The organism is Streptomyces sp. CA189 (assembly GCF_056428985.1).
The window spans coordinates 1-57671 of record NZ_JBWJVM010000043.1 but is presented as its reverse complement, the minus strand read 5'-3'; the positions used below and the strand labels follow the sequence as shown (position 1 = coordinate 57671).

46 protein-coding genes (1 of these 46 running past the window's edge) are annotated in these 57671 nt (G+C 72.8%); 18 read left to right on the top strand and 28 right to left on the bottom strand.

The window, feature by feature from the left end; translation table 11 throughout:
• Positions 1 to 312 carry the 3' portion of a DUF8010 domain-containing protein gene (locus tag AC061S_RS27485; RefSeq protein WP_478688563.1) on the top strand. 414 nt of this gene lie to the left of the window's left edge, so the window shows 312 of its 726 coding nt (coding positions 415-726); its start codon lies beyond the left edge, outside the window; the stop codon is at positions 310 to 312.
• A 44-nt stretch (positions 313 to 356) separates the two neighbouring features.
• On the opposite strand, the gene AC061S_RS27480 is transcribed toward AC061S_RS27485, so the two are convergent.
• Complete coding sequence (locus tag AC061S_RS27480) at positions 357 to 761, bottom strand: globin (RefSeq protein WP_243334938.1); 405 nt, start codon at positions 759 to 761, stop codon at positions 357 to 359.
• A gap of 131 nt (positions 762 to 892) precedes the next feature.
• On the opposite strand from AC061S_RS27480, the gene AC061S_RS27475 reads away from it, so the two are divergent.
• Genes AC061S_RS27475 through AC061S_RS27465 form a run of 3 tightly spaced genes read left to right on the top strand, consistent with a single transcriptional unit; the run spans position 893 to position 3250 of the window.
• Positions 893 to 1891 (top strand): methyltransferase domain-containing protein, encoded by a 999-nt coding sequence (locus AC061S_RS27475; protein WP_478688562.1) that lies wholly within the window; start codon positions 893 to 895, stop codon positions 1889 to 1891.
• 43 nt (positions 1892 to 1934) lie between these two features.
• A complete protein-coding gene (locus AC061S_RS27470) occupies positions 1935 to 2360 on the top strand; it encodes a PadR family transcriptional regulator (protein ID WP_478688561.1) in 426 nt (141 codons plus the stop codon).
• Positions 2357 to 3250: a hypothetical protein gene (locus tag AC061S_RS27465; protein WP_478688560.1), complete on the top strand. Its 894-nt coding sequence runs from the start codon at positions 2357 to 2359 to the stop codon at positions 3248 to 3250. Before AC061S_RS27470 ends, AC061S_RS27465 begins: the two co-directional genes overlap by 4 nt.
• A gap of 99 nt (positions 3251 to 3349) precedes the next feature.
• On the opposite strand, the gene AC061S_RS27460 is transcribed toward AC061S_RS27465, so the two are convergent.
• From AC061S_RS27460 to AC061S_RS27395, 14 genes are all read right to left on the bottom strand, one after another.
• A complete protein-coding gene (locus tag AC061S_RS27460; protein ID WP_478688559.1) occupies positions 3350 to 4393 on the bottom strand; it encodes an FHA domain-containing protein in 1044 nt (347 codons plus the stop codon).
• A gap of 90 nt (positions 4394 to 4483) precedes the next feature.
• Entirely contained in the window at positions 4484 to 5809 is a 1326-nt protein-coding gene (locus AC061S_RS27455) for a vWA domain-containing protein (RefSeq protein ID WP_478688558.1), read from the bottom strand.
• Between the two features lie 26 nt (positions 5810 to 5835).
• On the bottom strand, positions 5836 to 7614 hold the full coding sequence (locus AC061S_RS27450) for a PP2C family protein-serine/threonine phosphatase (protein ID WP_478688557.1): 1779 nt from the start codon (positions 7612 to 7614) through the stop codon (positions 5836 to 5838).
• Between the two features lie 3 nt (positions 7615 to 7617).
• On the bottom strand, positions 7618 to 10362 hold the full coding sequence (locus AC061S_RS27445) for a serine/threonine-protein kinase (RefSeq protein ID WP_478688582.1): 2745 nt from the start codon (positions 10360 to 10362) through the stop codon (positions 7618 to 7620).
• A 5-nt stretch (positions 10363 to 10367) separates the two neighbouring features.
• Positions 10368 to 11654: a hypothetical protein gene (locus AC061S_RS27440; RefSeq protein ID WP_478688581.1), complete on the bottom strand. Its 1287-nt coding sequence runs from the start codon at positions 11652 to 11654 to the stop codon at positions 10368 to 10370.
• 131 nt (positions 11655 to 11785) lie between these two features.
• Positions 11786 to 12721 carry a glutamate ABC transporter substrate-binding protein gene (locus tag AC061S_RS27435; protein WP_478688580.1) on the bottom strand — a complete coding sequence of 312 codons (936 nt, stop codon included), beginning with the start codon at positions 12719 to 12721 and terminating at the stop codon, positions 11786 to 11788.
• Between the two features lie 191 nt (positions 12722 to 12912).
• The gene (locus tag AC061S_RS27430; RefSeq protein ID WP_478688556.1) at positions 12913 to 14316 is read right to left on the bottom strand and encodes a hypothetical protein; all 1404 of its coding nucleotides are present in this window, start codon (positions 14314 to 14316) and stop codon (positions 12913 to 12915) included.
• A gap of 174 nt (positions 14317 to 14490) precedes the next feature.
• Complete coding sequence (locus tag AC061S_RS27425; RefSeq protein ID WP_478688555.1) at positions 14491 to 15516, bottom strand: N-acetylglucosamine kinase; 1026 nt, start codon at positions 15514 to 15516, stop codon at positions 14491 to 14493.
• Positions 15507 to 16799 carry a 6-phospho-beta-glucosidase gene (locus AC061S_RS27420; RefSeq protein WP_478688554.1) on the bottom strand — a complete coding sequence of 431 codons (1293 nt, stop codon included), beginning with the start codon at positions 16797 to 16799 and terminating at the stop codon, positions 15507 to 15509. The genes AC061S_RS27425 and AC061S_RS27420 overlap by 10 nt, the downstream gene beginning before the upstream one ends.
• Before the next feature lie 5 nt (positions 16800 to 16804).
• Positions 16805 to 17734 carry a carbohydrate ABC transporter permease gene (locus AC061S_RS27415; protein WP_478688553.1) on the bottom strand — a complete coding sequence of 310 codons (930 nt, stop codon included), beginning with the start codon at positions 17732 to 17734 and terminating at the stop codon, positions 16805 to 16807.
• 5 nt (positions 17735 to 17739) lie between these two features.
• The gene (locus tag AC061S_RS27410; RefSeq protein ID WP_478688552.1) at positions 17740 to 18690 is read right to left on the bottom strand and encodes a carbohydrate ABC transporter permease; all 951 of its coding nucleotides are present in this window, start codon (positions 18688 to 18690) and stop codon (positions 17740 to 17742) included.
• A gap of 4 nt (positions 18691 to 18694) precedes the next feature.
• Positions 18695 to 20029: an ABC transporter substrate-binding protein gene (locus AC061S_RS27405; protein WP_478688551.1), complete on the bottom strand. Its 1335-nt coding sequence runs from the start codon at positions 20027 to 20029 to the stop codon at positions 18695 to 18697.
• Positions 20030 to 20226: 197 nt separating this feature from the next.
• On the bottom strand, positions 20227 to 21474 hold the full coding sequence (locus tag AC061S_RS27400) for an ROK family transcriptional regulator (protein ID WP_478688550.1): 1248 nt from the start codon (positions 21472 to 21474) through the stop codon (positions 20227 to 20229).
• Positions 21475 to 21627: 153 nt separating this feature from the next.
• Positions 21628 to 22725 (bottom strand): mechanosensitive ion channel family protein, encoded by a 1098-nt coding sequence (locus AC061S_RS27395; RefSeq protein WP_478688549.1) that lies wholly within the window; start codon positions 22723 to 22725, stop codon positions 21628 to 21630.
• A 261-nt stretch (positions 22726 to 22986) separates the two neighbouring features.
• On the opposite strand from AC061S_RS27395, the gene AC061S_RS27390 reads away from it, so the two are divergent.
• On the top strand, positions 22987 to 23541 hold the full coding sequence (locus AC061S_RS27390; protein WP_478688548.1) for an HNH endonuclease: 555 nt from the start codon (positions 22987 to 22989) through the stop codon (positions 23539 to 23541).
• A 182-nt stretch (positions 23542 to 23723) separates the two neighbouring features.
• Here AC061S_RS27390 and AC061S_RS27385 read toward each other — a convergent pair whose 3' ends face one another.
• Entirely contained in the window at positions 23724 to 26765 is a 3042-nt protein-coding gene (locus AC061S_RS27385) for a beta-N-acetylglucosaminidase domain-containing protein (RefSeq protein ID WP_478688579.1), read from the bottom strand.
• Between the two features lie 420 nt (positions 26766 to 27185).
• On the opposite strand from AC061S_RS27385, the gene AC061S_RS27380 reads away from it, so the two are divergent.
• From AC061S_RS27380 to AC061S_RS27370, 3 genes are read left to right on the top strand one after another with little or no spacing between them, the layout of a single operon-like run.
• Positions 27186 to 27416, top strand: a complete 231-nt coding sequence (locus AC061S_RS27380) for a hypothetical protein (protein WP_478688578.1) — start codon at positions 27186 to 27188, stop codon at positions 27414 to 27416.
• A 15-nt stretch (positions 27417 to 27431) separates the two neighbouring features.
• Positions 27432 to 29486 carry a 4-alpha-glucanotransferase gene (locus AC061S_RS27375; RefSeq protein ID WP_478688547.1) on the top strand — a complete coding sequence of 685 codons (2055 nt, stop codon included), beginning with the start codon at positions 27432 to 27434 and terminating at the stop codon, positions 29484 to 29486.
• 20 nt (positions 29487 to 29506) lie between these two features.
• Entirely contained in the window at positions 29507 to 29746 is a 240-nt protein-coding gene (locus tag AC061S_RS27370; RefSeq protein WP_266877650.1) for a hypothetical protein, read from the top strand.
• Positions 29747 to 29836: 90 nt separating this feature from the next.
• On the opposite strand, the gene AC061S_RS27365 is transcribed toward AC061S_RS27370, so the two are convergent.
• Positions 29837 to 30472 carry a hypothetical protein gene (locus tag AC061S_RS27365; RefSeq protein WP_478688546.1) on the bottom strand — a complete coding sequence of 212 codons (636 nt, stop codon included), beginning with the start codon at positions 30470 to 30472 and terminating at the stop codon, positions 29837 to 29839.
• A gap of 129 nt (positions 30473 to 30601) precedes the next feature.
• Positions 30602 to 31093, bottom strand: a complete 492-nt coding sequence (locus tag AC061S_RS27360) for a MarR family winged helix-turn-helix transcriptional regulator (protein WP_478688545.1) — start codon at positions 31091 to 31093, stop codon at positions 30602 to 30604.
• Between the two features lie 115 nt (positions 31094 to 31208).
• Between AC061S_RS27360 and AC061S_RS27355 the strand changes: the two genes are divergently transcribed.
• The 3 genes from AC061S_RS27355 to AC061S_RS27345 are packed head-to-tail and all read left to right on the top strand — an operon-like array spanning position 31209 to position 34052.
• Positions 31209 to 32150: an EamA family transporter gene (locus AC061S_RS27355; protein ID WP_478688544.1), complete on the top strand. Its 942-nt coding sequence runs from the start codon at positions 31209 to 31211 to the stop codon at positions 32148 to 32150.
• A 47-nt stretch (positions 32151 to 32197) separates the two neighbouring features.
• Entirely contained in the window at positions 32198 to 33139 is a 942-nt protein-coding gene (locus AC061S_RS27350) for a DMT family transporter (protein WP_478688543.1), read from the top strand.
• Positions 33140 to 33149: 10 nt separating this feature from the next.
• Positions 33150 to 34052, top strand: a complete 903-nt coding sequence (locus AC061S_RS27345) for a LysR family transcriptional regulator (RefSeq protein WP_478688542.1) — start codon at positions 33150 to 33152, stop codon at positions 34050 to 34052.
• A 233-nt stretch (positions 34053 to 34285) separates the two neighbouring features.
• Here the strand turns inward: AC061S_RS27345 and pepN (AC061S_RS27340) are convergent, their stop codons facing one another.
• A complete protein-coding gene (pepN, locus tag AC061S_RS27340) occupies positions 34286 to 36871 on the bottom strand; it encodes an aminopeptidase N (protein WP_478688541.1) in 2586 nt (861 codons plus the stop codon).
• Positions 36872 to 37146: 275 nt separating this feature from the next.
• Between pepN (AC061S_RS27340) and AC061S_RS27335 the strand changes: the two genes are divergently transcribed.
• Entirely contained in the window at positions 37147 to 37671 is a 525-nt protein-coding gene (locus tag AC061S_RS27335; protein WP_478688540.1) for a DUF1203 domain-containing protein, read from the top strand.
• Between the two features lie 36 nt (positions 37672 to 37707).
• Here AC061S_RS27335 and AC061S_RS27330 read toward each other — a convergent pair whose 3' ends face one another.
• A complete protein-coding gene (locus tag AC061S_RS27330) occupies positions 37708 to 38739 on the bottom strand; it encodes an aspartate-semialdehyde dehydrogenase (RefSeq protein ID WP_478688539.1) in 1032 nt (343 codons plus the stop codon).
• 251 nt (positions 38740 to 38990) lie between these two features.
• Here AC061S_RS27330 and AC061S_RS27325 point away from each other — a divergent pair, with 251 nt between their 5' ends.
• A complete protein-coding gene (locus AC061S_RS27325) occupies positions 38991 to 40490 on the top strand; it encodes a M28 family metallopeptidase (RefSeq protein ID WP_478688538.1) in 1500 nt (499 codons plus the stop codon).
• A gap of 88 nt (positions 40491 to 40578) precedes the next feature.
• Here AC061S_RS27325 and AC061S_RS27320 read toward each other — a convergent pair whose 3' ends face one another.
• Together AC061S_RS27320 and AC061S_RS27315 are read right to left on the bottom strand one after the other, a co-directional pair.
• Positions 40579 to 43896 carry a S8 family serine peptidase gene (locus AC061S_RS27320; RefSeq protein WP_478688537.1) on the bottom strand — a complete coding sequence of 1106 codons (3318 nt, stop codon included), beginning with the start codon at positions 43894 to 43896 and terminating at the stop codon, positions 40579 to 40581.
• A gap of 273 nt (positions 43897 to 44169) precedes the next feature.
• Positions 44170 to 44580: a CGNR zinc finger domain-containing protein gene (locus AC061S_RS27315; RefSeq protein WP_478688536.1), complete on the bottom strand. Its 411-nt coding sequence runs from the start codon at positions 44578 to 44580 to the stop codon at positions 44170 to 44172.
• Positions 44581 to 44699: 119 nt separating this feature from the next.
• Between AC061S_RS27315 and AC061S_RS27310 the strand changes: the two genes are divergently transcribed.
• The gene (locus AC061S_RS27310) at positions 44700 to 45158 is read left to right on the top strand and encodes a VOC family protein (protein WP_478688535.1); all 459 of its coding nucleotides are present in this window, start codon (positions 44700 to 44702) and stop codon (positions 45156 to 45158) included.
• Entirely contained in the window at positions 45158 to 46063 is a 906-nt protein-coding gene (locus tag AC061S_RS27305; protein ID WP_478688534.1) for a pyridoxamine 5'-phosphate oxidase family protein, read from the top strand. Before AC061S_RS27310 ends, AC061S_RS27305 begins: the two co-directional genes overlap by 1 nt.
• 20 nt (positions 46064 to 46083) lie before the next feature.
• On the opposite strand, the gene AC061S_RS27300 is transcribed toward AC061S_RS27305, so the two are convergent.
• Both AC061S_RS27300 and pepN (AC061S_RS27295) read right to left on the bottom strand, forming a co-directional pair.
• Positions 46084 to 47043, bottom strand: a complete 960-nt coding sequence (locus AC061S_RS27300) for a hypothetical protein (protein WP_478688533.1) — start codon at positions 47041 to 47043, stop codon at positions 46084 to 46086.
• 343 nt (positions 47044 to 47386) lie between these two features.
• The gene (pepN, locus tag AC061S_RS27295) at positions 47387 to 49942 is read right to left on the bottom strand and encodes an aminopeptidase N (protein WP_478688532.1); all 2556 of its coding nucleotides are present in this window, start codon (positions 49940 to 49942) and stop codon (positions 47387 to 47389) included.
• Between the two features lie 110 nt (positions 49943 to 50052).
• Between pepN (AC061S_RS27295) and AC061S_RS27290 the strand changes: the two genes are divergently transcribed.
• Complete coding sequence (locus AC061S_RS27290; RefSeq protein ID WP_478688531.1) at positions 50053 to 50700, top strand: mycothiol-dependent nitroreductase Rv2466c family protein; 648 nt, start codon at positions 50053 to 50055, stop codon at positions 50698 to 50700.
• A gap of 388 nt (positions 50701 to 51088) precedes the next feature.
• On the opposite strand, the gene AC061S_RS27285 is transcribed toward AC061S_RS27290, so the two are convergent.
• On the bottom strand, positions 51089 to 51835 hold the full coding sequence (locus AC061S_RS27285; protein WP_478688530.1) for a hypothetical protein: 747 nt from the start codon (positions 51833 to 51835) through the stop codon (positions 51089 to 51091).
• Positions 51836 to 52059: 224 nt separating this feature from the next.
• Here AC061S_RS27285 and AC061S_RS27280 point away from each other — a divergent pair, with 224 nt between their 5' ends.
• Positions 52060 to 52788 (top strand): hypothetical protein, encoded by a 729-nt coding sequence (locus tag AC061S_RS27280; RefSeq protein ID WP_478688529.1) that lies wholly within the window; start codon positions 52060 to 52062, stop codon positions 52786 to 52788.
• A 39-nt stretch (positions 52789 to 52827) separates the two neighbouring features.
• Here the strand turns inward: AC061S_RS27280 and AC061S_RS27275 are convergent, their stop codons facing one another.
• The 3 genes from AC061S_RS27275 to AC061S_RS27265 form a co-directional block, all read right to left on the bottom strand.
• Positions 52828 to 53484, bottom strand: coding sequence for a superoxide dismutase (locus AC061S_RS27275; protein WP_478688528.1), 657 nt, complete (start codon positions 53482 to 53484; stop codon positions 52828 to 52830).
• 192 nt (positions 53485 to 53676) lie between these two features.
• On the bottom strand, positions 53677 to 55092 hold the full coding sequence (locus AC061S_RS27270; protein ID WP_478688527.1) for an amino acid permease: 1416 nt from the start codon (positions 55090 to 55092) through the stop codon (positions 53677 to 53679).
• Positions 55093 to 55219: 127 nt separating this feature from the next.
• Positions 55220 to 56641: an amino acid permease gene (locus AC061S_RS27265; RefSeq protein WP_478688526.1), complete on the bottom strand. Its 1422-nt coding sequence runs from the start codon at positions 56639 to 56641 to the stop codon at positions 55220 to 55222.
• Between the two features lie 284 nt (positions 56642 to 56925).
• Here AC061S_RS27265 and AC061S_RS27260 point away from each other — a divergent pair, with 284 nt between their 5' ends.
• A complete protein-coding gene (locus AC061S_RS27260) occupies positions 56926 to 57507 on the top strand; it encodes a biotin transporter BioY (RefSeq protein ID WP_478688525.1) in 582 nt (193 codons plus the stop codon).
• The last annotated feature ends 164 nt before the right edge of the window (positions 57508 to 57671 follow it).

Below are 57671 nucleotides of genomic sequence, written 5' to 3'. Positions count from 1 at the left end.
GACGAGGCCCTGCCCCCGCAGCACCGGACCCGCTCCGAGCGCGACCGCATCGGCCGCGAGATCTGGTCCCGCACGCTGGGGGACACCGAACTTCCGCTGCGCGCCGTGCACGCCGCGCAGTCCCTGGGCTTCCTGCGGCCGGTACGGTCCACCGTGCCCGCCGCGCCCACCACCGCACCTGCCGGGGCCAGCGCCCCCGAACTGGTGGCGCTGTTCGCCTCCGGGGGCTGGCTGCGGCTGCGCACCCCGTACGGGTCCGTGGCCACGCGCCGCCCGGGCGGCCTGGGCACCCTGCTCGTCCGGCCGGTCTAGCCCGGCCGTCCCGTACGGGATCCCCGCACGGGATCCCGTACGCCCTAGCCCGCGGTGTTGATCATCGACGCGGCGGCGTACGTCAGGTACCGCCACAGCTGCGCCTCGTGCTCCGGCGCGAGGGCGAGCTCGTCCACCGCCACCCGCATGTGGGCCAGCCACGCGTCGTGCGCGGCGGCGTCCACCTGGAAGGGCGCGTGCCGCATGCGCAGGCGCGGGTGGCCGCGGTTCTCGCTGTAGGTGTTCGGGCCGCCCCAGTACTGCATCAGGAAGAGCGCGAACCGCTCCTCGGCGGGACCGAGGTCCCCCTCCGGGTACATCGGGCGCAGCAGCGGGTCCTCGGCGACCCCCTGGTAGAAGCGGTGGACCAGTCGGCGGAAGGTGTCCTCGCCGCCCACCAGTTCGTAGAAGGTCTGCTCCTGGACCGTGCCCCGCGGAATCTCATTCACCCGACCATCGTCTCAGACGCCCGGACGGAGGACCCCGGTCCTAGGACCTGCCCCTCGGACCTGCCCCTCGGGCCTGCTCCCGGGGCCGCAGCGCGGTCGCACCCGGGACGTGTCCGCAGGACAGTGGAGACATGGGCGCACACGCCGAGGTACGCGACGTGCGGGAGACCGCGCACGCCGCCCAGGTACGGGAGCTGACCGCCACCGGGGCGCTGGAGGACCCGCGCTGGCGGGCGGCCTTCGCCGCCGTGCCCCGGCATGTGTTCGTCCCGTACTTCTACACCGGCCGCGGCGCCGGACACGAGCGGCTCTGGGCGGAGGACCCCGACCCCGAACTGCGGGCCCGCTGGCTGCGCGGGGTCTACACGGACGCCCCGCTCGCCACCCGGCTGCGCGACGGAGAGCTGGTCTCCTCCAGCAGCCAGCCCTCGCTGATGGCGAAGATGCTGGAGGCCCTGGACGTGCGCGACGGGGACAACGTGCTGGAGATCGGTGCGGGCACCGGGTACAACGCGGCCCTGCTGTGCCACCGGCTCGGAGACGGGCTGGTCACCACCGTGGACCTGGACGAGGAGATCACCGAGTCGGCGCGCGGGCACCTGGACCGGCTCGGCTACCACCCGGCGGTCGTCACGGGCGACGGGGCGCGCGGTTGCCCCGCCCGAGCCCCCTTCGACCGGATCCTGGTGACCTGCACGATCCCGCTGATCCCGCCCGCCTGGCTGGGCCAGTGCCGGCCCGGGGCCCGGATCCTGGCCCCGCTGTCTACCGGGCTGATCGCGCTCACGGTGCGGGACGCCGGGTTCGCCGAGGGGCGCTTCCTGCACACCTCGGCCTACTTCGTGCCGCTGCGCGGGGCCACGGCCGCGCCGCCGGGCACGTACGGGATGCCGCAGGGGCTCCCGTACGAGCTGGTGGAGAACGAGCGCTTCCAGTTCATGCTGGTGCTCACCTCGGGGGCGCTGCACCCGAGGGAGGCGCTGGACCTGTGGCGGCGCGAGGGCCGGCCCGCGCGCGAGCGCTTCGGGGTGACGGTCGGCGAAGCGGGGCAGTGGTCCTGGCTCGACGATCCCCAGGGGCCCTACGTGTGGCCCCTGGGGGAGGCCGGTGGGGGGACCGGGACGCCATAGGTCGGCTATCGACATATGTCGGCTGCCGAGCTATGGTCGGGATGTGAATGATCAAGCTCTCCGCGAGCCGACCCTGCTGATCCTCACGGCGATCGCCGATGCCCCGCGGCACGGTTACGCGATCGCCCAGGAGGTCGAGAAGATTTCGGAAGGCCGCACCAAGATGCGCACCGGAACGCTCTACGGAGCCCTGGAGCGGCTCCTGGAACAAGAACTCATCGCCGTCCACGAGGAAGAGGTGGTCGACGGACGCAGGCGGCGCAGCTACGCGCTCGCCCCCCGCGGACGGGAGACCCTGGCCGCCGAGGCGGCCCGGCTCGCGCGCACCGCGCAGGAGGCGACCCGGCGGCTGGGTCTCGGCGGGGCGGAGACCTCCTTCGGCGCCTCCTACGGCGCCTCCTACGGCGCTTCCTTCCGAGCCTCCTTCCGCGCTTCCTTCCGCGCCGGCGGTGCGGTGGTGGGCTCGTGACCACGCTGCTGAGGCTGTACCCCGTCGCCTACCGGCGGGAGTTCGGCGACGAGATCGCCGACGCGTACCGGGAGGCCACGCGCGGGGCGGCGATGCCCGCCCGCGTACGAGAAGGCGCCGACGTGGCCGGACACGCCCTGCGCATGCGGCTCGGCCTGGGCTCCGCGGGACGGCCCGGCCGCCTCCTGGCGGCGCTGGCGCCGTTCGCCCTGACCGCCGTCGCGGCGTGCGCGTCGGGCTGGGTCGGACTGATGCGCCACGCCCTCGTCTACGGGGGACTGGACCAGGTCGGCCCGGGTTTCACGGCGCTGATGGCCGGATACCTCCTCATGCTGGTCGGCGTGTTCCTCGCCCTGTCCGGCCGCTGGTCGGCGGGCAGCTGGACGGTGCTGGCGGGAGTGGCCGTGGAGCTGGCCGCCACCACGGTCCGGATGGGCATCAGCGCCCTCGGGACCTCGGCGCTCTCCACCGGGCCGGTGCTCGTCCTGGGCCCGACCCTGGCCCTGGCCCTGGTGGCGGTGGCGTGCCCGCCGGACCTGAGGCCGGCTCCGCGGATCCGTACCCGGGCCGGGGCGGCCGCCGTGACGGCGTGGACGCTGGTGCTGGCGGGTGCGGTGCTGATGGTCCCGCTGGTGTACCCGTTCACCCAGCTGCGCTTCGTCGTACCGGTGGCCGCCGGACTGCTGCTGGCCGGACGGGCGGCCTTCGCCCGGCTGCGCACCGCGCCGGCCGTCCTGCTCGCGGGGCTGCCGTTCCTGTACTTCGGTGCCATGCCGGGGACGCTGCCCCCGGTCGCCCTTGCCGGTCTGCTCGTCCTGCTGCTGGTCGCCGCCGCGGTGGTGAGCGTGCGGCGCCGGCGGAACGCGCGGGACCCGCTGGTCGGCGGCTGAGCATCCCCGGCATCCCCGACACGACGAAGCCCTCCGGTGTCACCGGAGGGCTTCGTCGTGTTCGGCTGCGCCGCGTTCGGGACCCGCGGCCGCGCGGGGTCAGCCGCGCCGGACGGTGATCGTGGTCCAGGCGCCGACGTGGACGCGGTCCCCGTCGGCGAGCGGAACCGGCACGTAGGGCTGGATCGAGTCCTCGCCGCCGTTGATCGTGGTGCCGTTGGTGGAGTTCTGGTCCACCACGGCCCAGCTTCCGTCGGGCTGCTGGACGAGCACCGCGTGCTGGTGCGAGACCCCCGGGTCCTCCGGGGGCACCGACAGGTCGATGTCCGGGGACTCGCCCGTCGAGGCGCGGCGGCGGCCGATGGTGATCTGGCCGCCGGCGAGCGGGAGGTGCTGCTCCGGGGAGTACGCGGGCAGGTCGAGCCCGGCGGCCTCGGGGCCGCTGCGCTGCATCATCGCCATGAAGTACGTGCGGTCCGGACCGATGGTCGCGGTCCAGGACCCGCCGCCCTGGGGCTGGTAGGGCGGCTGCTGGTACGGCTGGGGCGCCTGATGCTGCTGGTGCTGCGGGGGCGCCTGGGGCGGCTGGTACTGCCCGGTCCGGGAGGGCTGCTGCTGGTACGGCGGCGGCGGGGACTGCTGCGCCTGCGGCTGCTGGTGCGGCTGCTGGTGCTGCTGAGGGGGCGGCGGAGGCTGCTGCTGGTACGGGGGCTGCTGGTAGTCCTGGCTCGCCGGAGGCGGCAGCATCCAGTCGTCCTCGCGCTGCAACGGCTCGGCCGGGCGGTTGACCCGGGACGGCCGCGAGCCCTGGTAGTCGAAGTGGTCCTGGGAGTACGCCGGCGGAGCCGCGGGCATGCCCGGCGGCGGGGGCGGTTGGGGCAGGTCCGGGGAGAGCGGCGTGTACGAGGTCGCCGTGCGCGTCAGGAAGTTGTACCGGCACTCCTCGCAGTACGGGGCCATGGCCTCGCGCGGAGTCCGGCACTGCGGGCAGAGCTCGGCCTGTGCGGTCGGCTCGCCGGTGGGAGGGTAGCCGTAGCCGTAGGAGGGCGCCCCGGGGGTGCCCGTGGGGGTGGCCATGCGGTGGCCGCAGACCTCGCACCAGTCGTCGGAGGCGGACTGGTGCCCGTTCGGGCAGGTCGGCATCGCGGCGCTTCCTCCTTCTTCCTGCGTCAACGAGGCAGGTTCTTCTTCTTCGCGTCTGATCCGCGTCTGATCAGAGCGTCAAGCTTTACGTCAAGATTTTCGCACTCGAACGGTTTGAGTGGAACGCGTTTCTAGTGTCATCTCGTCCGCGTCGGCGACCTTTGCCTTCAACCGCACAGTACCCGCCGCCGCGTCGACGACATCCACCACCTTCGCGAGCAGCTTGGCGGTGTCGGCGTTGCCCGAGGAGCTCGCCAGCTGCACGGCCCTGCCGAGCTTGGCCGTGGCGCCGCCCACGTCCCCCAGTTTGCGCGCCTCCAGACCCTGCTGGATGGCCTGCGCGAGCTCCGCCTGCCCGGTGTAGTGGGCCACCTGCGGGTTGATGGCGGTGGACGCGGCGAGATCGTCCGTCCAGACGGCGCGGACCAGGCCCTGGGCGAGAACCGCCGGGGCCTCACCGGGCGCTCCGGGCATGACGAGGGCGGCGCGGGCGGCGAGCATCTCCTGGCCGACGGAGGCGCCGGGGACCCGTACGCACACGTGGTACTCGCGGGACTCGTCGCCCCAGGAACCCGTCGGATAGTCCCCGGCGCGCGGGGACGCCTCGGTGCGGCGGCCGGTCAGGTCCTGCACGGCGGGAGCGACCTGCTTGACGTACAGGACCTCCGCGCCCACCGGGGTCCACAGGCGCAGTGAGACATCCGCCACCTCCTTGCCCATGACCTTCTCCATCATGTGCGTGAAGTCCTCGGTCAGCCGGGCCGGATCGGCCACGATGTCGGCCGTGCCGAGCAGCGCGCTCGCGATGCCGGTGACCTCCTTGACCTCCCAGTCGGTTCCCACGCCGCGGGCGTCGCAGGTGAAACGGCCCGCGCAGACGTCGAGCGTGGCGCGGAGCACGGCCGGGTCCTCGTGCTCGTTGCGGCCGTCGGTGAGCAGGATCCCGTGCCGGATGGCCGCGGTGGACCCGCGCAGCAGGCCGTCGGCGAGGCGCAGCCAGGTGCCGATGGCGGTGCCGCCGCCGGAGGACAGGCCGCGCAGGGCCTCCTTGGCCTGGGCGCGGGTGGCCGGGTCGGCGACGGCGAGGCGGCCCTGGCCGGGGTACACCTCCTTGGCCACGTGGGTACCGGCGATCACGGCGAAGGCGGTGCCGTCGCGGAGGGTGTCGACGGCGGCGGCCGTCGCCTCGCGGGCGCCGCGCATTTTGTCGGGCGGGTACTCCATCGAGCCGGAGCAGTCGACCATGATCACCACGGCGGCGCCGCCCGGGGCGACGGCCGTCCGGGTCGCCGTGGCTCCACCGGTGGAGGTGACCGTGACGATGGCGTGGACGTCGCGGGCGCCCTCGGCGAGGAACTCGTTCTGGTACACCTCGACGCTGAAGCGCGGGGCGCTCGGCTTGGCGAAGTTCGCCATCGGTCGGTACTCCTCGGGGACGGGGATCAGGCCTGGGCCTGCGGGCCTGCGGAGCCTGTAGGGCCGGTGGGGCCTTCCGGGCCTGCGGGCGGGGGCGGCGGGGTCTGGGCGGTCGGCAGGGTCGCGGCGAAGGGGACGACGGCCACGGTGACGTTGTCGTGCCCGCCGCCGTCGAGGGCGTGCCCCACCAGGACCTGTGCACTGTGCAGGGGCCGGACGGCGGCGTCGTACGGGAGCACCTGCGCCAGATCGCGCGCGGACTCGGCGTAGTTCCACAGCCCGTCGGTGCAGACCACGACCACGCCGTCGTGGTCGGGCTTGAAGGTGGCGGTGTGCGGTTCCAGGTCGTACGCGTCGGCCCCGAGCCAGCCGGTGATGGCGTGCGCGCGGGCGTCGGCGTAGGCCTCGGCCTCGCCCATCAGGCCCGCCGCGACCATCTGGGCGGCCCACGAGTCGTCCTCGGTGAGCCGGCGGGGCAGGGCGGCGCGGTCGTCGGGTACCCAGTACGCACGGCTGTCGCCGACCCAGCCGATGGTCAGCAGGCCGCTGCTGACCACGGCGCCGACCAGGGTGCAGGCGGGGGCGTTCTGGGCGCCGGGCACCTCGGGGGCGAGGGCGTTCACCGCGGCGGCGGCGGCCAGGATCGCCTCGTGCATGGCCTCCTGGGGGTGGGCGCCGCGGGGGAGGGCGTCGAGCAGCGCCTCGTTGGCGGCTCCGGCGGCCGCCGCGGAGGCCTCGTCGGGGCGGCTGGCGGAGGAGACGCCGTCGCAGACGATGGCCACGGTGGCGGCGGAGCCGTCGGGCAGCGCGGTGGCCGCCACGGCGAAGGAGTCCTCGTTGCGGTGGTGGCGCAGCCCGCGGTCGCTGACGGCGGCAACGCTCCCGAGCTCCTCTTCGAGGTGGTCCCGCTCCCGCGGCTGCGCGTGGCCGCAGTGCTCGCAGTACCCGTCGGTGTCCACCCGCCCGGCCCGGCAGGCCACACAGGTCTTCCCCCCGGCGTCACCCTGCGGGGCGGGGCTGCCGTACGGGTCCTCACCCTCGGGGGCGTGGCCCTGCGGGGCGTGGCCGCCGCCGTACGGGGCTTCGTGCCCCGGGCCGGGTCCCTGGGGGCCGGTGGCGTGCTGGGAGGGGTCGTGCCCGCCGGGGGCGGCGCCGTACGGGGTCTCGCCGCCGGGTTGTCCTTGCGGGGCGGGATCGCCGTACGGGGCTTCGCCGCCGGAGTGCTGCCCCTGCGGGGCGTGGTGGTCGTAGCGGGCGGCGTGCTCTTCGGGGTCCGGCGTGCCGTGGCCGGCGGGACCCGGGCCCTGCGCGCTCGCGCCGTAGGGCGTGGTGTCCGCGGGGTGCCGGCCGCCCTGCGGGGGTGCGGTGTACGGGATCTCGGGGGCCGGAGGCGTGCCCTGGGGGTCGGACCAGCCGCCCGGGCCCGACACCAGGGTGGGGGCGGCGGTGGAGACGCTGCCCCAGCCGGGCGCGGCCTCGCCGGCGTACCCGGGGGCCGCCGGTTCGGCGTAGCCGCCGGAGTGCCGGGGCGCGGGGGCTTCGTCGGGCGACGGGCGCCCGCGCGTGGCGGGGGTCCCGGCCGGGCTGCCGCCCGCCGGGGCGGTCCGGCCGGTGGTACCCGCGTGAGCCGCCGCGGCCGTGGCGGATCCGGCGGCCGGGGTCACGGGGGCCGCCGGCCCTTCCGGGGCTCGGGGTTCCGTGGCGGCGGAGGCGGTGAGGGCGTAGCCGCAGAGGCCGCAGAAACGATCACCCTCCTCCAGCGGTTCCGCGCAGCTGGGGCAGCCCGACAGCCGATGCATCGACATCAATCACACCCACGTCCGGGGACGGAAACGGTTTGCCCGCTCCACCAGTTCGATCCTCTCCTCGCCCCGCTGCGCCAGCCGTGCCAGCACGCGGAACGAGCGCTCCAGGCCGAAGCGCAGCCCCCGCTCGTCCAGTTGGCAGCCGAGCAGCGAGGTACGGCCGGGGTCGGAACCCCGGCTGCCCGACAGTACCCAGTCCAGAGCCGAGCCCAGAACTTCCGCCCTGAGCCGCTCGTGGCGCACCGAGTCCAGGCCGAACCTCCCCAGCGCCTCCACCTGCGCCGCGGCCGCCGCCAGATCGGGCAGCAGCGCCTCCTGGGCAGACCGGTCGCGCAGGCGTGCCCGAACGGCCGCCACCCGCGCGGCGGTGTGGTGGATGGAGGCCTCCGGCACTGACTCCAGCGTGCGCACGGCTCCGGCCCGGTCCCCGGCGGCCAGCTGCACCCGGGCCAGCCCGAACGCCGCCCCGACGAACCCCGGATCCGTGGCCCACACCAGCCGGTAGTACTCGGCGGCGTTGTCCAACTGACCCAGCACCTCCGCGCACAGCCCCAGCGCCAGCTTCGGCGCCGGCTCGCCCGGGAAGGCGTCGTAGACGGCGTCGAAGGACAGGGCCGCCGTCTCGTCCTCCCCGGCGGCCAGCGAGGCGATGCCCCGGGCCCACACCACGCGCCAGTCGTCGGGGTGCCGCGCCTCCAGCCGGGTCAGCGCGTCGGCGACGAGCGGCGCGTCGGCCCCGCCCAGTTCGAGCCGGGCCCGCAGCTCCCGCAGCCGCAGCTCCGCGGATTCGGCCGGCGCCGAGCCCAGCGCGGCCAGCAGGTCGGCCGGCGCGGAGGCCAGCAGGCCCGCCAGGAAACCGGCGTTGGGGTCCCCGGCGTCGACCAGCGGCACGGGCAGTGCCAGCGCGGCCTCACGGGTGTCCAGGGTGGACAGCTCCGGCCGCCGCGCGGCGGTGATCCCGACGGGCGGCAGCGGCGCGGCCGCCGGGGCCCGGCGCGGGGCCGGCACGCCGGGACCGGCGGCCCGGTGCGTCGCCGTGGTGACCAGCCCGGTCGTGCCGTACCCCGTGATCGGCGAAGCCGCCGGAGGAGCGGCGGGAGCCCCCGCCGCCACGGCGGCGGCCGGATACGGAGCCGGTTCCGGGGCCGGCACGGCGGCCGGCACCACGGCCGGAGCCGGACTCCGGCCCGCCCGCCACCGCTTCACGGGCCGCTCGCCCAGCCGGGACACGTGCGCGCCCGACTGGTCGTCGGTGAACAGCCGGTCGTCCGGCACCCGCAGCTCGGGCCCGAACAGGGTGGAGACCTGCGGCCTCGGCAGGCCGGTCTGGAGCGCGACGACCTCCCGCAGCACCCCCGTCAGCTGGTCCGCCATCTCCTGCGCGGACGCGAACCGCCGTCCCGGATCCGGGTCGGTGGCCCGTACCAGCAGCCGGTAGAAGGACTCGTACCGCCCGAACACCTCGATGTGCTCCGGGTCCGGCAGCGAGTCCACGAAGACGTTCGTGTAGCCCTGGAAGTCGAAGGTCAGCACGGCCAGCGTGCGCGCCACCGTGTACAGGTCGGAGGCGACCGACGGGCCGACCTCCGCGACCTCCGGCGCCTGGTAGCCGACGGTGCCGTAGATGGCCGACTCCTCGTCGTCCATCCGCCGGACCGCGCCCATGTCGATCAGCTTCAGCTGGTCGGCCTGCTGGATGGCGTTGTCGACCTTGAAGTCGCAGTACAGCAGGTTCCTGGTGTGCAGGTGGCCGAGCGCCTCCAGCGCCTCGATGCCGTACGCGCACGCCTGCTCCACCGGCAGCGGGTCGCGGCGGCCGTCCGGCCGGCGCCGCTCGTTGGCGATCTCCTTGAGCGATTTGCCGCCCACGTACTCCATGACGATGTACCCGTCCAGCGAACCGGTCCGCTGGTCCAGGTGCTCGACGAAGTTGTAGATCCGCACGATGTTGGAGTGCTCGATCTCCGCGAGGAAGCGCCGCTCCGAGATCGCGGCCGCCATCGCGTCCTGGTCCCCGGTGTCCAGCAGGCCCTTGAGCACCACCCACCGGTCCGACACGGCCCGGTCCACCGCGAGGTAGACCCAGCCCAGCCCGCCGTGCGCGAGGCAGCCCGCGACCTCGTACTGGCCGTGGACGAGGTCGCCCGCACGCAGCTTCGGCACGAAGGAGTACGGGTGCCCGCACTTGGTACAGAAACCTTCCGTCCGTCCCGGCCGCTCCCCGCGGGCCCGCCCCACGGGCGCCCCGCAGTCGGAGCGCGAGCAGAACCGCTTGCGCTCCGGGACCTCGGGATTCTCCAGCACCGCCGCCGAGGGATCCGGACGAGGCACCTCCGGTACGTTGACCAGCCCGGCTCCCAGCCGGCTGCGGCCCGACCCCGAGGCGGCCGAACCCGAACTGCGCACCGACACCGACCGGGTGGACGCGGCCCCCGTGAGGGCGCGCGAGAGCCGGCCCGACACGGAGCGCCGCGACGAAGACGACCGGGACGACCGCGAAGCCCGCGAGGAGGAGGACGAGGAAGTGGAAGCGGACCGCCCGGACCCGTGCGAGCCCTGGGATCCGCGCCCCTGAGAGTCGCCGTGGCGGGCCGCGCTCGTCATCGCCGTCGGCACCGACACCAGCTCCTCGGCGCCCGCCGCGACGGCGCCGGCCGGCGCCAGCCCGCAGGTGTCGCAGTAGACCTCGCCGCCGCCCATGTCCTCGTACGTCCCCGGGCAGCCGGGGCGCATGCACGCCGTTCCGATCAGACTCACGCGTCCCCCTCCCTCGGCCCGTCGGGCCGCTCACGCACCGGTTGGTGCCCCTGCTGGTCCTGCTGCGCCGGCAGCGCCTCGGCGGCCGCCCACTGGTAGCGCAGCACCGCCTGATCGGCGGCCCGCAGGTCGCAGGGCGCGCTCCACAGCATCCGCCGGGCGGTGTCGTACCGCTCCATCAGCAGCGGATCCTCCGCCATGCCCAGCCGGGCCACCTTCGCCCTGTAGGCGTCGAGCCGCCCGCGCAGCTCCGCCCGTACCGCCAGCGGCGCCGTCACCGCGGTCAACGATTCGCGGGCCCGTCGCAGTTCCTCCTCGGCCCGCTCCTCCAGCGACTCCAGCAGCGGGGACAACCGGTGCCACTGGGCCCGGCGCCGGTACTCCGCCGCCGCCGAGAGCTGCTCCTGCAATGCCGTCGGCGGGCCGCTCACCGCGGGCACCTCGGACGCCGCGATCTTCGCCAGCACCTCGCCCCGGGCCACCCGGGCCTCCGCCAGGGTCCGGTCGGCCCGCGAGAGCACGTCCCGCAGCGCGATCAGCCGCTGCTCGGCGTCCTGCCGGACGTCCAGCACCGCCTCGACCTCCCGGCGTACGTCCTCCAGCGCGAGCGCGGCCCGGTCGTACCGCCCGGTGTCCGGACGGCCGCCGCCCGGCGCGGAGCTCCCGGCCACCGCGAACCAGAACGCCAGCGGGTCCTCGATCACCCGGGCCCGCAGGTCCGCCAGCTCGGCCGTGATGGCCTCCAGGTCGTCCCCCGAGGGGTGTTCCCCCGGCCGGACGCCCACCGAGTGGGCGAGGGCGCGGGTGCGGTGCAGTTCGGCGGAGAGGAGGTCGATCCGGGCGGGCAGCGCCGACCAGACGGAGTCCGCGGCGACCACCACGTCCAGGGAGCTCGCGTACAGCTCGTTCATGCGGCCCACCAGCTCGGCGAGCGAGAACCGCTCCGCGAGCGGGGCCCCCTCCACCGCGGCGCCGGAGATGAGCACCCCCGGACCGCGCAGCCGGTCGGTCAGCTCGACGAGGTCCTCGCGGCTCGGCCAGCGGCGCCGCTCGCGGATCGCCCGGGCGGCGCCCAGCGCCCCGCTGTAGGCGTCGAAGTACCGCCACAGCCGGGTGATGGACGCGTCGGCCCCGGCCCACCGCTCCTTGGTGACCCCGGTCAGCCCGGCGCCCTCCAGGAGCCGTCGGCCGGAGTGGTCCTGGAGCGCGAGCAGCGAGGTCTCGATCGCCTCGTGCTCCGCGCCCAGCCGGGCCAGCGCCCGGTCCACACCGTCCCGGTCCATCACAGCCGGCTGTCCCACCGAAGACTGGGCTCCCCAAGCCTGGGCCCCCAAAGGCTGGGCCCCCAAAGGATGTGCCTCCACCGATCCCGCCTCCGGTCTCGTGACATCGGGCTCAGAATCCGCCACCGGCCTCAGTCCCGGTACTTGGGAGCGGGCGGGCCGCCCACGCCGGGCAGCACGGGCTCCAGATGGGCCTTGTAGGCCGTCATCCAGGGGCTGTTGTCACCGCCCGCGCGGTAGTCCTCCAGCACCTTGTTGACCCGGCGCACCAGGTCGCCGGCGTCCTTGTTCATGGCCACCCCGTAGAACTCCTTGGTGAACGGGGAGCCGACGAGGCTGATCGAGGGGTCCTGCGCCGCCTGGCCGGCGGCGAGGGCGTTGTCGGTGATGATGCCGTCCACCTCGCCCAGCTGCAGCCGGACCAGGCAGTCGAGCTGGTTGGGCACGCTGACCGGAACGGCGCCGTAGGACTGGGCGGTCAGTTCCGCCTCCGCCGTGGAGCCGGCCGCCGTGCAGATGCGGCGGCCCTTCAGCGAGGCGTCGTAGCCGGTGATCGCCGAGCCCTTGGGGGCCAGGACCTGCTGCCCGGCCTCGAAGTACGCCGTCGAGAAGGCGACGTCCTCCAGCCGCTTGCAGTTGACCGTCATCGTGCGCACGACGATGTCGACGGTGCCGTCCTTGAGCGCGGGGATGCGCTGGCTGGTGGGGACGGCCCGGTAGATGACCTTGCCGTCCTCGCCGAAAATGTCCTTCGCTATGGCCTTGACCAGGGCGATGTCGAAGCCGTCGAGTTCCCCGGCCGGGTTGCGGTAGCCCCATTTGAAGCTGTTCTGGTCCACGCCCGCGACGAGGTGGCCCGCGGCGCGGATCCGCTGGATGGCGGAGCCGTCCAGCCCGTTGGGGCGCAGGCTCGCCTCCGGGTTCTCACAGGTGTCCCCGGGCGTCTGCGGAGCGACGGCCATCCTGGCCGGCTCGCGCACCAGGGAGGACGGTCCCGAGCCGCCCGGGGCGGCCTGGGCCAGGGGCAGCAGCACGGCCGCCGCCGTCAGCGCGCAGGCCGCGGCCATCGCCCCGACCCCGCCCCAGCCGCGCAGCCGGCCCGTCAGCCGCCGCAGGCCGCGTGGCTCTTGGACCTCCGCGGTGCCCTCGGCCGCGCCCTCGGCGGCCGCCGCGTGGACCACGGTGCCCCCGGCCCCGCCGGACCCCCCGGAACCCACGTATCCCTTGTCCGTGCGCTTCACCCGTCCCGGCATCGCTCTCACCTGTACTCCGAAAGCCTGCGCCCGATGCCGAGCAGGGCGGCCACCGCGCCGACGACCGCCAGGGCCCCCGTGCCTGTCACCAAACCGTCGAGCGCCCCGAGCCCGTCCCGCGCCGCCCGGGTGAACTCACGCTGTTCGTGGGCCACCGCCCGTTCCAGCGAGGCGTCCACCGTGTCGAAGGCGGACCCCGTGGGCTCCTTGTGGTCCTTGTCCCCGATGACCTGCCCGACGGCGCCCTGGTAGTCGCCCGTCAAGTCCGTCTGCCGGGCCGCCGCGTGCAGTTCCTTCCACCGCTTCACGCCGGCCGCGGCGCCGGCCACGGGCCCGCGGCCCGCCGCGTCGTCGGCCAGTTTCGCCGCCGTCGCCAGGCCCGCGTCCAGGTCCTTCATGTCGTTCGAGAAGTCCACGTCGTACTTGTCCGACTTCTTGTCCTCGGCCAGTACGGCGCCGCGCGAGATCAGCGTCAGGTTCTCGCTGGCCCGCGCCTGGAGCGAGGCGATCCGCGCGTCGTTGAGCACCTTGAGGGACTCCTGCCCGTCCGTGCGGGCCTCGCTCAGCCCCGACCTGGCGACCGTGTGGCCTGCGGCCAGCCACAGCAGCAGCACCAGCGAGGCGGCGGTCGCGGCGGCGAGCCCGTGGTTGAAGACGCGGTTCGTACGCCGGTAGTTGCGCCGCTGGGCCCAGACCAGGGCCGCGAGTGCGAGCAGGCCCGCCCCGAACGAGGCCAGGGGCAGCGCGCGGGCGTCGTCGTAGTCCGTGTAGAGGCGGCCGGTCTCCGCCTCGTAGAGCCGCTGCGCGGCGGGCAGGAGCTGGGTGCTCATCTGCTCGTTCGCGTACCGGAGGTAGGCGCCGCCGAGCGGCAGGCCCTGCTTGTTGGTGGCGCGGGCCTGCTCGATCAGGCCGGTGTAGCGGGGGAGCAGCTCGCTCAGCAGGGTGATCTGCTTGCGGGAGTCCTCGCCGGCCGTGGTGCTGGCGGCCGCGTTGACCAGCAGCCGGGACGCGTTGGCGATGTCCTTCTCGTACCGGCTGCGGACCTCGCGGGGCTCGTCGCCGCCCGCGAGGAAACCGCTGGAGGAGGCGGTGTCGGCGTCCGCGAGGGAGCGGTAGATGCTCGCCGCGTCGGCGCTCAGCGGCTGGCTGCGGCCCACGACGTCGTCGGCCGCGGACACCCGGCCGGAGATCTCCCAGACGGCCACCGCGCCGAACAGCAGGACCAGCGCGGCCAGGGCCGCGCCGATGATCCGCAGCCGGCCGGGCTCGGTGGTGGCCGCCGCGCGCAGCCGCTCCACGCCCTCGGCCCAGGCGGTGCCCCGCCGGGGCAGCGCGTCGGGCGGCGGCGCCGGCGGCCCGGAGGGCGCCGAGACGCCGCCGGGCGCGGGCGCGCGTGATGTGATGGCCACCCTGACCTCCCCCTCGGTCCTTCGTGCTTCGCAGCAGTATGGCCTTAGTGGCGGTCGTCCACAGCACCCGGTCCGGGATCAGACACGATCCGCCCCGATCCGTCCCCGGTGCCGCTCCGGCCCTTCACCGTCAATACGCCTCACGGGACGCGATGGTTCCGCCGCGGCCCCGGTTCAACCGAAATGGGCACGCAGCTTCCCGTAGGCCTCGGGGCCCGCCCCCAGCGCGTCCAGACCCAGCAGGCCGGCGCCCAGGACCGGCGGAGCCGTGACCACCGAGACCCGGGCGTGCGGGGCACGTTCGGCCAGCAGGGCCTCCACCCTGCCGTTCAACTGCGGGTGCCGGGCCGCCAGGACGCTGCCGCCCAGCAGGACGGGCGCCTCCTCGGCGAGCAGCCCGAGCCGCTCCAGCGCCACCGAGGCCAGTGCCACGACCTCCTCGGCCTGCCGCTCGACGAGGGCGGCGGCGACCGGATCGCCGGCCGCGGCCACCGCGAACAGCACCGGCACCAGCTCGTGCATCCGTACGGGCTCGACGGATCCCAGGTGCACCGCCTCGATCAGCGCGTACATGGACTCCAGCCCGAAGTGCCCCGGCAGGGCCGCCGCGAGCGCGGTGGGACCGCCGCGGCCGTCCTCGGCGCGGGCCGCCCACCACATGGCCTCGGCGGCCAGCCCGCCGCCGCCGCCCCAGTCGCCGGAGATCTGCCCGAGCGCCGGGAACCGGGCCGTGCGCCCGTCGGGCAGCATGCCCACGCAGTTGATGCCCGCCCCGCACACCACCGCGACCCCGCGCGGGCCCCCGGCGTCCTCGCCGAGTCCGGCGCGCAGGATCGCGAAGGTGTCGTTGCGCACCTCGGTGGCCGTGCCCCAGCCGCGCGCTCCGATGGCCTCCGCGAGCCGGGTCTCCTCCACCGGGAGGTCCGCGTTGGCCAGACAGGCCGAGACCCGCTCGGCGTACGGACCCGCGTACGGGGCTCCGGCCGCGGGCCCCGGCAGTCCGGCGGCCTCGGCCGCCTCGGCCACGGCCCGCCCGAGCACGTCCACCGCCGCCCCGACCCCGACGCGCGGGGGCTGGAAGCCGCCCGCGCGACCGGTGCCGAGGACGCGGCCGTCCGCGGCGATCAGCGCCACGTCCGTCTTGCTGTTGCCCGCGTCGACGGCGAGGACGGCTGCCTTCGGGGGCCGGCTCACGCCCATGCCAGGTGCTCCTTGTTGTGCGCCAGGAGCCGGTCCGTGAGCCCCTCGGCGAGGTCGAACTGGCCCACCAGCGGGTGCGCCAGCAGCGCCTTGAAGACCCGCTCGCGGCCGCCCCGCAGCGCCGCGTCCAGCGCGAGGTCCTCGTACGCCGTGACGTGGGCGATGAGCCCCGCGTACAGCGGGTCCAGCCGGGGCACGGCCAGCGGCGAGGCCCCGGCGCGGTCCACCCGTGCCTGCACCTCGACGACCGCGTCGTCGGGGAGGAACGGCAGGGTGCCGTTGTTCAGCGTGTTGACCACCTGCACGGCGCTTCCGGCACTTCCGGTGCTTCCGGCGCTCCCGCCGTCGCCGAGCAGGGCCGCGGCCAGGTCCACCGCGGCCTCCGAGTAGAAGGCGCCGCCCCGCTTGGCGAGCAGTTCCGGCTTCTCGTCCAGCGCGGGATCCCCGTACAGGCCGAGGAGTTCCTTCTCCATCGCGGCGACCTCGGCGGCTCGCGAGGGCTTGGTCCCGAGCTCCCGGACCACCTCGTCGTGCGCGTAGAAGTAGCGCAGGTAGTACGAGGGGACCACCCCGAGCCGGTCCAGCACCGCGCGCGGCAGGTGCAGGTCCGCGGCGATGGCGTCGCCGTGCCGGGCGATGAGCTGCGGCAGCAGGTTCTCGCCCTCGGGGCCGCCCTTGCGCACCCCCAGCTCCCAGGTGAGGTGGTTGAGGCCCACGTGGTCGAGGTGGATGTCGGCCGGGGTCAGGTCCAGCATCGCGGCGAACTTGCGCTGGAAGCCGATGGCCACGTTGCACAGCCCGACCGCCTTGTGCCCGGCCTGGAGCAGGGCGCGGGTGACGATCCCGACCGGGTTGGTGAAGTCGATGATCCACGCGTCCGGGTTGGAGCGCCGGACCCGCTCGGCGATGTCGAGGACCACCGGGACCGTGCGCAGCGCCTTGGCGAGGCCGCCGGCGCCGGTGGTCTCCTGGCCCACGCAGCCGCACTCCAGCGGCCAGGTCTCGTCCTGGAGCCGGGCCGCCTGCCCACCGATGCGCAGTTGCAGCAGGACCGCGTCCGCGCCGGCGACGCCCGCGTCGAGGTCGGAGGTGGTGGTGATCAGGCCGGGGTGTCCCTGCTTGGCGAAGATCCGCCGGGCCAGGCCGCCGATCAGCTCCAGCCGGTCGGCGGCCGGGTCGATCAGCACCAGCTCGCTGATGGGCAGGGTGTCGCGCAGTCGGGCGAACCCGTCGATCAGCTCGGGGGTGTAGGTGGAACCGCCGCCCACCACTGCGAGTTTCATGATGTCTAGCCTTTCACGCCGGTCAGGGTGACGCCTTCGACGAACGCCTTCTGGGCGAAGAAGAAGAGGACGATCACCGGGGCCATGACCAGCACGGTCGCTGCCATGGTCAGGTTCCAATTGGTGTGGTGGGCGCCCTTGAAGGACTCCAGTCCGTAACTGAGGGTCCAGGCGGCCGGGTTGTCGGAGGCGTAGATCTGCGGGCCGAAGTAGTCGTTCCAGGCGCAGAAGAACTGGAACAGCGCCACGGCCGCGATCCCGGGCTTCGCCATCGGCAGGACGACCCGCAACAGGGTGCGCAGCTCGCCGCAGCCGTCGACCTTCGCCGCGTCCAGGTACTCGTCGGGGATCGTCAGCAGGAACTGGCGCAGCAGGAAGATGGAGAAGGCGTCGCCGAAGGCCATCGGGATGATCAGCGGCCACAGGGTGCCGGACAGGTCCAGCTGCTTGGCCCAGAAGAGGTACATCGGGATGACGACCACCTGGGGCGGCAGCATCATCATGGCGATGACCAGCAGCAGCGACAGCCGCCGGCCGCGGAAGCGGAACTTGGCGAGCGCGTAGGCGACGGGCACCGAGGAGACCACGGTCAGCAGGGTGCCGAGGCCCGCGTACAGCAGGGTGTTGCGCCACCAGGTCAGGAAGCCGGGGGTGTCCCACACCTTCGCGTAGTTGCCCCACTCCCAGTCGCGCGGCCACAGGTCGCGGGTCAGCGCCTGCTGGTCGCTCATCACGGAGGTCAGGAAGAGGAACACGAAGGGGAGGACGAAGAAGAGCGCCGCCGCGACGCCGAGGGAGTGCACGGCCACCCAGTGCAGGGCGGCCCGGCGGCGCGCGGTGCGCACCGCCCGCGCGGAATCCGGTGCGGGTGGCGCGGCCGGACGCGGGGTCCGGCGCGGGCCGCGGGTGAGGGTCTGGCTCTGGTTCTGGCTCATGGCCGTCAGTCACCTGCCTGGATCAGGCCGCCGCGCCGGCGCATCAGCAGTGCGGTGAAGGCCATGGAGAGGGCGAACAGCACCAGGGCGACCACGCACGCGGTGCCGTAGTCGAAGCGCTGGAAGCCGACGTTGTAGATGACCTGGGGCAGGGTCAGCGTGGACTTGTCGGGGTACCCGGGCTCGGTCGGCTGGCCCGAGCCGCCGATCACGCCGGAGGCCACCTTCCCCGCCACCAGGGGCTGCGTGTAGAACTGCATCGCCTGGATGACCCCGGTGACCACCGCGAACAGGATGATCGGCGAGATGTTCGGCAGGGTGATGTGGCGGAAGCGCGCCAACGCCCCGGCCCCGTCCAGCTCGGCGGCCTCGTACTGCTCGCGCGGTACGTCGAGCAGCGCGGCCATGAAGATGACCATCAGGTCGCCGACCCCCCACACGGCGAGCGCGGTCAGCGCCGGCTTGGACCAGGCGGCGTCCGTGAACCAGCCGGGCGTGGGCAGCCCGACCGCGTCCAGCAGGGTGTTGACCGGGCCGGTGCCCGGGTTGAGCAGGAAGACGAAGGCCAGGGTCGCAGCCACCGGAGGGGCCAGGTAGGGCAGGTAGAACAGGGTGCGGAAGACGCCCGTACCCAGCTTGATCTTGGTGATGAGCAGGCCGATGCCGAGGCCGAAGGCGACCCGGCAGGCGACCATCACCACGACCAGCCACAGGGTGTTGCGCATGGCCGGCCAGAACATCGGGAGGTCGGAGAAGACGTAGGTCCAGTTGTCCAGCCCGTTGAAGACGGGCGGGCGGAAGCCGTCGTACTTGGTGAAGGAGAAGTAGACGGTGGAGACGAGCGGGTAGGCGAAGAAGACGCCGAACCCGATCAGCCAGGGCGACATGAAGGCCGCCGTGCGCAGCGCCGACCTGCGGCGCCTGGTGCGCAGGGCGGGGGAGAGGGTGCCGTCCATCGGGCTACTTGGCCTTCGCGATGTCCGTGTCGATCTGCTGGTCGGTCTTGGCGAGACCGGCCGGGATGTCCGCGACCTCGCCCTTCTCGACCGCGTACGCGAAGTCGGTGAAGGTCAGCTGGTAGGTGCCGCCGTCCACCTGCGCCGGGGTGGTGGTCGACTTCGGGTGCTTGGCGATGTCGATGAACGTCTTGAACTCCGGGCTCACCTGGAGCTTGGGGGAGTCCAGGGCGGCCAGCGTGGAGGGCACGTTGTGGATGGCGTTGGCGAACTCCACGACCGCGTCGGTGTCGGTCGTCATGTACTTCGTCAGCTCCCAGGCGGCGTTCTGCTTCTTGCTGCCCGAGGCGATGCCCATGATCGTGCCGGAGAGGTAGCCCTTGCCGTACTCGGCGATCCGGTCGTCCGGGACGGGCATCGGCGCGGTCCCGATCTCGAACTTCACCCCGGCCTCCTTCGCCATGGGGGCCCGCCACTCGCCGTCGATCTGCATGGCCACCAGGCCCAGGTGGAAGGGGTGCTCGGCGCTCCACTCGTCACCGAAGGTGGTGCGGAACTTCTCCAGCTTCTCGTACCCGCCGAGCTTGCCGACCAGGTCCTTCTGCGCCGTCAGCATCTGTGCGAAGCCGGGGTCCTTGGCCAGGTTGGACTTGCCGTCGGCGTCGAAGTACGCCGGGCTCCACAGGGCGGCCAGGCGCTGGGGGGCGGTCTCGTAGCCGTGGTAGGTGGGCATGATGCCGAGCTGCTGGTACGAATCCCCCTTGGAGATCGTCAGCTTCTGCGCGGCGGCCGTGAACTGGCTCCAGGTCTTGGGCGGTTCGGTGATCCCGGCGGCCTCGAAGGCGGTCTTGTTGTAGACGAGGCCGTACGCATCGTTCAGCAGCGGCAGCGTGCACTGGTTGCCGTTGAACTGGGTGTACTGCATCAGGGTCTTGGGGAAGACCTTCTCCTTCTCGATCCCGGACTTCTTCAGGAAGGGGTTCAGGTCGGCGAAGGCGCCGGTGTTGCAGAACTTGCCGACGCTGTCGGTGGTGAAGGAGGAGACCACGTCGGGGGCCTTCTCCCCGCCGGCGCGCAGCGCCTGGTTGATCTTGTCGTCCGTCATGTTGCCCGTGACGTTCACCTTGATGTTCGGGTGGGCCTTGGTGAACCGGGCGATGTTGTCCTCGATGGCCTTGATCTCGCTGGGGGCGGACCAGCCGTGCCAGAAGTTGAGGGTGACGTCCTTGTTCGGGTCGTCGGCGGCCGTGTGGGAGGCGGAGCCCGTACACGCGGTGGCGAGTACGGATATCGCGGCGACTGCGGTGGCGGCGGCGGTCAGGCGGCGGATTCCGGGCATGGCGGAGTCACTCTCTGCGCGGGGGGACTTCCTGGAGGGGTGGGGAGGAGCGGTGTGGGCTCACGCGGGGGAGGTGCGGTGCGGGGCAGGTGGTGCGGGTGTGCTGTACGAGGCTGCGTGCGCCGGGGCTCGTGCGGGGGGATGCGGTGCGGGGTGATGCGGTGCGGGCTCGTGCGGGGTGGTGCGGGTGGTGCGGTTCAGCGGCGGGAGGTGTCGAAGACCTCGTCGCGGGTGGCGGCGAGGGCGTTCTCCAGTGCCCCGCGCAGTACGGGCCGTTCCCGCACCTCGCCGGTCACCAGCCGGGGCCGGGACGGGGCGAGGTCGGCGAGCTCGGCTTCGAGGAGCTCGCGCAGCGGCTCCCCGCCCGCGATGGTCAGCGCGCCGGAGAGGATCACGATCTCCGGGTCCAGCACGGCGACCAGCGAGGCGAGTCCGGTGGCGAGGGCGGTGGCGTACTCCCGCAGGAGTTCCAGGTGGGCCCCTTCGGGTGCGGCGGCGGCCTGGGCCAGCAGCGCGGCCGCCGCTTCGACCATGGCCCCGGACTCGGCCCCGTGCACGGCGCCGTGCACCGAACCGGCCCCGGCCGCGGCGGCCGGCGGTGCGTCGACGCCGAGCCGGGCCGCCATCGCGGGCAGCACCTGCGCGCCGGCCAGCTCCTGGTAGCCGCCGGAGTTGACCCGGGTGACCTGGCGGACCAGCGGATGCCCGGCGACCGGCAGGAAGCCGATCTCCCCGGCGCCGCCGGTCCAGCCGCGGTGCAGCCGGCCGCCGAGGACGAGGGCGGCGCCGAGGCCCTCCTCGTTCCACAGCAGGACGAAGTCCTCGTGGCCGCGGGCGGCCCCGAGCCGCTGTTCGGCGACGGCGGCGAGGTTCACGTCGTTCTCGTACTCGACCGGCATCGGCAGGGCCGCGGCGAGCTCGTCGAGGAGCGTGGGGGACTGCCAGCCCGCCAGGTGGTCGGCGTAGCGCAGCACCCCGGTGCGGGGGTCGAAGGAGCCGGGGGTGGCGATGACCACCCGGTGGATGTCGGCGAGGTGCAGCCCGGCGTCCTTGACGGCTTCGCCGAGGGCGCGGGTGACCTGCTCGACCGGTCCGGTGCCCTCCGCGTACGGGAGCTCGTGGCTGCCGATCACCTCGCCGGCGAGGTCGGCCACGGAGGCGAGGATCCGGCCCGGGGTGACGTCGAGTCCGGCGACGTGGGCGGCCCGCGCGTTGACGGCGTAGAGCTGCGCGTTGGGGCCGGGGCGGCCGGTGGCGGTGCCGGTGGCGACGACGAGCCCGGCGGCCTCCAGGCGGGCCAGCAGCTGGGAGGCGGTGGGCTTCGAGAGGCCGGTGAGATGCCCGATCCGGGTCCGGGACAGCGGGCCGTGCGTCAGCAGGAGCTCGAGGGCGGCCCGGTCGTTCAGGGCGCGCAACAGGCTGGGCGTACCGGGGGTGGCGGGCATGGGGTGGCTTCTCCCTCACCGAGATGAACTGTTAGGTAAGTTTCCTATTGGTGGGTCGCTCGTGTCAATGGGAGTGCGTACACGACTGCCCCCGCAGATCGGATCTGCGGGGGCAGTGCCACACATGTGTGTGCGGGGCGGCTGGGAAGGCGCCTACTTCGTGATGCGCGGACCGGAGACCGCGCCGCCCACGGCCGGCGGCGGGATCTCCGCGGTGGCCAGGGACTGCGGGGAGGTCGGGTTCGCCAGCGCCGACGGCGGGGCGACGGAGGCCGAGGGGTCGGCCGGGGCCGCGTCCTCCTCGGGTGCCGGCAGGCCACCGACGATCCCGATGCCCGCGGCGTCGAAGGCGTCCTTGATCCGCCAGCGCAGCTCGCGCTCCACGGCGAACTGCTGGCCCGGCATCGTCTTCGCCGACACCGACACCGTCATGGAGGCCAGCAGCACCTCGTCCAGGCCCAGCACCTCCACCGGACCCCACAGCCGCTCGTCCCACGGGGACTCCTTGGCCATGGTGTCGGCGATCCCCTTGATCACCTCGCGGATGCGGGAGAGGCTCTCGGTCGGCTTGACCTGCACGGCCACGCCGGCCGTGGCCCAGCCCTGGCTGAGGTTGCCGATCCGCTTGATCTCGCCGTTGCGGACGTACCAGATCTCGCCGTTGTCGCCGCGCAGCTTGGTGACGCGCAGACCCACCTCGACGACCTCGCCCGAGGCCACACCGGCATCGATCTTGTCGCCGACGCCGTACTGGTCCTCAAGGATCATGAACACGCCGGAGAGGAAGTCCGTGACCAGGTTCCGGGCGCCGAAACCGATCGCCACACCGGCCACACCGGCGCTCGCCAGCAGCGGTCCCAGGTTGATGTCGAGCGCGCCGAGCACCATCAGGCCGGCCGTGCCGAGGATCAGGAACGAGGCCACCGAACGCAGCACGGAACCGATGGCCTCGGACCGCTGACGGCGCCGCTCGGCGTTGACCAGCAGCCCGCTCAGGGCCGTGCCCTCGACGGCGTCGGCGCCGCGGTTCATCCGGGTGATCAGCTTGGTCAGCGACTTTCGGACCACCGAACGCAGGGCGAAGGCGATGACCAGGATGAGGAGGATCCGCAGGCCCAGGTACAGCCATCCGGCCCAGTTCTCCTCTATGAAACTGGCCGCGTTCGTGACGCTCTCGTGGGTTTCTCTGATCGTTTGGGACGCGTCCGGGTTGTCGGCTGCGAGCGGGAGCAGTGCGGCAGGCCAGGGCACGGCGGGAACCTCCAGATGTGGCGTCCTGCCCGCGGAAGGGGTGGGGCGGGCAGACCATCCACCCTAACGGGGCACTTGCCCGTACTTGTTGCCATGTTCGAGGGAGAGACCAGACTCACGCGGGGATGAAGCGGGTGTGGTTGAAAACACCTCGGACCCGTTACGGGCGCGTGGTGGCGCTTCGACCAGCCGTAAGGGGAGACTGGAAAGCAGATCGTCCCGGCGCGAGCCACGCGCCGCCGACGTACAAGGAGGCAGTCCGTGCCGCACGTCCTGGTCCTCAACGCGTCGTACGAGCCCCTCGGCGTCGTACCGCTCCGTCGCGCGCTCGTCCTCGTCCTGGAGAACAAAGCCGTCTCCCTGGAAGAATCCGGCGCCTTTCTGCACAGCGCGACAAGGGCCGTCCCCGCGCCCAGCGTGGTTCGGCTCAAGCGCTTCGTGCGGGTCCCCTACCGGGGGCCCGTTCCACTCACCCGGCGCGCGTTGTTCGCCCGGGACGGCGGCCGCTGCATGTACTGCGGGGCCGTCGCCACCAGTGTCGACCACGTCGTCCCGCGCAGCCGGGGAGGGCAGCACGCCTGGGACAACGTCGTCGCCGCGTGCCGCCGCTGCAACCACGTCAAGGCCGACCGGCACCTCGTCGACCTCGGCTGGCGGCTGCGGCACCAGCCGGCTCCGCCGTCCGGGCTGGCCTGGCGGATCATCGGGACGGGGCACCGGGATCCGTGCTGGATGCCGTACCTCCAGCCGTTCGGGGCGGAGGATGCGCTGGACCGCATCGGGCTGCCGGTCGCCGCGGCGGCGGTCGCGTCGTAATCCCTGAGCCGGGCCCCGGCTGCGGGTGTCCCGCTGCGCGGGGCGAAGAACGCCGGCGAGGCTGGATTTGCCGCTGCGCGGCAAAATTCAGCCCGTCCGGCGTTTGAGGACCGGGTCCGGGCGGAGCCCGGGGAACGGGCGAAGGGCGGGTAGGGGACTGCCCCGCAGGGTTGCCCGGCCCCCTACGGGGCCACCGCGAAGGCTTCCGCGCCCAGCAGGCTGCAGCCGTAGCGGGTGGCGCGGGTCTCGCAGGTGACGCGGACGAAGCGGGCCGGGGTGGCCGCCGGATCCAGGTGGACGGAGTCCACCCCGCCGCGGGAGGCGACCGTCGCCGACGGGTGCCAGGCGACCCCGTCCGCCGAGGTCTCCACCCGGAACCGGGACGGGTAGGCCTCCTGCCAGCGCAACCGCAGCAGCCCGATCCGCGCCGGAGCCGGCAGCTCGGCCTGCCACCAGGCCCCGTCGGCCGCGGGCGAGGACCAGCGGGTCGCCGGGGAATCGTCCAGCGCCCCCGACGCGGGGAACGCGGGGGTCTCGTCGGCCGAGGACGAGGCCACGGCGGAGCGCAGCAGGTTCGGGCCGGCCGTGCGCGGATGGGCGCGGACCTTCAGCGTGTGCGTCTGGGATCCGAAGGTGACCGGAACCTCGTAGGTGCCCGGCGCCGTGCCCGCGGCCACCGTGACCTCCACCGGGACGGTCGCCGTCGTACCGCGCGCGGCCGCGGCCGTCTCCGGCAGGCGTACGGAGACCCCCGGCGGCGGCGTCGCCGACAGGGGTCCGCGGACCTCGCCGGGACGCAGCGCGGACAGTTCCGCCGGGATCCGCTGCGGGGCCCCGCCGATCTCCGCGTCCACGGTCTCCGCCAGCTCGAAGCGGCCCTCCGGGCCGTCCGCCGTCCACGGGACCACGCTGTGCACGGCCGGAGCCGGCCCCGACCAGACGAGCCGGACCGCGTCGGCCCGCAGGCCGCCCACGTCGGCCTGGGTCCAGCCCGAAGCCGCCGCTTCCGCGACCTTGCGCCAGCCCTCTCCCGGTACGTGGGCCTCGATCGCGGCGCCCCGGCTGCCGGGCGGCAGCGGGTCGGTCATCACGGTCACCACCGACACCGGCCGGGCGGCGGCCAGCGCGACCGTCCAGGCGTCGGGCTGCCGGGTCACCGTGCCCGGCCGGAGGGCCGCGCCGGTCCACGCGTCGGCCTCGGCCGCGGCCCGCGCCAGGAAGGGGTCCAGCACGGCCTTGTCGACCCGGGCGGCTTCCGCCCCGGACAGCGCCGCGCGGGCGGCGGTGAAGGCCTGCGAGGCCTGCCAGGCCGCCGCCCCGTCCCCGCGGGCCTGCGCCTGGAGGACGTCGAGGGCCAGTTCCCCGGCGGCTCCGTAGCGCGCGAGCCGCGACAGCCAGGGCCCCGCCTCCCCGGCGAGCGCGGGCAGCCGGTCCGGGGCCTCGCGCAGGACGCGGAAGGCGGCCCGCAGCCGGTCTCCCGCCGCGGGGTCGCCGGAGCTCCGGGCCCGCCAGAACTCCTCGATCACAGGGACCAGATAGGCGGACTCGGGCTGGGCGAGGCCGGAGGAGGCGTTGTTCCCGGCCAGCGCGGCCAGTGCCTCGCGGGCCTTGGGGTCGGGTCCGGCGAGCGAGGACACGGCCGCCGCCCAGGAGTCGGCGGCCCGGTAGCCGCGCGGGTTCCACGTGAAGTCCGCCGCCGTGAACAGCGGGATGCGCGACAGGGTGCCCTGGGGCATCGCGTTGGCCAGCACGGCCGCCGAACCGCCCGCGACCACCGGGTCGCGTCCCGCGTACGGGCCGAGGAAGATGCGGCCCGGATCCCAGTCGTTGACCGGGTAGTTGTCCATGGTGACCAGCGGATGCCACCCGAGCGCGGAGCGCGCCCCGGTCATCTCCTGCCCGGTGATCGTGCGCGGCACCACGCCGACGCCCGTCCAGGCCACCTCCACCCGGTCGTCCAGGGCGTCGGTCAGCGCGCTCCGGTAGGGCGTCGCGCCCTCCTGGTAGTACTCCGTCGGCAGCAGCGACAGCGCGGGCGCCCCCGGATAGCGCCGGGCCAGGTGCGCGGCCAGCTCGCCGGCGACCTCCGCGTGCGCCTTCGCGGCCGCCTCCGGGCCCGTGCCGTACCGCTCCCGGTCGGCCCGGCAGCCCCACTCGGTGTAGCTGACGTCCTGGAACTGCACCTGGAACGCCCGGAATCCGAGGTCCCACATGGCGTCCAGCTTGCGGGCGAGCGCCGCCCGGTCGGCCGAGGAGGCCAGGCACATCGACTGCCCGGGCGCCACGGCCCAGGCGAGCACCACCTGGTTGGCGCGCGCCCGGCCGGCCAGCTCCCGCAGTTCCGCCGCCTGCGGCGCCGGGTAGTCGCGGCGCCAGTCCGTGGTGCGGTACGGGTCGTCGCCGGGCGCGAGGAGCAGCCGGTTCAGCTTGGTGCGGCCCATGAACTCCACCTGCGCGAGCCGCTGGGCGGCCGTCCACGGAGTCCCGTAGAACCCCTCCGTGATCCCGCGCACCGGGGCGGACGGCCAGTCCCGTACGAGGACGCCGGGCACCTTCCCGCCGCCCTGGGCCAGCAGTTGACGCAGCGTCTGCGCCGCGTGGAAGAGCCCGTCGCCGCCCGTGCCGGCCAGCGCGACGGTGTCCCGTCCCTCGGCGCGGCCCACCGCCAGCCGGTAGCCGCCGGCCGGCAGGTCGCCGGCCGCGTCCGCGCCCAGCGCCCGCAGCGCCCGCTCGGCGGTCCCGTCGGACGGCCCCTGGAGCCGTACGACGGGTCCCGCCGCGGGCAGCGGATCCCCGTCGGCCCGCTCGTGCAGGGTCCGTACGCCCGCTCCGCGCAGGGCGTCGCGCACCACCTGGGCGGCGTACGGGTCCACGTCCGCGGGCAGCACCAGCACCGCTTCGGCGCCCAGCGGCACCGCGCGCGCCGGGTCGGCGGCCATCGACTGCGGCCGGGGCCACACCGCGGGCCCCTCGGCGGCGGTGCGCGCCGGATCGGAGCCGGGGTCGAGCACGGGGGCGGGTACGGGAACGGGCGCGGGGTCGCGCAGCGCCGCGGGAACCGCGGCGGTGCCCGGCCCGGCGGGTGCGTCCTGGGCGTCCGGCGCGGTGGGTGAGGTCGGTGCGGCGAAGGCGGTGGGGGGACCCACGACCGCCGAGCCGCTGAGCAGTGAGCCGATGACGGCGACCGCCGCGGCCGTGGCCGTGGCCCGCTTCCTGCCCCTGATGTGCACGGAGCCACCCCGTCCCGAGTCGTCCCCCGCTCGTACGAACGAGCCAGAGCCCACCATCCGTACGGCAGGGGTGTCAACGTCTGCGGGTGATCTGACCTGGATCGGCCAGGAATGCGGTGCGGCCGACTGGGTATGGCTGGGATGTTCTCCGGGGCGCGCGCCGGAGGGTGTTCCCGGCGATCCCGCACGCCAGGGCCGAAGGCTCCGGGTGTGCGGTGATCGGCGCGGACCTCCGCAACACCTCCCGCGCGCGGCCCGAACGCAGGCACGTCTGTACGGATTCACGGACCGCACAGGAGAATTTCCGCTGTCGGTGGTGCGCGCACTACGCGCGGACCGACACAGTGGGAGCCGTCCGCGGGTCCTGATCGATCCTCACGCACGAAGGAGTGCCTGCCGGTGAACACCGAGGCCGTGAAAACCGAGAACGCCACCACCTCCATATCCACGCCCACCCCGAAACGGCGTCCGCCGCTCGCCCACCTGCCGGCGCAGTCCGGACCCGACGAACGGCCCCTCACCAGCGAGCCGTCGCTCGCCGACGCCGCGCACGCGCCGTTGACCAGTGAGCCCCCGCTCGCCTGCGAGGCCCCGCTGACCAGCGAGCCGACCACCCATGCCGCGGCGGCCGCCGCGGGTGACTAGACGACAAGGAACCTGATGGACGACCTCGCCCGGCTCGCGGCCCTGCACGGAGTCGCCACCACCTACCAGCCCGCCGAGGACGTCACCCTCCGGGTCCCGGAGGCCACCGTGGCCGCCGTGCTGCGGGAGTTGGGGGTGAACACGGACACCCCGGAGTCCGTACGGGCGGACCTGGCGGCGGCCGAACGCGACGCGGCGCGGCGGCTGTTGCCGCGCGTGCTGGTGTGGTGGGCCGGGGCCAGGCCGCCCGTGGAGCTGGCCGCGCTGCCGCCGGGGACCCGGACCCTGCTGGAGGCGGAGGAGGACGGGCCGCCCCGGGCGGCGGGCCGCGCGGCCCCCCAGGAGCCGCCGGTGGCCTGGGGCGCGGCCGGCGCGGGGGAGCCGCCGCTCGGCGTGCACCGGATTCGCGCGCAGGCCCCGGACGGCCGCACCGCCACCGCCACCCTGATCGTGGCCCCCGACCGGGCCCCGGCGGCGCCGGAGCGCACGCACGGGCTGCTCGTCCAGCTCTACTCGGTGCTCTCCGAGCAGTCCTGGGGCATGGGTGACCTGGGCGACCTGGCGGAGCTGGCGCGCTGGGCGGGCCGCGTCCACGGAGCCGGCTTCGTCCAGGTCAACCCGCTGCACGCGGCCGTGCCCGGCACCCCGACCGACCCCTCCCCGTACCGGCCGTCCTCGCGCCGTTTCCCCGACCCGGTGCACCTGCGGATCGAGGACGTCCCCGAGTACGCCGACTGCCCGGACCGGGCCGCCCTCGCGGAGCTGGCCGACCGGGGCGCGGAGTTGCGGCGCGAGGTGCTGGAGAAGGGGGCGCTGATCGACCGGGACGCCGTCTGGTCCCTCAAGCGGGCCGCCCTGGAGCTGCTGTACGCCGTCCCGCGGACCCCCGAACGGGAGGCGGCCTACGGGGAGTTCCGCGCCGACCAGGGCGCGGAGCTGGACCGGCACGCCGCCTGGTGCGCCGGGCACGCCGGGGAGGACCCGGAGGCCCGGGCCGACTTCCACCGCTGGCTGGTCTGGCTGACGGACGCCCAGCTCGCCGCCGCCCAGCGGGCCGCCAAGGAGGCCGGGATGGCGGTCGGCATCGTGCACGACCTGGCCGTCGGGGTGCACCCGGAGGGCTCGGACGCCACCGGAGCCCCCTTCGGGGCCCCCCACTACGCCCGGGCCGTCTCCGTCGGCGCCCCGCCGGACGCCTTCAACGCGCGCGGCCAGGACTGGGGACTGCCCCCGTGGCGGCCCGACCGGCTGGCCGCCACCGGGTACGCGCCGCTGCGGACCCTGCTGCGGGGGGTGTTCCGGTACGCCGGCGCCCTGCGCATCGACCACGTCATGGGACTCTTCCGGCTCTGGTGGATCCCGGAAGGGGCCCCGCCCGCCGAAGGCGCGTACGTCTCGTACGACGGGGAGGCGATGCTCGCCCTGCTGGTCCTGGAGGCCCACCGGGCGGGGGCCCTGGTCATCGGCGAGGACCTCGGCACCGTGCAGCCGGGGGTCCGTCAGGCGCTGGCCCGGCGCGGGGTGCTGGGCACCTCGGTGCTGTGGTTCGAGCGGGACTGGGGCGGGGACGGGGAGCCGCTGGAGCCGGAGCGCTGGCGGTCCGACTGCCTGGCCACCGTGACCACCCACGATCTGCCGCCCACGGCCGCCAAGCTGGCCGGCTCCCACGTGGAACTGCGCGACCGGCTGGGCCTGCTGACCCGCCCGGCCGAGCGGGAGCGCGCCGAGGACGCGGCCGACACCGCGCGCTGGCTGGACGTACTGGAGGACCTCGGGCTCGACACCAAGGGCGAGGAGGCCGCCGTACGGGCCCTGTACGGGTTCCTGCTGCGCACCCCGGCCCGGCTGCTCGGGGTCTGGTTGCCCGACGCGGTGGGGGACCGGCGGCCGCAGAACCTGCCCGGCACCTGGGACCAGTACCCCAACTGGCGGCTCCCGGTCGCCGACGCGGAGGGCCGGCCGCTGACCCTGGAGGCACTGGCCGCCTCGCCGCGGGCGAACGCCCTGCTGGGGGCGGTGCGGGGGGCGGCGGGAACCCGTACGGCACCCCCGGGCGCGCGCGGTGTTTAGGTGTTCGCTACGTTTGCACCGTGGACAAGAAGAACGCTCTGCGCGCCGGCGCCGTCACGGCCGGAACGACGCTGATGATGCTGCTGATGACGTCTCCCGCCCTCGCGCTCACCCGTGACGACGGCGACGACCCGGGTCCGGGCCTGAGCGTCGCCGAGACGCTCGGCCTCTACGTGGCCGCGCCGATCGTGCTGTTCCTGGTCATCGCCGGTCTGGTGATGGTCGGCGACAAGTCGCGCAAGACGCAGAACGAGAGCTGACCGAAGACCGAACGTAGGCGCCGGGGGTCCATGAGGACCCCCGGCGCCTTGTCGTGCCCCGGCCCGGTTCCGCGGGGCGCAGGGCGGCGTTCATCGTGGGCCGGCACCGGGGCCCGGCCCGGGGTGCGCGGGGTGGCCGCCACCGGAGGCGTGGCGTTCGGCGAGCAGCCGCTTGCGATGGCCTCTGCGGCGCAAGGCGGTGACGAGGACGATGGCGGCGCAGATGCCGATTCCGAGGACGGGCAGAGCGATGGCCAGTATCAGCCAGCCCGCGAACGCGAACATGCCTCCGGAGTCCCCGATGGCGTACGTGGAGAGTGCTCGGGACGAGCAGGTGATCTCGTAGTCACCTGCTCGTGGCACGTCGATGGTGTGGAGCGGATTCCAGGTCTCGTCACGGGTGAGGAACACGTCGGTTCCCGGATCGGTGAGACCGGGGTCGCCCGGCCCGGTGATGCTGCACTCCGGGGCGGCCGACGGACCGAATTCCTGGTCCTTGATCCAGATCGTCTTCTCGCTCCCCGGCTCGAGCCGCAGGGCGACGGTGGCACCGTTGGTGAACTGATGGGCGGTGTCCACCGAGTCGATCACGTTGTAGAACCGGTACACACCGATGGCCGCACCCAGCACGATCAGCAAGACGGCGATCGCGGCCGCTGTGGCATACCAGTGACGGCCGGGCCGGAGCTCGTTCGCCGGTATCTGCGGCGGAGCGGAGGGCTGCATCGGCACACCCTAGATCGTCCTGCCTGGTCGGCGAGCCGCCGGGTCCTGCCCGGCGGATCATGCGACATCAACGGGATCCACGTCCGGCTTCGCTCATGATCCGCCGGACACCCCCTAGCTAGTAGCTAGCTAGGGGACCCCTGCCATCACCTTGCGCAGCAGGCCGATGAGCGCCGTGATCTCCGCCTCGTCGAGCCCGGTGAGCGCTTCGCGCTGTGCCTCCAGACCCGCCTCGACCGCCTCGTCGATGAGCGCGAGGCCCCGGTCGGTGATGGTCACCCGGAGTCCCCGCCGGTCGTCCGGATCGGGGCTGCGGCGGAGCAGCCCGGCCTTCTCCAGCTTGTCCAGCCGTCCCGTCATCCCGCCCGTGGTGAGCATCAGCGTGGCCGAGAGCTGGCGGGGCGAGAGGGTGTACGGGGTTCCGCTTCGGCGCAGCGTGGCCACGACGTCGAACTCCCCGCGCGCGATTCCGTAGCGCGAGTAGGCCTTGTCCATCGCGTCACCCATGGCTTTGGAGATCCGGAAGACCCGGCCGAAGACCGCCATGGGCGTGGTGTCCAGATCGGGTCGCACCGCGTACCACTGGTCGGTGATCGCGTCGACGGGGTCCTTGTCGGTCATGGGCGCAGTATCCGGCTTCCGCTTGTCCCTTCGCAAGAAAGTTGCTTACGGGAAAGTGGCTTAGTGCTAAGCTACTTTCGAGTGAGCTACTCGTTCCCGCCGGAGGAGATCAGCCGTGAAGCGTGCCGCGACCATCGCCCTGACCGCCCTCGCCCCCATCTCCTGGGGCTCCACCTACGCCGTGGCCTCCGAGCTGCTGCCGCCCGACCGGCCGCTGTTCACCGGGGTGATGCGGGCCCTGCCCGCCGGGCTGCTGCTCACCGTCCTCGCGCGGAAGCTGCCCACGGGCCGGTGGTGGGGCAAGGCCGCCGTCCTGGGCGGGCTCAACATCGGCGCCTTCTTCCCGCTCCTGTTCCTCTCCGCCTACCGCCTGCCCGGCGGGGTGGCGGCCGTACTGGGCTCCGCGGGACCCCTGTTCGTCGTGGGGCTCGCCGCCCTCCTGCTGGGCGAGCGGGCCCGGCTGCGGACCGTGCTCGCCGCCGTCGTGGCGGCCTTCGGCGTCAGCATGGTGGTGCTGACCGCGGAGGCGGAGCTCGACCTGGTCGGGGTGGTGGCCGGGGTCGTCTCCTCGGCCTCGATGGGCGCGGGCACCGTCATGACCAAGCGGTGGGGGCGTCCGGAGGGTGTCGGTCCACTGGCCATGACCGGCTGGCAGCTCACCGCGGGCGGCCTGATGATCATCCCGGTCGCCGTGCTGGTGGAAGGGGCGCCGCCGGCGCTCGACGGCAAGGCCTTCCTCGGCTACGGCTACATGATGCTGATCAACACCGGCATCGCCTACTGGCTCTGGTTCCGCGGCATCGGGCAGCTCACCGCCACGTCGGTCACCCTCCTCGGCCCGCTCTCGCCGCTCACCGCGGCGGTCATCGGCTGGGCCGCCCTGGGGCAGGCGCTGTCATCGGTGCAGGTGCTGGGCATGGTGATCGCCTTCGGCGCCACGGTCGCAGGGCAGCTCGCGGCGGGCGCGCCGCGGCCGAAGGCCGGACCGTTCGGTTCTGCTGAAGAAACCGATCGAAATGATTCGATGGACCTGACGGGTCACCCGGTGCGACGGTAGACCAACGAACCGAACCGACACTCCGAATCCCGAGGGGGAGACACACAGTGGCCGTCACGGACCGCGTCCGCACCGTCCCGCAGGAAGCACTGCCGCAGGAAGCACTGCCCGGCAAGACGAAGAAGGGGGCCGCCGGTCTCGGCATCCTCCTCGCCCTGCTCGCGACGGTCGTCTGGTCCGGCAGCTTCGTGGCCACCCGGGGCATGGCGGACAGCATCCCGCCCGTCCAGGCCGTCTTCTGGCGCTGGGTGATCGCCACCGTGGCCGTCGCCCCCTTCGCCGCCCGGCAGGCCTGGCAGCAGCGGGCCCTGATCCGCAAGCACTTCGGCTACATCGCCCTGGCCACCCTCTTCGGCGTCACCCTCTACAACACGCTCGTGCACCAGGCCGGACTGACCACCTCCGCCTCCAACATGGGCATGATCATGGCCGCCTCGCCGGTCATCATGGCCCTGTACGCCCGGCTCGGCGGCGAACGCCTGGGCGCCCGGCGCACCTTCGGCCTGGCCCTCGCGGCCGTCGGCGTGCTCCTCCTGGTCGGCAAGGGCTCGATCCGCTTCGACTTCGCCCCCGGCGACCTGTGGATGTTCGGCGCCGCCCTGTCCTTCGCCACGTACAGCGCGCTCCTCAAGCGCAAGCCCGCCGAACTGGGCGGCCTCGCCTTCCTGCTCACCACCTTCGTCCTCGGCGCGCTGATGCTCGCCCCCGCCTACGCCGTGTCCGTCCGCGTCCAGGGCGGCTTCCAGGTCACCCCCTCCACCGCCGGAATGCTCCTGTACGTCGGCGTCTTCTCGTCCGCGGTCGCCTTCTTCGCCTGGAACAAGGCCGTCGCGATGATCGGCGCCGCCCGCGCCGGAGTCGTCTACTACCTCCAGCCGGTCTGCGTCGCGGGCCTCGGCCTGCTGCTCCTCGGCGAGACGACCGGCCCGACGCAGCTCCTCTGCATGGCGCTGATCCTGGGCGGCGTGGGTCTGGGTGCCCGGCGGTAGGTTCGGTCCCATGATCGAGTGGGACATCAAGAAGCTGCGGATCCTGCGGACCCTCGCCGACCGGGGGACCGTGACCGCGACGGCCGAGGCGCTGCACATGACGCCCTCGGCCGTTTCGCAGCAGCTCACCAACCTGGCCAAGGCGCTGGGGGTCCCGCTGCTGGAGGCCCAGGGCCGCCGGGTCCGGCTCACCGACGCGGCCCACCTCGTACTGCGGCACGCGGAGGCGGTGTTCGCGCAGCTGGAGCGGGCCGACGCGGAGCTGGCCGGATATCTGGCCGGGGAGGCGGGGGAGGTGCGGATCGGGGCCTTCTCCACCGCCGTACCGGTCCTCGTGGTCCCGGCGGTCGCCGCCCTGCGGCGTTCGCACCCCGGCGTGGAGGTCCGCGTACGGGAGACCGAGGCGGCCGAGTCCTACGAGCTGCTGTCCGCCGGGGTCGTCGACCTCGCGCTCTCCCTCGCGGCCCACGCCCCGACGGCCCGCGATCCCCGCTTCACCCGCAGGACCCTGCTGGAAGACCCCCTCGACGTGGCCCTGCCCCCGGACCACCCGCTGGCCGGCGCCGCGGAGCTGCGGCTCGCGGACCTGTCGGGTGCCGCGTGGATCTACGGCGGCTCCGGGCCCTGGTCGGAGATCACCCGCAACGCGTGCGAGGCGGCCGGGTTCGTCCCGGAGCAGGCCCACTCGGCGTCCGGCTGGACCGCGATCCTCGCCATGGTCGAGGCGGGCATGGGGGTGGCCCTGGTCCCCCGCATGGTCGCGAGCCGGGCCTCGGGCGTCGCCGTCCGCGTACTGTCCCACGACCGGCCGACCCGGCACGTCATCGCGGCCCTGCGCAGCGGCTCGGAGGCCGCCCCGGCGCTGGCCCACGTCCTGGCGGCCCTGCGGGCGGTCGCCGCCGCCCGGCCGTAGCCGTCGCCGCGGGTGGTCGGCCCTGCAGGGCGGAGTCCCCTACCCGCCCTTCGCCCGTTCCCCGGGCTCTGCCCGGGCCCGCGCCTCAAACGCCGGCGGGGCTGAAATGGCGCTGTGCGCCATTCAGGCCCCGCGCCCGGCGGGGCTGGGTTGCCGCGCAGCGGCAACTCCAGCCTCGCCGGCGTTTGAGGCGCGGGGTCTGGGGCGGAGCCCCAGCAGCGGGCGCGAGCCCGTCAGGCCCGGGAGTCGGCCGCCTGGGCGGTCAGCGCTCGCTCGACGCCCGCGCGGGACTCCGAGACCAGGCGGCGCAGGGCCGCGTTCGGCTCGGCCGAGGCCAGCCAGGCGTCCGTCGCCGCGAGGGTCTCCGCGGAGACCTGGAGGGACGGGTAGAGCCCCACCGCGATCTGCTGGGCGATCTCGTGGCTCCGGGTCTCCCAGACCTCCTTGACCGCCGCGAAGTACTGCGCCGTGTACGGGGCGAGGAGCTCGCGCTGGTCGGTCTGGACGAAGCCCCCGATCACCGCCTCCTGCACCGCGTTCGGGAGCGAGTCGCCCTCGACGACCGAGGCCCACGCCTCGGCCTTGGCCTCCGCCGTCGGACGCGCCGCCCGGGCGGTCGCCGCGTGCCGCTCGCCCGCCGCGGTCTTGTCCCGCTCCAGCTCGGCCGCGATGGCCGCCTCGTCGGCGATCCCGGTGGCGACCAGGCGCTCCAGGAACGCCCACCGCAGCTCGGTGTCCACGGCCAGGCCCTTGACCTCCGCCGAGCCGTCCAGCAGCGCCGACAGGTAGGTCAGCTGCTCCTCGGTGCGGGCCGTCGCCGCGAAGGCGCGGGCCCACGCCAGCTGGTGGTCGCTGCCCGGCTCGGCGGCGCGCAGGTGCTCCAGCGCGGCCTCCGTCCAGGTGGCCAGGCCCTGGTCGCGCCAGGCCGGGTCGGCGTACAGGTCCACGGCCAGCTTCACCTGGCGGTGCAGCGACTGGACGACGCCGATGTCCGACTCCTTGCCGATGCCCGACAGGACGAGGGCGAGGTAGTCGCGGGTGGCCAGCTCGCCGTCGCGGGTCATGTCCCAGGCCGAGGCCCAGCACAGCGCGCGCGGCAGCGACTCGGTGAAGTCGCCCAGGTGCGCGGTGACGTTGGCGAGGGACACCTCGTCCAGGCGGACCTTGGCGTACGACAGGTCGTCGTCGTTCAGCAGGACCACGGCCGGACGGGTCCGGCCGATCAGCTCCGGTACGGCCGTCAGGCCGCCGTCGATGTCCAGCTCGATCCGCTCGCCGCGCACCAGCTTGCCGTCGGTGAGGTCGTACAGGCCGACCGCGATGCGGTGCGGGCGCAGGACAGGCTCGCCCTTGGCGCCGGCGGGCAGCGCCGGGGCCTCCTGGCGGACGGCGAAGGCGGTGATGGCGCCGTTCTCGTCCGTCTCGATCTCCGGGCGCAGGATGTTGATGCCGGCCGTCTCCAGCCACGCCTTCGACCAGGCGGTCAGATCGCGGCCGGAGGTCTCCTCCAGGGCGCCCAGCAGGTCCGACAGGCGCGTGTTTCCGAAGGCGTGCGCCTTGAAGTACGCCTGCACGCCCTTGAAGAAGGCGTCCTGGCCGACGTAGGCCACGAGCTGCTTGAGGACGGAGGCGCCCTTGGCGTACGTGATGCCGTCGAAGTTGACCAGGACGTCGTCCAGGTCACGGATGTCGGCCATGATCGGGTGCGTGGAGGGCAGCTGGTCCTGCCGGTACGCCCAGGTCTTCATGGAGTTGGCGAAGGAGGTCCAGGCGTGCGGCCACTTCGAGCCCTCCGCGTACGCCTGGCAGGCGATGGAGGTGTAGGTGGCGAACGACTCGTTCAGCCACAGGTCGTTCCACCACTCCATGGTGACGAGGTCGCCGAACCACATGTGGGCGAGCTCGTGCAGGATCGTCTCGGCGCGCGTCTCGTAGGCCGCGTCCGTCACCTTCGAGCGGAAGACGTACTGGTCGCGGATGGTGACCGCGCCCGCGTTCTCCATCGCGCCCGCGTTGAACTCGGGCACGAAGAGCTGGTCGTACTTCGCGAAGGGGTAGTCGTACGCGAACTTCTCCTGGAACCAGGTGAAGCCCTGCCGGGTCACGTCGAAGATCTCGTCGGCGTCGAGGAACTCGGCGAGCGAGGGGCGGCAGTAGATGCCGAGCGGGACGGACTGTCCGTCCGGACCCTCGTAGGAGCTGTGCACCGCGTGGTACGGGCCGACGATCAGGGCCGTGATGTACGTGGAGATGCGCGGGGTGGGCTCGAAGCGCCAGACGTTGTCGGCGGGAGCCTCGGCCCCCTGCGGAATGTCGCGTGGGGAGTTCGAGATGACCGTCCAGCCCGCGGGGGCCGTCACGGTGAACCGGAACGTCGCCTTCAGGTCGGGCTGCTCGAAGCTCGCGAACACGCGGCGCGCGTCCGGGACCTCGAACTGGGTGTACAGGTACGCCTGCTCGTCGACCGGGTCGACGAAGCGGTGCAGACCCTCACCGGTGTTGGTGTACGCGCAGTCGGCGACGACGCGGAGCTCGTTGGCCCCGGCGGCCAGGTGCGCGAGCGCGATCCGGGAGTCCCGGAAGACGGCGGCCACGTCGAGGGACTTGCCGTTGAGGACGACCTCGTGCACGGCCGGGGCGACCAGGTCGATGAAGGTCTCGGCGCCGGCCTCGGCGGACTGGAAGCGCACGGTGGTCACGGAGGGGTACGTGCCGCCCTCCTGCGCGCCGCTGAGATCGAGCTCGATCTCGTACGAGTCGACACTGAGCAGCTTTGCGCGCTGCTGAGCCTCTTCACGGGTCAGATTCGTGCCTGGCACGCGGTCATCTCCTTCGATGGTGACGTTGCCCGCCATCCTTTCACGGCCGACCCGGCCCCCGCCGGGCGATACGTTGAGCTACAGGTGCCCACGATGAGCCATGAGGATCAGCCTGGACCTGCCCGCCCCGGACATCGAGTTCCTTGACCAGTACGCAGCACGGCACGGTGTTCCGTCCCGCTCCGCGGTGCTTGGGATCGCCGTCGGCCTGTTGCGCGAACGCGAGGTCGGAAACCTGCCGGACAGCGGCGTGCGGCGGCGCGAGGGTGGTGGGCATGACCATCAAGTACCGGGCGAGGCCCATCGAGGAGGCGGCGCTCAAGGAGCTCCGCGTACGTGACGACGCGGGGCGGGAGTGTGCCCCGTACGCCGACCGAGAGGGCGGTGCACCACTGAGGTGCTGCCTGCGGCCGAGCGAGACCGGGGAGCGCATCGCGCTCGTCTCCTATGCGCCCCTGCGGCGCTGGGCAGCCGCCGCGGGCGCGGATCCGGGGGCGTACGACGAGCAGGGGCCCGTGTTCGTCCACGCCGAGGACTGCGGCGGGCCGTCCGAGGGACGGGGGTACCCCTTCGCCCGGGCGGGTGTACGGCGCACCGCGCGGCGGTACAGCGCCCGCGGGCAGATCCTCGGCGGGCGGGTGCTGGACCTCGGCGAGGATCCAGACGGTGTGGTCGAGCGAGCCCTGGACGAGGCGTTCGCGGACCCCGAGGTGGCCCTAGTGCACGTCCGGGCCGCCGAGTACGGCTGCTTCCAGTACGAGGTGCGGCGGCCCTGGCACGCCGAAGGGGTGGCACCGTAGCGGTACCACCCCCCCTCGGTGTGCGCGCGACCGGGGTCAGCCCTGGCGGAGCTCCTCCGCGACCAGCTCCGCGATCTGGACCGCGTTCAGCGCGGCGCCCTTGCGGAGGTTGTCGTTCGAGAGGAACAGCGCGAGGCCGTTCTCGGTGGTCTCGTCGACCCGGATGCGGCCCACGTACGAGGCGTCCTTGCCGGCGGCCTGCAGCGGGGTCGGGATCTCCGAGAGCTCGACGCCCGGGGCGTCCTTCAGTAGCTCGTAGGCGCGCTCGACGCTCAGCGGACGGTCGAAGCGGACGTTGACCTGGAGGGAGTGGCCGGCGAAGACCGGCACGCGCACGCAGGTGCCCGAGACCTTGAGCTCCGGGATCTCCAGGATCTTGCGGGACTCGTTGCGGAGCTTCTGCTCCTCGTCGGTCTCGAAGGAGCCGTCGTCGACGATCGAGCCCGCGAGCGGGATCACGTTGTAGGCGATGGGCCGCTTGTAGACGGCCGGCTCGGGGAACTCCACCGCGTCGCCGTCGAAGGTCAGCTGGTCGGCGGCCTCGGAGACCGCGCAGGCCTGGCCCTTGAGCTCGGCGACGCCCGCCAGGCCCGAGCCGGACACGGCCTGGTAGGTAGTGGCGATCAGCGCGGTCAGACCGGCCTCGTCGTGCAGCGGGCGCAGCACCGGCATCGCGGCCATCGTGGTGCAGTTCGGGTTCGCGATGATGCCCTTGGGGCGGTTCTTGATGGCGTGCGGGTTGACCTCGGAGACGACGAGGGGGACCTCCGGGTCGCGGCGCCAGGCGGAGGAGTTGTCGATCACGACGGCGCCCTGCGAGGCGACCTTCTCGGCGAGGGCCTTGGAGGTGGCGCCGCCCGCGGAGAAGAGCACGATGTCCAGGCCGGAGTAGTCGGCCGTGGAGGCGTCCTCGATGGTGATCTCGCGGCCCTCCCATTCGAGGGTGGAGCCGGCCGAACGGGCCGAGGCGAACAGCCGCAGCTCGTCCACCGGGAACTTGCGCTCGGCCAGGATGCCGCGCATGACTCCGCCGACCTGTCCGGTGGCTCCGACGATTCCGACCCTCACGGTGACTCCTCTTGGTACGTACGACGCGGGCGCGCGTGAAGCCATCATGCGTTCGACCCCACGAGCCTTGTCCAATCCATTGTCCGAGGAGCGGACGGTGTTCTCCGTGTGAACCCCCGTGACAACTCCGTGGCGGGCGTGTTGCACCGCCGCCCGACACGCGTTTCGCCTGGTCGAAGCCGGTTACGGTCCCGTCTGTCCCGTCCGCAATTCGGACGGGCGTTCCGCACTTCGAACTCGGGAGAAACACCGTGCGCGCCATCCGCCACCGCCGCCGGTCCATACCGGCGCTCGCCGCCCTCGCGGCCGCCGCCGTCGCCGCACCCGTCCTGCTGGCCGCCGCGCCGGCCGCCGCCCACCCGCGCGACGGCCGCCTCGCCCGGGAGCTGGTGGAGGAGGTCACCGCCCGCGGCGCCTACCGCCACCTGGCGAAGTTCCAGCAGATCGCCGACGCCAACGGCGGCAACCGCGCCGCCGGCACGCCCGGCCACGCGGCTTCCGCCGCCTACGTCCACGACACGCTGAAGAAGGCCGGGTACGAGGTCTCGTACCAGGACTTCGACATCTACGACGCCCGGACCAGGACGGAGCGGACCACCGTCCTCGGCGGGGCGGGCGGCGAGGCTCCCCGGGAGCTGGCCACGGCCGCGTTCACCTTCACCAAGTCCACCCCGGCCGGCGGGCTGACCGCCCCGCTCGCCCTCGCCCGGGTCGACGAGAGCCCCGGCTGTGACGCGGACGACTACGCGGCCGGCGCCTTCACCGGGAAGATCGCCCTGGTCAAGCGGGGCAGCTGCACCTTCGTGGAGAAGCAGCGGGCCGCCGCCGCGGCCGGCGCGCTCGGGGTGATCGTCTACAACCACAGCGGGACCGCCCCGGTGCGCGGCACGTTCTCCTCGCCCGCCGAGGGGATCATCCCGAGCGCCGGGATCACCCTCGCCGACGGGGAGGCTCTCACCGCCGCCGCGGCGAAGGGCGAGGTGGGCGTGCGGCTGGAGCTCGACCAGGAGCACGTCAAGAAGACGACGCGCAACGTGGTCGCCGAGACCCGGGGCGGCCGCGCCGACCGCGTGGTCACGGTCGGCGCCCACCTGGACTCGGTCCCCGAGGGCCCGGGCATCAACGACAACGGGTCCGGCTCGGCAGGCCTGCTGGAGGTGGCCCTCAAGCTCGCGGAGGAGGGCGCCAACAAGAAGGGCAAGGGCAAGCAGACCGCCAACAAGGTCCGCTTCGCCTGGTGGTCGGCGGAGGAGCTCGGCCTGCTGGGATCCGAGCACTACGTGGAGCAGCTGTCGGAGCGGCAGAAGAAGGACATCGCGCTCTACCTGAACTTCGACATGATCGCCTCGCCGAACCCGGCGCAGTTCGTCTACGACGGAGACGACTCGGACAAGGTGGGCGAGGGCGCCGGCCCGGCCGGCTCGGCGCAGATCGAGGCGCTGATCAACGGCTTCCTCGACCGGAAGGGCAAGCCGCACGAGGGCAGCGACTTCGACGGCCGCTCCGACTACGGCCCGTTCATCGCGAACGGCATCCCGGCCGGCGGCACCTTCACCGGAGCCGAGGGCGTCAAGACGCCCGAGCAGGCGGCGCGGTACGGCGGCACGGCCGGGGCCCCGTACGACCCGAACTACCACGGGGCGGGGGACACCCTGAAGAACATCGACCTGCGGGCCTTCGACACCAACCTGGACGTGATCGCCCACGCGGTGGGCACGTACGCACAGGACCTGGGCTCGCTGGGGAAGTAGCCCGCCCGGAGGGGGAAACACGAGGGGGAAACAGGAGGGGCGGTGCTCTGACGAGCACCGCCCCCGCTGTTTTCAGGCTCCTACCGGGTTACGGCAGGACCTTCTCGATCTGCACGCTGCCGGTGCCGGCGGCGGTGCCGCGGGCGTTGAGCAGCTTGACCTCGCCGAAGAACTGGCGGCCTTCCGGAGCGGCGCTGTTGACCAGCACGTTCGCGGAGACGGTCGCCGAGGCGCCGTTGGCGAGGTTGACCGCGGCGGCCTCGTCGACCTGGACGGTGCCCAGGGCGGCCGAGTAGTAGACGTCGCGGTAGTCGTACGTGGTGGAGCCGGACGGGACCGCGTAGCCGAACACCTCGATGGTGTAGGTGCCCGCGGCGGGCTTGACGAGGCTCACGGCCTCCTCGGAGTCGCCGTCGGCGGAGGAGCCGACCTTGATGCCGTCCTTGTACACGTCCAGGTCGAGGTCGGCGCCGGTGTCGGAGACCTTGCCGATCGCGATGTCGAGGCGGGAGACGCCCTCGCCGATCGTGACCTCGGTGGTGTGGGTCTCACCGTTGGCGATGGTCGGCTTGGCGACCTTCGCCGAGCCGAGCGGACCGCCCTGGAGCTTGCCGCCGGTGATGGCGGCCCCGTCGTTCTTCACGGTCCACTGGACCGGCGCCGGGGTGCCCTGCTTGACCTCGGGCAGGACCTTGACCGCGGGGTCGAAGGCCGCGCCGAGCACGGAGACGTCCAGCTTGAACGGGTTGTCGAGCAGCGCCGACGTACGGCGCGACTCGACCTCGATCTCCCAGACGCCCGGCTGCGGGTTCGGGTACGAACGCAGGTCGGGGCGGCACTGGTTGGCCGGGTTGTCGTAGTTCGGGTAGCACTGGGTCGTCGCGCTGTCCTCGACGCCCACGCCGTACGGGTGGATCGAGATGAAGCGCGTCTGGCTGCCCGCCGCGATTCCGCCGAGGGAGACCTCGAGGGTCTTCGCGCCCGCCGGGACGGTCACGAAGTACGACTTGTGGCTGTTGCGCTGCACGGAGGAGGTCTCCGAGATGCTGTACGAGGGCGTCGCCAGCGGGGCGGAGACGACGACCGTGGAGAGGATCTGCTTGTCGATGCCCTCGGAGAAGGGGTCGTCGAGCTGCAGGATGCCGCTGTGGACGCCGGCCGTCTTGGCCTTGGCCTCAACCTTGATGGTGACCGGCTTGTTCAGCGGCAGGGTGACGTAGTCGTAGCCGCCGATGACCTTGAACGTGCCGTCGTTGTTGCGCCAGCTGAGCTGGTGCGGGGTGCCGTACTTGACGCCCGTGGTGCGGGTGACGACGACGTCGTAGACCTTCTTCTGGCCGACCTTCAGGCCGCCCTCGCGGTCGTAGACGCCGGTGCCGAAGCCCGGGGTCTTCAGGAACTGGTCGATCGCGGTGTCGACCGGGGCCTTGACGGTGAACTCGTTGGCCTTCGCGCCGCGCTGGATGGACTCCCACGCGCCGGGGATGTTGATCAGGCCCGCGCCCTGGGCGTGCGCCGGAACGTCATCGATCTTCTTCGCGCTGCTGGTGAGCGCGATGCGCAGGCTCGCCGGGGTGAGGGCGATCTTCTGCTGCTTGGCGGCCGAGATCAGCAGGGCGCTGGCGCCCGCCGCCTGCGGCGAGGACATCGAGGTGCCCTGGAGCATCGCGTAGCCGGCCGGCAGGGTGTAGCCGGCCTCCTTCACGGGTGCGCCCGGGATCCAGGTCTGCGCGGTGTTGATCGCGGCACCGGGGGCCGTGATGGTCGGCGTGAAGCCGCCGTCCTCGCGCGGGCCGCGGGAGGAGAAGGGGAACATGTTGTACTTCTTGGCCACGCCGGAGCCGTAGTTGGCCGCCCAGGTCTCCTTGGAGACCGCCGCACCCACGGAGATGACCTTGTCCGCGAGACTAGGGTCGCCGATGGTGTTGATGCCGGGGCCCTCGTTGCCCGCCGAGATGACGAGCTGGACACCGTAGGTGTCGATGAGGTTCTTGTAGAGCTCGGAGCGCGCGTTGTTGCCGTCGTTCAGGGCCGGCAGGCCGCCGATCGACATGTTGACGATGTCCACGCCGCGGTTGACGACGAGGTCGATCATGCCCTCGGTCAGCGCGATGTTGGTGCAGCCGCCGGACCAGGAGCAGGCGCGCGAGGAGACGAGCTTGGCGCCGGGCGCCTCGCCGTTCATCGCGCCGCCGAAGAGGCCGTTGGCGGCGGTGATGCCGGCGACGTGGGTGCCGTGCGTGCCCTCGATGATGCCGACGTTGACGAAGTCGGCCTTCTTGCCGACCCAGTCACCGCCCAGCGGGTCCATCGGGACGTCCTTGCGGATCTCGATCACGAACGGGATGCGCTCGGCGACGTCGGTCGCCGGGTTGTCCGTGCCGAAGTAGCCGATCTGGTAGCCGTCCTTGTACGGCTTCATCGGCTCGTTGTTCGTGAAGTCGTTGTCCTGGTCGGTGTCGACGCGGACGGTCCCGGCGACCGGGTCGTAGAGCAGGCCGAACCGGTCGGTGGTGTCCCCGTCCCGGTTGACGTCGCCCTGCATGTCACCGTTGGCGGTGATCGACTCGGTGAAGCGGCTCCACTGGAACGAGCCCTCCGGAGCCTTCCAGCTCCCGCCGCCCGCGGTGAAGGTGCCGCCGGCGACCGGGGTGATCTGCGCCCGCCAGGTGGCGTCGGCGTCGGTGATCGGGTCGGTCGCGGTGACCCAGTCGACGATCTTGCGCTCGCCGGTGGTGGTCTTCTGGAGCGCCGGGTGTCCGAGGTCGACGCCCGAGTCCATGATGCCGATGGTCACGCCGCGGCCGTCGGCCTTCGGGTTGCTCTTGAGGAAGTCCAGCGCACCGGTCTCGAAGACCGGGTTGTACGGGTTCTTCGCCGGGGTGTTCTTGCCCGGGGCCGGGTAGGTCTCGGCGGCGGTCCGCTTCACCGTCCCCGTCTCGCGGTCCGCGTCCGGACGGGGGTCCGGGAGCTGGATCTCGTGCCGCAGGTCGATGCCGTGCACGGAGGACAGCTTGGCGGCCGCCTTCAGCGCGGCCTCGGCCTTGTCGGTCGGCAGGGTGGCGCGCACGTAACCGAGCTTGTCGTACGTCTGGCCCACCGAGGCGCCCTGGACGTCGTCGAGCTGCTTGGCCACCTGCTGGGTCTCGCCGGGGGCCGTCGCGACCATGACCGTGACGGTCTTCTCGCCCTTGGTCTTGGCTTCCTGGAGCAGTTCGGCGTCGGCCGAACCGAGCTTCTGGTCGGCAGACTTGACCGCGGGGTTGGCGGTGGGGGTATCGGTGCCGGTGGCCGCGAAGACGGGCATGGCGCCGGTGGCCACGAGGGCGGCCACCAGGCCGGCCGCGGCCGCGACGCGCACGGCGCGCCGGGTCGCGGGTATCGAGCTGGGGGAGTCGAGGGTCATCAGCATCCCTGGCTAAGTGAAAGGTACGGTCCGGATTTCGGTGCCGGATGACCGGTCAGCCTCGCGTAAGTGACAGCTCTTTGGGGAGAGTTGTCACGGACCGATACCTGCCGTGGCGGACTCCCGCCAGCTCGGGGCATACGCCAGAAGGCCCGTACCGGAGCGAACCGGTGAGAACCTTCGGGGTAGAACATGGATTTGTAGACTTCCCGACCGCGCGTCAGGGCCGGAGCGGGCCCCGGTCTCAGATCAGGTGTGACAACTTCCGGGCGTTCAGCGCTCGCGCGTGCGCGCGTAATGGCGGGAGGCTTTCGCCCGGTTTCCGCAGGCCGACATCGAGCACCAGCGGCGGGTGCCGTTGCGCGAGGTGTCGTGGAAGCGCAGCACGCAGGTCTCGGAGGCGCACGTGCGGATCCGGCCGGGGTCGGAGCCCAGCAGCTCCAGGTAGTCGCGGGCGGCCGTCCATGCCGGACCCCAGGTCGGGTCGTCGAACTCGGTCCGCTCGCCGGGCCCTTCGGCGGTCAGGGTAGCCCGGATCCGCCCGTGCTCCAGGACGGCGTCGACCAGGGTGCGGGCGCTCTCGTCGGCCGGGTCCGCGACCGCGCGGGCCAGCGCCTCGCGGGCGGTGAGCAGGTCCAGGGCCACCGGCTCCCCGGTCAGGGGTCGTGGGTCCGCCGTCGTCATGTCCGCCTCCTCGTGGCACTAACCCCTCAAGAGCACGTGAGCGGTTGACTCCTCATGCTCTAACCCTTAATCTCAATGTAGAAGGTTATAGATTAGACAGTTCTGGGGAAGGAACCGTTGTGACGACCGTGATCAGCAAGCTGCGCACCGGCCACGTGGGCCTGAACGTCACGGATCTCGCCCGGTCGCTCGTCTTCTACCGGGACGCCCTCGGCTTCGAGCTGCTCGGCGAGGGCAAGGAAGAGGACCGGCGCTTCGCCCTGCTCGGCCGGGACGGCGAGCCCGTGCTCGCCCTGTGGCAGCAGGCCGACGGGGCCTACGCGCCCGGCGCGGCCGGACTGCACCACCTCGCGCTCTCCGCGGACGCCATCGAGGAGGTCAGGGAGTACGAGGAGCGGCTGCGCGGCCTGGGCGTCGACTTCGCCTACGAGGGGGTCGTCGCCCACGACGAGGGGGCGGCTTCGGGCGGGATCTTCTTCCACGACCCGGACGGGACCCGGCTGGAGATCTCCGTGCCGAGCGGCGCCGAAGGCGCCGAGGCTCCCGTCGCAGGGGCACCTACCTGCGGGTTCTTCTAATGTCCGGGTACCACTGGGGCTCGCTGGCCGTCCAGGAGCGAGTCGGCGTCCGCGCGCACGCCGTGCACGTGGGCCAGTCCATCACCCCGCACATCAAGAACGTGGCCGCGGCCTTCCTGGGGCTGCAGCCGCACCTGGTCGTCGGCGCGGCCGATCCCGGAGGCCTGTTCTGGGCCTCACTGCTGACCGGCGCCCCCGGCTTCGTACGGGCCACCGGGCCGGACCGGATCGCGGTCAAGGGAGGGATCCCCGACGGAGATCCGCTCGCCGAGGCGCTGGCCACCGCCGGCACCCGGGTCGGGACCATCTCCCTCGATCCGCGCACCCGGCGCCGGATGCGGTTGGGCGGAACCCTGGAGGTGACCGCCGGCGGGTTCGCGCTGACGGCCGAACGGGTCTTCGCCAACTGCCCCAAGTACCTCCAGAAGCGGCAGCCTGTCCAGCTCGTCGCCGAAGGAGCCGGTGTCGTGCGGCGCGGGGACGCGCTCACCCCCGACCAGGAACGGGCCGTCCGCGCCGCCGACACCTTCTTCGTCGCCACCTCCGCGGGGGCGGACGGCGCCGACGCGAGCCACCGGGGCGGAATGCCCGGCTTCGTCGAGGTGCTGTCCCCGACCGAACTGGCCTGGCCGGACTACGCGGGCAACGCGATGTTCCTGACGCTGGGGAACCTGCTGGCGGACCCGCGGGCCGGACTGCTGTTCCCGGACTGGGAGGGCGGGGGGCTGCTCCAGCTCAGCGGCCGCGCGGAGCCCGAGTTCGGGGCGGGCGGGGAGCGGCGGGTCCGGTTCCGGATCGAGTCGGTGGTGGAGAGTGTGCACCCGGGGCGGCTGCGGTGGAGCGCCCCGGAGTACTCGCCGGCCAACCCGGAGCTGCCCGCGCCGCCTTGGCGGCCTGCGGGATAGGTGCCTTGGCGGTAGGGGCCTCACCTGGGCAGGACGACGAGGTAGGCGGCGGGCTCGCGGTCGGCCGACGCCGTCAGGGCGGTCCGTACGACCGCCGCCTGCTGCTCGGGCCAGTCGCGGAGCTTGCGCGGGGTGATGTGCAGGACGGTGATCCCGCACCGCTCCAGGGTCTCCCGCTTGCGGACCGACTCGGACCACTGCTCGTCCTCGCCCTGGCGCGGGGCCCGGGTGTCGATCTCCACGGCGACGGCCTGCTCCGGCCAGTACGCGTCGACCCCGCCCAGGTGCGGGCCGCCGGGCAGCCGCAGGTCCACGTTCCAGACCGGCTCGGGGAGCTCGAAGCCCCGGACGAGCTGGTACAGCCGGTCCTCGGCGATGGCCCGGCCCTCGGCGAGCAGGGATTCGACGGCGTCCACCACGTGCGGGCGGTTCAGCAGCCGGGCCACCGTCAGCTCCCGCACCACGGCGGCCGGTTCGCAGTGTCCGCCGCGGACGGCTTCGCTGAGCAGGCGGCGGACCGTACCGGCGTCGGAGAGGTGTGCGACGGCGTCGGCGACGGCCCGGGCCACGGGGGCGACGGGCAGCCCGGTGACCTCCACCGGCCGGGGCGGGGTGTGCGTGCGGACGATGCGGACCTGTCCGGCGGAGCGCAGCCGGCGGGTGTTCGGGACGAGCACGTCGATCTGGGGGAGGCCGAGCAGGGCGGGGGCGGAGGAGAACCGGTACAGCGCGAGGGCGGCCAGCCCGGTGATCATGACCTCGTCCCCGCGGCGCCCCGCGTAGAGGAGCGCCGCGTGCAGTCGCTCCTCGCTGGTCGCGGGACCGGAGTGGAGCAGGAACACCCCGGGCAGGATCTGCTGCCAGGCCCGCTCGGCGGCGTCGGAGGCGGTGACCCCGTGCTCCCGGAGCTGAGCCAGCGACAGCACGCGGGGGCGGTTGTCGGTGAGGTGGGCGAGGGGGAGGGGTGCGTTGTGGTTCATGACGCTGAGATTCCCTCAGGCCATGGCCTCGCTAACCCCTGTTACACATCCGTCGGCAAATCGGGACAAGACGGGGCTAAAGTACGGACGTTCGAGTGCCGATGGGCTGCGCAGCGAATCCCCCTTCACCTGGGGCTCCGCCCCAGACTCCGCGCCTCAAATGCCGGCGGGGCTGGATTTTGGCCGGCGTCGGCCCCGAAGCGCGCGTAGCGCGACCTTGCGCCCCCGGCGGAGCTGGAATGCCCGGAGGGCAATCCCAGCCTCGCCGGCGTTTGAGGCGCGGGGTCCGGGGCGGAGCCCCGGGAAACGGCGAAAGGGCGGGGCGGGGAGAAGCCCCGCAGGGTCAGCCCGCAGCCACGTCGCAGGCCTGCGCGCGCAGGGCGCGAGCCAGGTCGTCCCGCGACTCCAGCACCAGCCGCCGCAGCGCGGGCGCCGCATCCGCATGGGCGTCGAGCCACGCGTCCGTCGCGTCCAGCGTCTCCTGGGAGTCCTGGAGGGACGGGTACAGCCCCCGCACCACGTCCATGCCGATCTGGATCGACCGGTCGGCCCAGATCCGCTCGATGGCGGCGAAGTAGGGCTGCGCGAACCCGGCCAACAGCCCCCGCTGCGAAGACTGCTGCATCCCCGCGATCGTCGCCTCGACCAGCGCGTTCGACAGCGTGTCCGACTCCACCACCGCGGCCCACGCCTGGTCCTTGACCGCCGCAGACGGCCGCGCCGCCAGGCACCGCACCTGGTGCCGCTTGCCCGACGCCGTGTCGTCCCGCGCCAGTTCGGCCGCGAGGGCCTCCTCGCCGATCGCCCCGTGCGCGGCCAGCGGCAGCAGGAAGTCCCAGCGCAGCTCCTGGTCCACCTCCAGCCCGTCGATCCGCGCCGATCCCTCCAGCAGCCCCAGCAGCAGCTGGAAGTCGCCCTCGGTCGCCGCGCCCGCCGCGAAGAAGCGGGCCCAGGTGAGCTGGTGCTCCGACCCCGGCTCCGCGAACCGCAGTTCCTGCAGCGCGCACGCCGCCAGCACCTTGCCGCCCTGCTCCCGCCAGTCGGGCGCCGCGTAGTGGGTGACCGCGGTCCGCGCCTGCGCGTGCAGCATCTGGAGCACGCCGACGTCCGTCTCCCGGCCCGCGTGGGCCAGTACGAGCGAGACGAAGTCCCGCGCCGGCATCAGCCCGTCACGCGTCAGGTTCCACAGCGCCGACCAGCACAGCGCGCGGGCCAGCGGGTCCGCCACCGAGCCCAGGTGCGAGCGCAGCGTGGCCAGCGAGGCCTCGTCGAAGCGGATCTTGCAGTAGGTGAGGTCCTCGTCGTTGACGAGCACCAGCGCCGGCCTCTCCTGTCCGGCCAGCTCGGCCACGGCGGTCCGGGCCCCCGCGACGTCCGCCTCGGCCCGCGCGTAGCGCACCAGCGCACCGTCCGGGTCCAGCCGGTACAGGCCCACCGCGACCCGGTGCGGCCTGAGCTCGTCGCCGTCCTGGACCACCGCCAGCTCGGTCACCCGGCCGCCCGCGTCGCAGGTCACCACCGGGGTCAGCGCGTTCACGCCGGCCGTCTGCAGCCAGGCCCGCGACCACTCGGCCATGTCCCGCCCGGAGACCTCCGCGAGCACCGACAGCAGATCGTCCAGGGTGGTGTTCCCGTAGGCGTTCGCCTTGAAGTAGCGCCGCGCGCCTTCCAGGAAGGCGTCCCGGCCCACGTACGCCACGAGCTGCTTGAGCACCGCCGCGCCCTTGGCGTACGTGATGCCGTCGAAGTTCAGCTTCGCGTCCTCCAGGTCGCGGATGTCGGCCGTGACCGGGTGGGTGGACGGGAGCTGGTCGGCCCGGTAGGCCCACGCCTTGCGGCTGTTGGCGAAGGTGACCCACGCCTGGTCGAAGCGGGTGGCCTCGACCAGCGCGAAGGAGCCCATGAAGTCCGCGAAGGACTCCTTCAGCCACAGGTCGTCCCACCACTTCATGGTGACCAGGTCGCCGAACCACATGTGCGCCATCTCGTGCAGGATCGTGTTCGCGCGCCGCTCGTACGAGGCCTGCGTGACCTTCCCGCGGAAGATGTACTCCTCCCGGAAGGTCACCATCCCCGGGTTCTCCATGGCGCCCAGGTTGTACTCCGGCACGAAGGCCTGGTCGTACTTCCCGAAGGGGTACGGGTAGTCGAAGATCTCGTGGAAGAGGTCGAAGCCCTGCTTCGTGACGAGGAACACCTCGTCCGCGTCGAAGTGCTTCGCCAGCCCCTTGCGGCAGATCGCGCCGAGCGGGATCGTCAGGTCCCCGTGCGTGTAGGTGTCCGTGACGTAGTGGTACGGCCCCGCCACCACGCAGGTGATGTACGTGGAGATCGGCGCGGTCTCGGCGAAGCGCCGGGTCTGCCCCTCGCGGGACTCCTCGACGCCGTTGCTCCAGACCTGCCAGCCCTCGGGCGCGGTCACCTCGAAGCGGTACGGGGCCTTGAGGTCGGGCTGCTCGAAGTTCGCGTACACCCGCCGGGCGTCGGCCGGCTCGTACTGGGTGTAGAGGTAGACCTCGCCGTCCTCCGGGTCCACGAAGCGGTGCATGCCCTCGCCGGTCCGGCTGTACGCGCAGTCGGCGTCGACCACGAGCACGTTCTCGGCGGCCAGTCCGTCCAGGTCGATCCGCGCGCCGTCGAAGACGACGGCCGGGTCCAGCTCGCGGCCGTTGAGGGTCACGCTGTTCACCGAGGGCGCGATGAGGTCCGCGAAGCTCGCGGCTCCCGGAGCGGCGGCGCGGAAGCGGACGGTGGTCACCGAGCGGAAGGTCCTCGGGCCGTCGGCCGGTTCGGCCTCGTCCACCGCGGACCTCAAGTCGAGGACCACCTCGTACCCGTCGACGGACAGCAGCTCGGCCCGCTCGCGGGCCTCGTCACGGGACAGATTCTCTCCGGGCACGTGCACTCCTTCGTGCGTGATCGCGATACCTGACCGAATCCTCCCACGGGGGAATGCATGTGCGGCCGGAGCGGTTGGGCAGGCAGGAACGTTCCGATGTGAGGAGAGACATGGCTGACACCCAGGTGCGCGAGAAGACCCCTGTCGACTTCTGGTTCGACCCGCTCTGCCCCTGGGCCTGGATGACGTCCCGCTGGATGCTGGAGGTCGAGAAGGTCCGTGACGTGGAGGTCCGCTGGCACGTGATGAGCCTCGCGGTCCTCAACGAGAACAAGCTCGACGAACTGCCCGAGGTCTACCGCGAACTGCTCGGCCCCAAGGGCTGGGCCCCCGTGCGCGTGGTCGTCGCCGCCCAGCAGAAGTTCGGCGACGAGGTCACCGGCAAGCTCTACACCGCGCTCGGCACCCGCTTCCACAACGGGGGGACCGGCCCGACCCGCGAGGCGATCGCCGAGGCCCTGGACGAGGTGGGCCTGCCCGCCGAACTGATCCACTTCGCGGACTCCGACGAGTACGACGAGGTCCTGCGCGACTCCCACAACGACGGCATCAACCGCGTCGGCCAGGAGGTCGGCACCCCGGTCATCTCCGTGCCCGGCGCCGACGGCGACGAGGTCGCCTTCTTCGGCCCGGTCGTCACCCCTGCCCCGCGCGGCGAGGCCGCGGCCCGCCTCTGGGACGGCACCCTGCTCGTCGCCTCCACCCCCGGCTTCTACGAGATCAAGCGCACCCGCACCCAGGGCCCGATCTTCGACTAAGGCCTGATCCGCACCTCACCAGAGGGTGAGCTGCGGATTGCGGCCGGGGCGGTGTCCGGGCTTTCCGGCGTGGTCACGCACAGGGCGTGGCTCATCCGGGGTTGCTCGGGACCGCTGTCCGGCGGTTCGGGGAGCAGAGGTCGCACGGCGTTGCCGTGGGACTGCCGTATGGCCGGCACCACGAGACGTGGCGGTCTGGCTCGGTGCGGTTGACTCCCGCAGCGCTTCTTCCAGCCCTTCTGTGAAAATGATCTGCGCGTGACAGGACGCAGTGGTGTCCAGGTATGCGGTCTTGGGGTCGTCAACGTCGTGGAAGCGGACGAACGCGGCCAGTGCGGCGGATACGAGGTCGCGTTTCCCGGTGAGGCCGCACGCGATGCACTTGTGCTCACGGTCCCCCAGCGTCTTGGAGATGCGCTCGCCGCACAGGCAGTGCTGTGACAGCGCGGTGGACCAGGTCGAGGCCCGCACGAGACGCCCCCCCAGCCCGACATTCGCGGTCGAGTGCGGAGATCAGCAGGCCGGGTGTGGTCTGGGACAGGCGCTTGCCCCACAGCCGGCACCAGTTGCGAATGTCGCAGTCCTCGACGACGAGCACGGGGCCATGGGCGGCGATGATCTCGCGAGCCACGATGCGGGCACGGTGGCGCCGGACGGTCACGCCTTTCGCCGTCAGGCCCTTGGAGGCCCGACGCTCTGTCCTGCGGGCCTGCTTCTTCGACAGGCTGTACTGCGCGGTGTTCGTGGCCCGGCGCGAGCGTTCCAACGCTCGCGCACGACCGCGCTGCTTCTTCGCTTTCCGATCCAGAAGTGACCGTTCCCGCGGGCCGATGGTGATCTCGGTGGAGACCGGGACACCGCCAGTCGGGTCCAGGGTTGCGGGGAGGGAGACCACGGAGAGGTCGGAGACGTTGCCGTCCACGCCGCCGATCCAGTCCAGGGTGGCGGCCTGCTCGCGCTGGACGGCCCGCTTGATCGACCACATGGCGCCGAACAGCTTCTCCAGTCGGGTGAGTTCGGCGGGGTCGGTGACGGCCGGCGGCAGCACCATGACGGAGACGATTCCGCCGTCGGGCTTGGCCCACTTCGGTGCCTTGTTCTTCCCCCGGACCCTGCGCGCCTGGGCAGCCTGCATCCTTTCTCGCCTCCCTTCATGAACTAGCTGACCTACGCTGTATCGCTGCCTGGACATGTGCGGGTGACAGGGCTGTGTCGCCCTTGGGCCTCTGTTTTCCCCACGACCAGACCAGCGAGCATCCAAGCCGACAGTCACACCACAACCGGTCTCCGTCAGGCCCCCTTGCCTCGGAGGGCTCCTCCCGGGAGGCGGGCGTCCCCTTCCTCCCTTAACGTCCCCCTATGGGGACCAGTCCGACGCAGGGGAGTACGCGCGAGGAACCGCTCGGCCGCAGCGGCGGCCGGTCGGAGCCCGCGATACCGAACGACAACGCCGCGCACGCCAGCCTGCCCGCACGCCCCCGAGACCGGGTGCTGCGGGCAGCTTGCGTCGCGGTGCCCCCGCTGTGGACGGCCCTCGGGGTCCGCCAGGCCGCCGGCACCCTGCGCCACTACCTGCGGGGCACGGGCCGCCCGTACCGGGTCGACGCGCGGGCGCTGCTCGCCGTGCCCGCCGTACGGGAGGACGTGGACCGGCGCCTGGCCGAGTGGCGGGAGGCCGCGCGGGCGCTCGGCGAGCCCGGCGCGTACGCGGCGGACAGCGGCTGGCGCGGGGTGCTGATCACCCGGCGCGCCCGCGAGGGGGGCAGCGCGGACTGGTGGCTGGCGCTGCGCGGGGCTCAGTACCGGATCAGCGGCACGGTACGGGTCCACGAGGACGGCTCCGTGGTGAGCGGCTACCGTTTCCAGGTGCACAAGAGCTGGAACTTCGACCGCGGGGAGTCGGAGTTCGGCATCCCCTTCACCCCGTTCGCGCGGCTCCACGAGACCGGGCTCGCGCGGGAGTTCACGGTGGTCGGCGAGGTGGACGGACTCGTCGACCAGGCTGACGGCACGGAGGACGCAGAAGACCCCCGCGAGTCACGTCCTCACGGGGGCCTTCTGGTGGACACGCCCGCAGGTGAAGGTTGAGAAGACGATCACGAGGCGGACGGGCTTCGGTGGCGCTGATCAGCCCTTGGCGGGGATCAGCAGCGGGGTGTTCGCCTTGGCGTCGGCGTAGCGCTTGGCCACGTCCTGCCAGTTGACGACGTTCCACATGGCCTCGATGAAGTCCACCTTCTGGTTCTTGTACTGAAGGTAGAAGGCGTGCTCCCAGGCGTCGAACACGAGGACCGGGGTGCTGGCCACGCCGACGTTGCCCTGGTGGTCGTAGATCTGCTCGACGATCAGGCGGCCGCTGACGGGCTCGTACGCGAGCACGCCCCAGCCCGAGCCCTGCGTCGCGGAGGACGCGAAGGTGAGCTGCTTCCTGAACTTCGCGAAGGAGCCGAAGGATTCGGTGATCGCGTCGGCGAGGTCGCCCAGGCCGTCGGCCGAGGTGGGCTCGCCGCCGCCCTCGCCGGTCTTCGGGCTGGCCATGTTGTGCCAGTAGATGCTGTGCAGGATGTGGCCGGAGAGGTGGAACGCGAGGTTCTTCTCCAGGCCGTTGAGCGCGCCCCAGTTCTCCTTGTCGCGCGCCTCCTCCAGCTGCTCCAGCGTGTTGTTCGCGCCCGTGACGTAGGCCGCGTGGTGCTTGTCGTGGTGCAGCTCGATGATCTGCGGGTTGATCACCGGCTCGAGAGCCGCGTAGTCGTAAGGAAGCTCAGGAAGCGTGTAAATGGCCATGCGTGTATCCGGTCCCCTCGGCGTGCCAACTGCTTATTGCAATCAATGCGCAACTGCACGCTAGCAGCATCTAATTCTGGATTCTTATAAGGGTCACCTCACTTGGGCGGATCTCCGGAACGCCGAAGGCCGGACCCATGCGATCGCATGAGTCCGGCCTTCGGGGCCGCCGTTCGGCGGGGTGCTGCGCGGTTACGCGGCTTCGCGCGCCGCCGCCCGGCGCTGGATGAGGTACCCGGTGGCGGCGAGGGCCACGGTCAGGCCGCCGGTGAAGACGAGCTGGATCCGGGTGTCGTCGTCCATGGCCATCAGGACCAGGACCCCGGCGAGTCCGGCCAGCGCGACCCAGGTCAGGTAGGGGAAGCCCCACATCTTCACGACCAGCTTCTCGGGGGCCTCCCGCTCCATGCGGCGCCGCAGCACGAACTGCGAGACGGCGATGAAGCCCCAGACGACGAGGATGACGCCGCCGACCATGTTCAGCAGCCAGGCGAAGAGGGTGTCCGGGTACCAGTACGACAGCAGCACGGTGACGAAGCCGAAGCCGGACGAGGCGAGCACCGCCCGGCGCGGCACCCGGCCGGAGAGCTTGCCCAGCGCCTTGGGGCCCTGGCCGCGGGAGACCAGGGAGTAGGCCATGCGCGAGGAGCCGTAGATGTTCGCGTTCATCGCGGACAGCAGGGCGATCAGGATGACCACGTTCATGACCTGGCCGGCGTGCGGGATGCCCAGGTGGTCCAGGGTGGCCGCGTACGGGCCCGCGGTGGTGACCGCCGGGTCGTTCCACGGCAGCAGCGTGACGATGACCAGCATCGAGCCGACGTAGACGATCGCGATCCGCCACATGGTGGTCTTCACGGCCTTGGCGACGCCCCGGACCGGGTTGTCGGACTCGGCGGCCGCGATGGTCACCGTCTCCAGACCGCCGTACGCGACCACGGAGGCGAGCAGGCCGACCAGCAGCCCGTCCACGCCGTTGGGGAGGAAGCCGCCGTCGTGGAGCAGGTTGGCGGTGCCGGGGGAGCCGGTGCCGGGCAGCACGCCCAGGACGGCCAGCACGCCCAGGCCCAGGAAGAGGCCGATCGCGCCGATCTTCAGGGCGGCGAACCAGAACTCGAACTCGCCGAAGTTGGAGACGGCGGCCAGGTTGGAGCCGCAGAACATCGCCATGAAGACCAGCACCCACATCCACGAGGGGATGCCAGGGAACCAGCCCGTCATGATGTGCGCCGCGCCGATGGCCTCGATGGCCACGCCCACGCACAGCAGGGTCCAGAACATCCAGCCGGCGGTAAAGCCCGCCCACGGGCCGATGGCCCGCTCCGCGTGCACCGAGAAGGAGCCGGAGGAGGGGTTCGCCGCGGACATCTCGCCGAGCATCCGCATCACGAACATCACGAGCAGCCCGGAAGCGGCGTACGCCAGCACGATCGAGGGACCGGCGGCCGCGATGCCGGCGCCGGAGCCGACGAAGAGGCCCGCGCCGATGACGCCGCCGAGGGCGATCATCGAGAGGTGGCGCTGCTTGAGTCCGTTGCCGAGGGGTGATCCCGCGTCGGGTGGTGCGGGGCTCTGCTGCTCGGGAGGCGTGATGGTGCTCTGGCTCATGGGGGCCAGTTTGCCTATCGTCCGATAATCGGACGTCTTATGTCCGGCATACGGACACCCGTTTCACCCGACGTGATCGCCCGCCCGCGGAACAGAACGGGCCCGGGACCGAAGTCCCGGGCCCGTTTCACCGCCTGGCGTGGTCAGGGCGCTTGGCCCGGACCTCCCGGACCTCCCGGATCCACGCCACGACCAGCACCGCGGCCGCGGCCCCCGCGGACCACAGCAACTGCGGCCGCGCCGAATCGTCGAACAACATCAGGACCAGCACCGTGGCCATCCCGATCAGCGCCGCCCAGGTCGCGTACGGGAACAGCCACATCGGCAGCGTCAGCCGCTCGGGCATGTCCCGCTCGATCTTCGCCCGCAGCTTCAGCTGCGAGATCGCGATCAGGGCCCACACGAAGAGCAGCACCGCGCCGACGGCGTTGAGCATGTAGAGGAAGATGGTGTCCGGCCACAGCAGGTTCAGCACCACCGAGACGAACCCGAAGGCCACCGAGGCGAAGACCGCCCGGCGCGGCACCCCGTCGCCCGACACCTTCAGCAGGGACTTCGGCGCCTCGCCCCGCTCCGCCAGCGAGAACACCATGCGCGAGGACCCGTAGAGGTTCGCGTTGAGCGCCGACAGCAGGGCCACGAAGATCACGACGTCCATGATCTGGCCGGCGTGCGCGATGCCGATCGAGTCGAGGACGGCCACGTACGGGCTCTGGCCCGGCGTCAGCGAGTCCCACGGCAGCAGGGTCACGATGACCAGCATCGAGCCGACGTAGAAGAAGAGGATGCGCCACACGGCGCTGCGCACCGCGCGGGACACGGACCGGGCCGGGTCGTCCGACTCGGCGGCCGCGATGGTGACGACCTCCAGGCCGCCGAAGGCGAAGATCACGGCCAGCATGCCGGCGACCACACCGCTCGCGCCGTTCGGGAAGAAGCCGCCCTGGCCGGTCAGGTTGGCCATGCCGACCGGATCCGTGTCGGGGAGGAAGCCGAAGACGGCCAGCGTGCCGAGGATCAGGAACAGCACGATGGCGCCGACCTTGAGGGCGGCGAACCAGAACTCGAACTCGCCGAAGTTCCGCACGGCGGCCAGGTTGCTCACGGTGAAGACCACCATGAAGAGGAGCACCCAGAGCCACTGGTCCACCGCGGGCAGCCAGCCGCTCGCGATCTTCGCCGCGGCGGTCGCCTCCACGGCCAGCACCACGACCAGCAGGAACCAGTACAGCCAGCCGGCCGAGAAGCCGGCCCAGCGGCCGAGGGCCTTCTCCGCGTAGACGGAGAAGGAGCCGGAGGCGGGCATCGCCGCCGACATCTCGCCGAGCGCCCGCATCACCAGCATCGCGAGGACGCCCGCGAGCAGGTACGAGCAGATGATCGCGGGACCGGCGATGGTGATGCCGGCGCCGGAGCCGACGAACAGCCCGGCGCCGATCACGCCGCCGAGGCCCAGCATGGTCAGGTGGCGCTGTTTGAGGCTGTGGCTCAGGGGCTCCGGTGGGAGCTCGTCCGTGGTGCCGGGAGGGGCGGACGGGAGGTCGCGCATGAGGAGTGCTCGTACTCTCTAAGGCCTGGCGGCGGTGGGGGCTCCGCGACAGTTGGAGGGACCCTACAGTCTCTCCGGAGAGCGCCCATCCGCGCAAAACGGACGTGTCATCGGTCGTCGCCCGTGACGCGGATCACTGCACCACGGACACCGGACGGGGTCTTTGTGTACTCCCCACCAAACCGGGGAGTGCGGCTTTGTCCCGGGACACCCTGCTGCGGCCCCGGAACCGGGACTAACGTCGGTGATCGTCCCTGTCGACCCCACCTCCCGCGGAGTCCCCGATGAGCACTGCTTCCGTCTCCTTCCGGCCCGGCGCCGTCCTCGCCGACCTGCTGCCCGCGAGCCGCGTCCGCGACATCGCGCTCGTGGCCGGCGGAGCCGCGCTCACCGGTCTGGCCGCGCAGATCGCCGTGCCCGTCCCCGGCTCCCCGGTCCCCGTCACCGGCCAGACCTTCGCGGCCCTCCTGGTCGGGACCGCCTTCGGGGCCCGCCGCGGCTTCCTCGCGCTGGCCCTCTACGCCCTCGTCGGGATGGCCGGCGTGCCGTGGTTCGCGGGCGGCACCTCCGGCGCGGGCGGCGCCTCCTTCGGCTACGTGCTCGGCATGCTGCTCGCCGCCACCGTCGTGGGCGCCCTCGCGCGGCGCGGCGCCGACCGCTCGGTGCCGCGTACGGCGGGCACGATGGTGCTGGGCTCCGCGGTCGTCTACGCCGTCGGCGTGCCCTACCTCGCGCTGTCCACCGGGATGTCCTTCGGCGCGGCCGTCGCGGCGGGGCTGACGCCCTTCCTGATCGGCGACGCGCTCAAGGCGGCGCTGGCGATGGGCCTGCTGCCGGCCGCCTGGAAGCTCCTCGGCCGCGCGTGAGCGCTCGTACCCCACACGGAAGCCCCGGACCGCGCAGCTTGGGTTCTAGTGGTCGTCGCAACACCCCAGCTCAAGGGGTGCGATGGACTTCGAGGTCCGTAAGGTCCGGACGGCGCAGGGGCCCAGGAAGCTCCGTGCTGAGCGGGCGGAATACTTCCGGCTCG

Bases quoted from the DNA above. Each gene is read 5' to 3' on its own strand.
- AC061S_RS27475 (WP_478688562.1), top strand. From the start codon at position 893: ATGGGCGCACACGCCGAGGTACGCGACGTGCGGGAGACCGCGCACGCC.
- AC061S_RS27460 (WP_478688559.1), bottom strand. From the start codon at position 4,393: ATGCCGACCTGCCCGAACGGGCACCAGTCCGCCTCCGACGACTGGTGC.
- AC061S_RS27455 (WP_478688558.1), bottom strand. From the start codon at position 5,809: ATGGCGAACTTCGCCAAGCCGAGCGCCCCGCGCTTCAGCGTCGAGGTG.
- AC061S_RS27450 (WP_478688557.1), bottom strand. From the start codon at position 7,614: ATGTCGATGCATCGGCTGTCGGGCTGCCCCAGCTGCGCGGAACCGCTG.
- AC061S_RS27440 (WP_478688581.1), bottom strand. From the start codon at position 11,654: ATGGACCGGGACGGTGTGGACCGGGCGCTGGCCCGGCTGGGCGCGGAG.
- AC061S_RS27435 (WP_478688580.1), bottom strand. From the start codon at position 12,721: ATGGCCGCGGCCTGCGCGCTGACGGCGGCGGCCGTGCTGCTGCCCCTG.
- AC061S_RS27425 (WP_478688555.1), bottom strand. From the start codon at position 15,516: ATGGGCGTGAGCCGGCCCCCGAAGGCAGCCGTCCTCGCCGTCGACGCG.
- AC061S_RS27420 (WP_478688554.1), bottom strand. From the start codon at position 16,799: ATGAAACTCGCAGTGGTGGGCGGCGGTTCCACCTACACCCCCGAGCTG.
- AC061S_RS27415 (WP_478688553.1), bottom strand. From the start codon at position 17,734: ATGAGCCAGAACCAGAGCCAGACCCTCACCCGCGGCCCGCGCCGGACC.
- AC061S_RS27410 (WP_478688552.1), bottom strand. From the start codon at position 18,690: ATGGACGGCACCCTCTCCCCCGCCCTGCGCACCAGGCGCCGCAGGTCG.
- AC061S_RS27405 (WP_478688551.1), bottom strand. From the start codon at position 20,029: ATGCCCGGAATCCGCCGCCTGACCGCCGCCGCCACCGCAGTCGCCGCG.
- AC061S_RS27400 (WP_478688550.1), bottom strand. From the start codon at position 21,474: ATGCCCGCCACCCCCGGTACGCCCAGCCTGTTGCGCGCCCTGAACGAC.
- AC061S_RS27375 (WP_478688547.1), top strand. From the start codon at position 27,432: ATGGACGACCTCGCCCGGCTCGCGGCCCTGCACGGAGTCGCCACCACC.
- AC061S_RS27365 (WP_478688546.1), bottom strand. From the start codon at position 30,472: ATGCAGCCCTCCGCTCCGCCGCAGATACCGGCGAACGAGCTCCGGCCC.
- AC061S_RS27360 (WP_478688545.1), bottom strand. From the start codon at position 31,093: ATGACCGACAAGGACCCCGTCGACGCGATCACCGACCAGTGGTACGCG.
- AC061S_RS27345 (WP_478688542.1), top strand. From the start codon at position 33,150: ATGATCGAGTGGGACATCAAGAAGCTGCGGATCCTGCGGACCCTCGCC.
- AC061S_RS27335 (WP_478688540.1), top strand. From the start codon at position 37,147: ATGACCATCAAGTACCGGGCGAGGCCCATCGAGGAGGCGGCGCTCAAG.
- AC061S_RS27320 (WP_478688537.1), bottom strand. From the start codon at position 43,896: ATGACCCTCGACTCCCCCAGCTCGATACCCGCGACCCGGCGCGCCGTG.
- AC061S_RS27315 (WP_478688536.1), bottom strand. From the start codon at position 44,580: ATGACGACGGCGGACCCACGACCCCTGACCGGGGAGCCGGTGGCCCTG.
- AC061S_RS27305 (WP_478688534.1), top strand. From the start codon at position 45,158: ATGTCCGGGTACCACTGGGGCTCGCTGGCCGTCCAGGAGCGAGTCGGC.
- AC061S_RS27300 (WP_478688533.1), bottom strand. From the start codon at position 47,043: ATGAACCACAACGCACCCCTCCCCCTCGCCCACCTCACCGACAACCGC.
- AC061S_RS27290 (WP_478688531.1), top strand. From the start codon at position 50,053: ATGGCTGACACCCAGGTGCGCGAGAAGACCCCTGTCGACTTCTGGTTC.
- AC061S_RS27285 (WP_478688530.1), bottom strand. From the start codon at position 51,835: ATGCAGGCTGCCCAGGCGCGCAGGGTCCGGGGGAAGAACAAGGCACCG.
- AC061S_RS27280 (WP_478688529.1), top strand. From the start codon at position 52,060: ATGGGGACCAGTCCGACGCAGGGGAGTACGCGCGAGGAACCGCTCGGC.
- AC061S_RS27275 (WP_478688528.1), bottom strand. From the start codon at position 53,484: ATGGCCATTTACACGCTTCCTGAGCTTCCTTACGACTACGCGGCTCTC.
- AC061S_RS27270 (WP_478688527.1), bottom strand. From the start codon at position 55,092: ATGAGCCAGAGCACCATCACGCCTCCCGAGCAGCAGAGCCCCGCACCA.
- AC061S_RS27265 (WP_478688526.1), bottom strand. From the start codon at position 56,641: ATGCGCGACCTCCCGTCCGCCCCTCCCGGCACCACGGACGAGCTCCCA.
- AC061S_RS27260 (WP_478688525.1), top strand. From the start codon at position 56,926: ATGAGCACTGCTTCCGTCTCCTTCCGGCCCGGCGCCGTCCTCGCCGAC.